The organism is Nocardioides proteolyticus, assembly GCF_051280635.3.
In the GTDB taxonomy this organism is placed as follows: Bacteria; Actinomycetota; Actinomycetes; order Propionibacteriales; family Nocardioidaceae; genus Nocardioides.
Map to the genome: position 1 here is coordinate 1 of NZ_JBNBPO030000028.1, position 55,384 is coordinate 55,384.

The 55,384-nt window shown below is 72.4% G+C and carries 45 protein-coding genes and 1 tRNA gene; 30 read left to right on the top strand and 16 right to left on the bottom strand.

Annotated elements, in window-relative coordinates:
* From ACPOLA_RS15820 to ACPOLA_RS15830, 3 genes are all read left to right on the top strand, one after another.
* On the top strand, positions 1-861 hold an 861-nt coding region (locus tag ACPOLA_RS15820), incomplete at its 5' end, for a hypothetical protein (RefSeq protein WP_435771454.1).
* Positions 862-889: 28 nt separating this feature from the next.
* Positions 890-2,419 (top strand): MFS transporter, encoded by a 1,530-nt coding sequence (locus ACPOLA_RS15825; RefSeq protein ID WP_435771455.1) that lies wholly within the window; start codon positions 890-892, stop codon positions 2,417-2,419.
* 20 nt (positions 2,420-2,439) lie between these two features.
* A complete protein-coding gene (locus tag ACPOLA_RS15830) occupies positions 2,440-3,585 on the top strand; it encodes an acyl-CoA dehydrogenase family protein (RefSeq protein ID WP_435771457.1) in 1,146 nt (381 codons plus the stop codon).
* A 164-nt stretch (positions 3,586-3,749) separates the two neighbouring features.
* Here ACPOLA_RS15830 and ACPOLA_RS15835 read toward each other — a convergent pair whose 3' ends face one another.
* Complete coding sequence (locus tag ACPOLA_RS15835) at positions 3,750-4,790, bottom strand: LacI family DNA-binding transcriptional regulator (RefSeq protein WP_435771458.1); 1,041 nt, start codon at positions 4,788-4,790, stop codon at positions 3,750-3,752.
* A gap of 134 nt (positions 4,791-4,924) precedes the next feature.
* On the opposite strand from ACPOLA_RS15835, the gene ACPOLA_RS15840 reads away from it, so the two are divergent.
* The 17 genes from ACPOLA_RS15840 (at position 4,925) to thpR (ending at position 29,256) form a co-directional block, all read left to right on the top strand.
* Positions 4,925-6,493 (top strand): sugar ABC transporter ATP-binding protein, encoded by a 1,569-nt coding sequence (locus tag ACPOLA_RS15840; protein WP_435771459.1) that lies wholly within the window; start codon positions 4,925-4,927, stop codon positions 6,491-6,493.
* On the top strand, positions 6,490-7,668 hold the full coding sequence (locus tag ACPOLA_RS15845) for an ABC transporter permease (RefSeq protein WP_435771460.1): 1,179 nt from the start codon (positions 6,490-6,492) through the stop codon (positions 7,666-7,668). The genes ACPOLA_RS15840 and ACPOLA_RS15845 overlap by 4 nt, the downstream gene beginning before the upstream one ends.
* The gene (locus ACPOLA_RS15850) at positions 7,665-8,753 is read left to right on the top strand and encodes an ABC transporter permease (protein WP_435771461.1); all 1,089 of its coding nucleotides are present in this window, start codon (positions 7,665-7,667) and stop codon (positions 8,751-8,753) included. The genes ACPOLA_RS15845 and ACPOLA_RS15850 overlap by 4 nt, the downstream gene beginning before the upstream one ends.
* A 25-nt stretch (positions 8,754-8,778) precedes the next feature.
* Positions 8,779-9,801, top strand: a complete 1,023-nt coding sequence (rhaS, locus tag ACPOLA_RS15855) for a rhamnose ABC transporter substrate-binding protein (protein ID WP_435771463.1) — start codon at positions 8,779-8,781, stop codon at positions 9,799-9,801.
* Positions 9,802-9,859: 58 nt separating this feature from the next.
* Positions 9,860-10,219, top strand: coding sequence for an L-rhamnose mutarotase (locus ACPOLA_RS15860; RefSeq protein WP_435771465.1), 360 nt, complete (start codon positions 9,860-9,862; stop codon positions 10,217-10,219).
* Entirely contained in the window at positions 10,216-11,388 is a 1,173-nt protein-coding gene (gene rhaI / locus ACPOLA_RS15865) for an L-rhamnose isomerase (RefSeq protein ID WP_435771466.1), read from the top strand. The genes ACPOLA_RS15860 and rhaI overlap by 4 nt, the downstream gene beginning before the upstream one ends.
* Positions 11,389-11,443: 55 nt before the next feature.
* Positions 11,444-13,480 carry a bifunctional aldolase/short-chain dehydrogenase gene (locus tag ACPOLA_RS15870; protein ID WP_435771468.1) on the top strand — a complete coding sequence of 679 codons (2,037 nt, stop codon included), beginning with the start codon at positions 11,444-11,446 and terminating at the stop codon, positions 13,478-13,480.
* Positions 13,477-14,958, top strand: a complete 1,482-nt coding sequence (locus ACPOLA_RS15875; protein ID WP_435771470.1) for a rhamnulokinase — start codon at positions 13,477-13,479, stop codon at positions 14,956-14,958. The genes ACPOLA_RS15870 and ACPOLA_RS15875 overlap by 4 nt, the downstream gene beginning before the upstream one ends.
* A gap of 38 nt (positions 14,959-14,996) precedes the next feature.
* The gene (locus tag ACPOLA_RS15880; protein WP_435771472.1) at positions 14,997-18,077 is read left to right on the top strand and encodes a glycosyl hydrolase; all 3,081 of its coding nucleotides are present in this window, start codon (positions 14,997-14,999) and stop codon (positions 18,075-18,077) included.
* An 88-nt stretch (positions 18,078-18,165) separates the two neighbouring features.
* A complete protein-coding gene (locus ACPOLA_RS15885; protein WP_435771474.1) occupies positions 18,166-18,903 on the top strand; it encodes a (Fe-S)-binding protein in 738 nt (245 codons plus the stop codon).
* Positions 18,900-20,393: a lactate utilization protein B gene (locus ACPOLA_RS15890; RefSeq protein ID WP_435771475.1), complete on the top strand. Its 1,494-nt coding sequence runs from the start codon at positions 18,900-18,902 to the stop codon at positions 20,391-20,393. Before ACPOLA_RS15885 ends, ACPOLA_RS15890 begins: the two co-directional genes overlap by 4 nt.
* Entirely contained in the window at positions 20,390-20,992 is a 603-nt protein-coding gene (locus tag ACPOLA_RS15895; protein ID WP_435771477.1) for a LutC/YkgG family protein, read from the top strand. Before ACPOLA_RS15890 ends, ACPOLA_RS15895 begins: the two co-directional genes overlap by 4 nt.
* Positions 20,993-20,994: 2 nt before the next feature.
* On the top strand, positions 20,995-21,228 hold the full coding sequence (locus tag ACPOLA_RS15900) for a helix-turn-helix domain-containing protein (protein WP_435771479.1): 234 nt from the start codon (positions 20,995-20,997) through the stop codon (positions 21,226-21,228).
* A gap of 95 nt (positions 21,229-21,323) precedes the next feature.
* Positions 21,324-24,530: a family 78 glycoside hydrolase catalytic domain gene (locus tag ACPOLA_RS15905; RefSeq protein WP_435771480.1), complete on the top strand. Its 3,207-nt coding sequence runs from the start codon at positions 21,324-21,326 to the stop codon at positions 24,528-24,530.
* Between the two features lie 39 nt (positions 24,531-24,569).
* Positions 24,570-27,911 carry a family 78 glycoside hydrolase catalytic domain gene (locus tag ACPOLA_RS15910; RefSeq protein ID WP_435771481.1) on the top strand — a complete coding sequence of 1,114 codons (3,342 nt, stop codon included), beginning with the start codon at positions 24,570-24,572 and terminating at the stop codon, positions 27,909-27,911.
* Positions 27,912-27,937: 26 nt separating this feature from the next.
* A complete protein-coding gene (locus tag ACPOLA_RS15915) occupies positions 27,938-28,693 on the top strand; it encodes a VIT1/CCC1 transporter family protein (protein WP_435771482.1) in 756 nt (251 codons plus the stop codon).
* A gap of 2 nt (positions 28,694-28,695) precedes the next feature.
* Positions 28,696-29,256 carry an RNA 2',3'-cyclic phosphodiesterase gene (gene thpR / locus ACPOLA_RS15920; protein ID WP_435771483.1) on the top strand — a complete coding sequence of 187 codons (561 nt, stop codon included), beginning with the start codon at positions 28,696-28,698 and terminating at the stop codon, positions 29,254-29,256.
* Between the two features lie 98 nt (positions 29,257-29,354).
* On the opposite strand, the gene pntB is transcribed toward thpR, so the two are convergent.
* The 4 genes from pntB to upp all read right to left on the bottom strand — a co-directional run bounded on the left by pntB (position 29,355) and on the right by upp (position 34,134).
* Positions 29,355-30,803, bottom strand: coding sequence for a Re/Si-specific NAD(P)(+) transhydrogenase subunit beta (gene pntB, locus ACPOLA_RS15925; protein WP_435771484.1), 1,449 nt, complete (start codon positions 30,801-30,803; stop codon positions 29,355-29,357).
* A 3-nt stretch (positions 30,804-30,806) separates the two neighbouring features.
* Positions 30,807-32,342 (bottom strand): Re/Si-specific NAD(P)(+) transhydrogenase subunit alpha, encoded by a 1,536-nt coding sequence (locus tag ACPOLA_RS15930; protein ID WP_435771485.1) that lies wholly within the window; start codon positions 32,340-32,342, stop codon positions 30,807-30,809.
* A 180-nt stretch (positions 32,343-32,522) separates the two neighbouring features.
* Positions 32,523-33,380: a hypothetical protein gene (locus tag ACPOLA_RS15935; RefSeq protein ID WP_435771486.1), complete on the bottom strand. Its 858-nt coding sequence runs from the start codon at positions 33,378-33,380 to the stop codon at positions 32,523-32,525.
* 109 nt (positions 33,381-33,489) lie between these two features.
* Complete coding sequence (upp, locus tag ACPOLA_RS15940; RefSeq protein WP_435771487.1) at positions 33,490-34,134, bottom strand: uracil phosphoribosyltransferase; 645 nt, start codon at positions 34,132-34,134, stop codon at positions 33,490-33,492.
* 72 nt (positions 34,135-34,206) lie between these two features.
* On the opposite strand from upp, the gene ACPOLA_RS15945 reads away from it, so the two are divergent.
* The 4 genes from ACPOLA_RS15945 to ACPOLA_RS15960 all read left to right on the top strand — a co-directional run bounded on the left by ACPOLA_RS15945 (position 34,207) and on the right by ACPOLA_RS15960 (position 36,159).
* Positions 34,207-34,704 carry a tRNA adenosine deaminase-associated protein gene (locus ACPOLA_RS15945; protein WP_435771488.1) on the top strand — a complete coding sequence of 166 codons (498 nt, stop codon included), beginning with the start codon at positions 34,207-34,209 and terminating at the stop codon, positions 34,702-34,704.
* 53 nt (positions 34,705-34,757) lie between these two features.
* A complete protein-coding gene (locus ACPOLA_RS15950; protein WP_435771507.1) occupies positions 34,758-35,195 on the top strand; it encodes a nucleoside deaminase in 438 nt (145 codons plus the stop codon).
* Positions 35,196-35,333: 138 nt separating this feature from the next.
* Positions 35,334-36,008: a hypothetical protein gene (locus tag ACPOLA_RS15955; RefSeq protein WP_435771489.1), complete on the top strand. Its 675-nt coding sequence runs from the start codon at positions 35,334-35,336 to the stop codon at positions 36,006-36,008.
* A 61-nt stretch (positions 36,009-36,069) separates the two neighbouring features.
* A tRNA-Ser gene (locus ACPOLA_RS15960) sits at positions 36,070-36,159 on the top strand.
* Between the two features lie 845 nt (positions 36,160-37,004).
* On the opposite strand, the gene ACPOLA_RS15965 is transcribed toward ACPOLA_RS15960, so the two are convergent.
* From ACPOLA_RS15965 to ACPOLA_RS15975, 3 genes are all read right to left on the bottom strand, one after another.
* Positions 37,005-38,087, bottom strand: a complete 1,083-nt coding sequence (locus ACPOLA_RS15965) for a hypothetical protein (protein WP_435771490.1) — start codon at positions 38,085-38,087, stop codon at positions 37,005-37,007.
* A 372-nt stretch (positions 38,088-38,459) separates the two neighbouring features.
* Entirely contained in the window at positions 38,460-39,764 is a 1,305-nt protein-coding gene (locus tag ACPOLA_RS15970; RefSeq protein ID WP_435771491.1) for a cation:proton antiporter, read from the bottom strand.
* 57 nt (positions 39,765-39,821) lie between these two features.
* Complete coding sequence (locus ACPOLA_RS15975) at positions 39,822-41,348, bottom strand: SulP family inorganic anion transporter (RefSeq protein WP_435771492.1); 1,527 nt, start codon at positions 41,346-41,348, stop codon at positions 39,822-39,824.
* A 212-nt stretch (positions 41,349-41,560) separates the two neighbouring features.
* Here ACPOLA_RS15975 and ACPOLA_RS15980 point away from each other — a divergent pair, with 212 nt between their 5' ends.
* A complete protein-coding gene (locus ACPOLA_RS15980) occupies positions 41,561-41,992 on the top strand; it encodes a MerR family transcriptional regulator (protein WP_435771493.1) in 432 nt (143 codons plus the stop codon).
* A 6-nt stretch (positions 41,993-41,998) separates the two neighbouring features.
* Here the strand turns inward: ACPOLA_RS15980 and ACPOLA_RS15985 are convergent, their stop codons facing one another.
* A complete protein-coding gene (locus ACPOLA_RS15985; protein ID WP_435771494.1) occupies positions 41,999-42,364 on the bottom strand; it encodes a hypothetical protein in 366 nt (121 codons plus the stop codon).
* A gap of 148 nt (positions 42,365-42,512) precedes the next feature.
* Here ACPOLA_RS15985 and ACPOLA_RS15990 point away from each other — a divergent pair, with 148 nt between their 5' ends.
* The 4 genes from ACPOLA_RS15990 to ACPOLA_RS16005 are packed head-to-tail and all read left to right on the top strand — an operon-like array spanning position 42,513 to position 47,151.
* Positions 42,513-43,412 (top strand): AAA family ATPase, encoded by a 900-nt coding sequence (locus ACPOLA_RS15990; RefSeq protein WP_435771495.1) that lies wholly within the window; start codon positions 42,513-42,515, stop codon positions 43,410-43,412.
* 2 nt (positions 43,413-43,414) lie between these two features.
* A complete protein-coding gene (locus ACPOLA_RS15995) occupies positions 43,415-44,833 on the top strand; it encodes a VWA domain-containing protein (RefSeq protein ID WP_435771496.1) in 1,419 nt (472 codons plus the stop codon).
* Between the two features lie 23 nt (positions 44,834-44,856).
* Positions 44,857-45,759 (top strand): alpha/beta fold hydrolase, encoded by a 903-nt coding sequence (locus tag ACPOLA_RS16000; protein ID WP_435771497.1) that lies wholly within the window; start codon positions 44,857-44,859, stop codon positions 45,757-45,759.
* Between the two features lie 48 nt (positions 45,760-45,807).
* Positions 45,808-47,151 (top strand): acyltransferase family protein, encoded by a 1,344-nt coding sequence (locus ACPOLA_RS16005; RefSeq protein WP_435771498.1) that lies wholly within the window; start codon positions 45,808-45,810, stop codon positions 47,149-47,151.
* Here ACPOLA_RS16005 and ACPOLA_RS16010 read toward each other — a convergent pair.
* The 5 genes from ACPOLA_RS16010 to ACPOLA_RS16030 form a co-directional block, all read right to left on the bottom strand.
* On the bottom strand, positions 47,130-48,539 hold the full coding sequence (locus ACPOLA_RS16010) for a hypothetical protein (protein WP_435771499.1): 1,410 nt from the start codon (positions 48,537-48,539) through the stop codon (positions 47,130-47,132). The two genes, ACPOLA_RS16005 and ACPOLA_RS16010, sit on opposite strands and share 22 nt — an antisense overlap.
* A complete protein-coding gene (locus tag ACPOLA_RS16015; RefSeq protein ID WP_435771500.1) occupies positions 48,539-49,498 on the bottom strand; it encodes a hypothetical protein in 960 nt (319 codons plus the stop codon). The genes ACPOLA_RS16010 and ACPOLA_RS16015 overlap by 1 nt, the downstream gene beginning before the upstream one ends.
* Positions 49,499-49,506: 8 nt before the next feature.
* Positions 49,507-49,953, bottom strand: coding sequence for a WXG100 family type VII secretion target (locus ACPOLA_RS16020; RefSeq protein WP_435771501.1), 447 nt, complete (start codon positions 49,951-49,953; stop codon positions 49,507-49,509).
* Positions 49,954-50,006: 53 nt separating this feature from the next.
* Positions 50,007-51,191 carry an aminotransferase class I/II-fold pyridoxal phosphate-dependent enzyme gene (locus ACPOLA_RS16025; protein WP_435771502.1) on the bottom strand — a complete coding sequence of 395 codons (1,185 nt, stop codon included), beginning with the start codon at positions 51,189-51,191 and terminating at the stop codon, positions 50,007-50,009.
* An 86-nt stretch (positions 51,192-51,277) separates the two neighbouring features.
* On the bottom strand, positions 51,278-52,768 hold the full coding sequence (locus ACPOLA_RS16030) for an FAD-binding protein (protein ID WP_435771503.1): 1,491 nt from the start codon (positions 52,766-52,768) through the stop codon (positions 51,278-51,280).
* Positions 52,769-52,836: 68 nt separating this feature from the next.
* On the opposite strand from ACPOLA_RS16030, the gene ACPOLA_RS16035 reads away from it, so the two are divergent.
* Entirely contained in the window at positions 52,837-54,348 is a 1,512-nt protein-coding gene (locus ACPOLA_RS16035; protein WP_435771504.1) for a potassium/proton antiporter, read from the top strand.
* A 33-nt stretch (positions 54,349-54,381) separates the two neighbouring features.
* Here ACPOLA_RS16035 and ACPOLA_RS16040 read toward each other — a convergent pair whose 3' ends face one another.
* Together ACPOLA_RS16040 and ACPOLA_RS16045 are read right to left on the bottom strand one after the other, a co-directional pair.
* On the bottom strand, positions 54,382-54,921 hold the full coding sequence (locus ACPOLA_RS16040; RefSeq protein ID WP_435771505.1) for a LytR C-terminal domain-containing protein: 540 nt from the start codon (positions 54,919-54,921) through the stop codon (positions 54,382-54,384).
* A 7-nt stretch (positions 54,922-54,928) separates the two neighbouring features.
* Positions 54,929-55,225 carry a type II toxin-antitoxin system VapB family antitoxin gene (locus ACPOLA_RS16045; protein WP_435771506.1) on the bottom strand — a complete coding sequence of 99 codons (297 nt, stop codon included), beginning with the start codon at positions 55,223-55,225 and terminating at the stop codon, positions 54,929-54,931.
* Positions 55,226-55,384: the final 159 nt, after the last annotated feature.

Consider the following 55,384-nt stretch of genomic DNA (forward strand, 5'->3'; position numbering starts at 1 on the left):
CTGGAGGCCTGCCTGGAGCAGCTGCGGCCGGTGCCGGGCCGGCCGCACCCGGCGCCGCCGCCCGTCCCCGCGTATCTCGCGGGCACCGGCCCGGCGGGGCCTGCCGGGCGTCGTACGTCCTCGGGCCGGTGGTGGGCCCTGGCCGGGGTCGCCGCCCTGGTGGCCCTGGGCGCCGGGGCCACCGCGGCGCTGCTGACCGCCGACGAGGAGCCGGCCGCCGACGACTTCCTCGCCCTGTCGGCCGAGGAGCAGCTCAGGGAGTCGGAGATGGACATGGCCGTCGTGGATTCGGCCCGGATCCGCGGTGAGTTCCGGCAGGACGACGACCGGATCTCCGTCGACGTGGTCGCCACCACCGCCGGCGACTGCAGGGGGACGATGACCTCGCGGGCCTCGGGCGGCTCCGCCGAGGTGCTGAGCGTCGGCGACAACGTCTACCTCCGCGCCGACGCCGCGTTCTGGGACGGCGTCACTGGAGAGGGCACCGCCGAGCAGGTGCTGCCCCTCATCGGCGACCGGTGGGTCATCGAGAACAGCCTCAAGGAGAGCACCGAGGCGTTCTGCGACCTCGACGAGTTCCTCGAGCGCGACGGCCGCGAGGACGCGACGGTGAGCGGCCTCGGCCGCGGCCGCGTCGACGACCAGGAGTCGGTGAAGGTCGAGCAGAGCGCCGGACCGCAGCGCGAGGTGCTCTACATCCGGGTGGCCGAGCCGCACTACCTGCTGCGGGTGGAGGAGAGCGACGTCGACTACTTCGAGTTCTCCGCGTTCGACGCCGAGGTCGACATCCAGCCTCCGCCCGCCGACGACGTGGTCGACATCGAGAAGCTGCTCGAGGAGGCCGCGCGCGGCGCCGGCTAGCACCACTCCGGCCCGAGACGGGCCGGGAATGCCGTACGCCGCCGCGCGGTTGGCCACCCTCGTGACCTCGACCGCGCCCGCCCGGATCTCCCGTGCGAGCGTGGGGCTGCGCAGCGAGCGGGGACCGGTCCTCGGGTCGGTCATGCTGAGCATCGCGCTGGTCGCGATCGACACCACCATCCTGGCGACCGCGGTCCCGGCGATCGTCGAGGACCTGGGCGGGTTCACCCAGTTCCCGTGGCTGTTCTCGACGTACCTGCTCGCGCAGGCGGTGACGACGCCGATCTACGGCAAGCTCGCCGACGTCTTCGGCCGCAAACCGCTCATGCTGCTGGGCATCGCGCTGTTCGTGCTCGGGTCGGTGCTCTGCGCGGTGGCCTGGAGCATGACCGCGCTGATCGTCTTCCGCGCCGTCCAGGGTCTCGGCGCCGGCGCCATCCAGCCCGCCGGGATGACCATCATGGGCGACATCTACACCGTCGCGGAGCGGGCCGTCGCGCAGAGCTACGTCGCCAGCGTCTGGGCGGTCTCGGCGGTCCTCGGTCCCACGCTCGGCGGGCTGCTGTCGGAGCACGCGTCGTGGCGGTGGATCTTCTGGATCAACCTGCCGCTCGGCCTGCTCGCCGCGGTGGTCCTGGTGCGCCGCTTCCACGAGCCCGCCGCGCGCACCGCCCGCTCGGCGCGCCGCCCGATCGACGCCTGGGGAGCCGCGCTGCTGGCGACCGCGGCCGGGCTCCTCCTCCTCGGACTGCTCGAGGGTGGGATCCGTTGGCCGTGGTGGTCGCCGGCGGGCGTCGGGGTGTTCGCCGCGGTGGCCGTGCTGCTGGCGCTGTTCGTGGCGGTCGAGCGCCGGATGCCCGACCCGGTGCTGCCGCTGTGGGTCTTCCGCGACCGGGTGCTGGTCTCCTCCACGGTGGGCGCGTTCGTGGTGGGCGTGGTGATGATGGGCGTGACGTCGTACGTCCCGGTCTACGCTCAGCGGGTGCTCGGCGAGGGCGCGGTCGTGGCCGGCCTCGCGGTCGCGGCGCTGGCCATCGGCTGGCCGATCGCGGCCAGCACCGCGGGTCGCTTCTACCTGCGGTTCAGCTATCGCCCCTGCCTGCTGGCCGGGTCGGTGCTCGGTCTGGCCGGCACCGTGATGGTCGCCGCAGTGGGTCCGGACAGCTCGGTCTGGCTGCTCGCGGCCGGCTGCCTCGTGCTGGGCCTCGGGCTGGGCTACGTCGCCAGCCCCGGCATCATCGCGGCCCAGGCGGCCGTCACCTGGCGCGACCGCGGCGTCGCGACCGGGACCAACATGTTCTCCCGGTCGGTCGGCAGCGCGGTGGGCGTCGCCGTGTTCGGCGCGGTCGCCAACGGCGTGGTCGCCGCACGGCTCGGCGGTGGGCAGGAGGCCGGCGCCGTCGACCTCGAGAGGCTGCCGGCCGACGTGCTGCATCCCGCGTTGCACGCCGTCTTCGTGGCCGTCGCGGTCGCCTCGCTCGCGCTCGTCGTCGCCGGGCTGGTGATGCCGTCGCGGGTCACCTCCCCGGAGGAGGAGCGCGCCACGGAGGGCAGGTGACCCGCGAGTAGGATCGACGCATGAAGCGCGAGATCTACGACGAGGACCACGAGGCCTTCCGGGCGTCCGTCAAGGAGTTCGTGGACCGTTCGGTCCTGCCCAACGTCGAGCAGCACATCGCCGACAAGGCCCTGCCCCGGGAGTTCTGGCTGGAGGCCGGCAAGCAGGGGCTGCTCGGTCTCGAGGTCCCCGAGGAGTACGGCGGTGCCGAGGCCGGCGACTTCCGGTTCAACGCGGTGCTGCAGGAGGAGCTCGCCAAGGTCGGCGCGGCGTACCCCACCTGTCACGGCATCCACGCCGACATCACCGCGCCGTACATCGTCGAGCTCGGCACCGAGGAGCAGAAGCAGCGCTGGCTGCCGGGCGTCGCCTCGGGAGACATCCTGCTCGCCATCGGCATGACCGAGCCGTCCGGCGGCTCCGACCTGGCCGCGCTGAAGACCACTGCGGTGCGGGACGGCGACGAGTGGGTGATCAACGGCTCGAAGACGTTCATCACCAACGGCTACTCCTGCGACCTCGTCGTCACCGCCGTCCGCACCGACCCGGAGAAGGGCCCCAAGGGGATCACCCTGTTCGGGATCGAGGCGACCAAGGAGGGCTTCTCGCGCGGCCGCAAGCTCGACAAGGTCGGCATGGAGGAGTCCGACACCGCCGAGCTGTTCTTCGAGAACGTCCGGGTGACCGACGCCGAGATCATCGGCGAGCTCAACATGGGCTTCATCCACATGATGCAGAAGCTGCCGCAGGAGCGGCTCGGCTGCGCCGTGGCCAACGTCGCGCACGCCAAGCAGATCCTCGCCGAGACGCTCGACTACACCAAGGAGCGGCACGCCTTCGGTGCCCCGATCGGCACCTTCCAGCACAACAAGTTCCTGCTCGCCGAGCTGGTCACCCAGGTCGAGGTGGCCGAGTCCTACATCGACAAGTGCGTGCTCGCCCACAGCAAGGGCGAGCTCTCCGCCATCGACGCCGCGAAGGCCAAGTGGTGGTCGAGCCAGGTGCAGAGCGAGGTGCTCGACCACTGCGTGCAGCTGCACGGCGGCTACGGGTTCATGAACGAGTACCGCGTCGCCCGCGCCTGGCGGGACGCCCGGGTCACCAAGATCTGGGCCGGCTCCAACGAGATCATGAAGGAGCTGATCGGGCGCGACCTCGGCCTGTGAGGCGGCGCCTGCAGCTGGGTCGGGGTGGGGCTGCGGCGGGGGCGATCTGCTCCTGCAGGAATCACCGGTTGACCGGTGATTCCTGCACTTCGCGGCCATTGCAACACCCGAGAGGTGCGAGTAACGGCCGGGTGCTGTGACGGATGGGGCGCGTGAGGCGCCGGTCACCCCGCCGTGGAGCGACGTACGACGAGCTCCGGCTCGAGCACCACGCTGCGAACCCGCGCGGTCGGGTCGTCGATGGTGGCGAGCAGCAGCTCGGCGGCCACGCCGCCGAGCTGCTCGCGAGGCTGGCGCACCGAGGTGAGGGGGATCGCGGCGGACGCGGCGAAGTCGATGTCGTCGTAGCCGACGAGGGCGACGTCGTCGGGCACGCGCACGCCGGCGAGGGTCAAGGCCTGGAGGACGCCGAGCGCGATCAGGTCGTTGGCCGCGAAGATCGCGTCGGGACGCTCGCGGGCCCCAAGCTCGAGCAGCTCGTCGGCGGCGTGGCGGCCGGCCTCGGCGTCCATCGTGGCGGTCTCGACGAAGCGCAGCCGTGCGCCCGCGGAGTCGGCGACCTCGGCGGCGGCGGCGTGGCGGTGGTCGACCTGGTTGAGCCCACGAGGACCACCGATGAACGCCAACCGGCGCCGGCCGATGCCCACCAGGTGCTCGGCGGCGAGCCGGCCGCCGAGCCGGTCGTCGACCGAGACCGACGAGAACTCGCGGGAGCCGACCCTGCGGTCGACCACGACGACCGCGGTGCCCCGGGCCCGGATCCGGCGCAGGCGCGGGAGCACGCGACCCACGGGGGTGATCAGCAGCCCGCTGACCCGCTGCTCCTCGAACAGGTCCAGGTAGGTGGACTCGCGTGCGGAGTCCTGCCCGGAGCTGCCGAGGATGAGCGGCCGCCGGTGGCGGCCCAGGCAGTCCTCGACACCACGGGCGACGTCGGTGAAGAAGGGGTTGCGCACGTCGAGCACGACCATGCCCACCGCCCGGTTGGACCCGGCCCGGAGCTGGCGGGCGGCGTCGTTGCGCACGAAGCCGAGCTGGTCGATCACCGCGAGGACGTGGGCGAGCGTCGCCGGCGACACCTTGTCCGGCCGGTTCAGCACGTTGGAGACGGTGCCGAGGGAGACGCCGGCGGCCGAGGCCACGTCCTTGACGGAGACCGGGCGCCCGGACGACCCGCGCGAGGCGGCCTCGAGGTCGTTGGTCACGCGGCGACTCCGTTTCGTGATTGATTCGTTTCAAGCATTCTGGCAGAAGATCTTGACTTCTGTGACAGCCGTCACCTACGTTCCCGGTTAACCCGATTGAAACCTTTCAATCACCGGATGTCCAGAGGAGCGGGATGACAGACAGGTCGACGGAGGTCGTCGCTCCGACGCTCGAGCTCCGTGACGTCGCGAAGTCGTTCGGGTCGGTGGCCGCCCTGCGTTCGGGCACGCTGATCGTCGAGCCCGGCTCCATCCACGCCCTCGTCGGCGAGAACGGTGCCGGCAAGTCCACGCTGGTCAAGATCGTCGCCGGCGTGCACCGCCGCGACAGCGGCGAGTTCCGGTTCCAGGGCCGGCCCGTCGACTTCTCGTCCACCGCGGAGTCGAAGGCCGCAGGCATCGCGGTCATCTACCAGGAGCCCACGCTCTTCCCCGACCTCTCCGTCGCCGAGAACATCTTCATGGGCCGCCAGCCGCTCGGCGGCGCCCGACGCATCGACCGCAGGCGGATGTACGCCGAGTCGACCGCCCTCTTCGAGCGGCTCGGCGTCCGGATCGACCCGCGGCGCCCGGCGCGCGGCCTGTCCATCGCCGACCAGCAGATCATCGAGATCGCCAAGGCGATCTCCCTCGACGCGGCGCTCCTGGTGATGGACGAGCCGACCGCGGCGCTGAGCGGCGTCGAGGTGGACCGGCTGTTCGCCGTCGCGCGCAGCCTGCGTGACGAGGGCCGTGCCCTGGTCTTCATCTCGCACCGGTTCGAGGAGGTCTTCGCCCTGTGCGACACGGTCACCGTGATGCGCGACGGCGAGTACGTCTCGACCGACGCCATCGCCGCCACCACGGTCGACCAGATCGTCGCGAAGATGGTCGGGCGCGAGGTCGCCGAGCTGTTCCCGAAGACGCCCGCCCCGGTCGGCGACGTCGTGCTGCAGGTCGCCGACCTGACCAGCGTCGGGGTCTTCGACGACGTGAGCTTCGAGGTGCGCGCGGGTGAGATCGTCGCCCTCGCCGGGCTCGTCGGCGCGGGCCGCAGCGAGATCGCTCGGGCCGTCTTCGGCGTCGACGGGTACGACGCCGGCTCGGTCGTGCTGGGCGGTCGGCCGGTCCCGCAGCGGCGGCCGCGCGCGGCGATCGAGGCGGGGATGGCGTTCGTGCCGGAGGACCGGCGCCAGCAGGGACTGGTGGTCGACGGCTCGATCGCCCGCAACGTGGCCTCCGTGATCCGCGGCCGGCTCGACCGGCTGGGCCTGCTCACCGCGCGCGCCGAGCAGCGCGCCGCGGCGCCCTGGGCGGCGCGGCTCGAGGTGAAGACCAACGCCCTCGACATGCCGGCCACCACCATGAGCGGCGGCAACCAGCAGAAGGTCGTGCTGGCGAAGTGGCTGGCCACCGAGCCCCGGCTGCTCATAATCGACGAGCCGACCCGCGGCATCGACGTCGGCACCAAGTCCGAGGTGCACCGGCTCCTGTCCGACCTCGCCGGTCAGGGCCTGGCGATCCTGATGATCTCCTCCGAGCTGCCCGAGGTCCTGGGCATGGCCGACCGGGTGCTGGTCGTCCACGAGGGCCGGATCACCGCCGAGATGTCCCGCGAGCAGGCGACGCCCGAGGCCGTCATGCACGCCGCCACGGGGTCGCCGGCCACGTCCACCGCGCCGGCGGCGCCGTCCGCCGTCGCCCACGAGGAGCTGAACGCATGACCTCCACCCTCGGCGACCACACGCCCGACCTCGTCGAGGCGCACCCCAGCGAGCTCAGCCCCGGCCAGCGGGCGGTCGGCACGGTGCTCCGATCCCGCGAGCTCGCGGTCGGCCTGGTGCTCCTGGTCCTGGTCGCCGCCACCGCCGCGAAGAGCTCGAGCTTCCTGTTCGGGTCCGACGGCTGGCGCTCGCTGCTGGTGAACCCCAGCATCCTGATCCTGCTCGCGGTGGGGCAGACCGTCGTCATCGTGACCCGCAACGTCGATCTGTCGGTGGGGTCCACGATGGGACTCACCGCCTACCTGACCGGCCGCCTCTTCGTCGACACCGGCCTACCGGCTCCCGTCGTCGTGCTGTGCGCCGTCGGGCTCGGCGCGGCGCTGGGGCTCGTCAACGGGGTGCTCGTGGCCTTCGGCAAGGTGCCCGCGCTGGTGATCACCCTCGGGACGCTCTACATCTACCGCGGCATCTTCCTCACCTGGGCCGGCAGCGACCGGATCACCGCCAGCGACATCCCCGACGGGTACCTCGACCTCGGTACCGCGCAGGTGCTCACCCTCCCGGTGCTCACGCTCATCGCCCTCGTCGTCCTCGCCGTCGTGGGCTATCACCTGCACACCGCCCGGTCGGGCCGCGAGCTCTACGCGATCGGCTCGGACCCCGACGCCGCGGTCCTCTACGGCCTCAAGGTCACCCGCCGCGTCCTGCTCGCCTTCGTGCTCTCCGGGGCGCTGGCCGGCCTCGCGGGTGCCTTCTACGTGGCCCGCTACGGAACGGTCAGCTCCGGCGCCGGCCTCAACATGGAGCTGCAGGCCGTCGGCGCCGCCGTCATTGGCGGAGTCGCGATCTTCGGCGGCAGCGGCACCGTCTGGGGCGCCGCCATCGGCGCCACCCTCCTGGTCACCATCAACAGCGCCCTCCCGGTGCTCGGCATCCAGGACTTCTGGCAGCGGGCCGTCGTCGGAGCGCTGATCCTCGCCGCGGTGGTCCTCGACCGGGTCCTCGCCGTGCGCCAGGAGCGCCGCCTGGCCCTCGCCCGGGAGGCGGAAGCTGCCCAGGAGGCTGCCCAGGGGGCAGCGCAGGGGGCAGCTCAGGAGACAGGCGGGTCGCGCCCACCCGCACCGCCGGCGGCGGCCGCCGGTCGCCGCCGCAACGACGAGGGGAGTGCCCGATGAGCACCGGACTGCAGGCTCCCGCCGCGAGCGGCGAGCGGACCTACCGGCCCTACGCCCGGCCGCTCGTCCAGCGCCTGCTGGTCAACCGGGAGGCCGCGATCATCGCCCTCCTGGTGGCCGTCTTCGCGTGGTCGACCGTCAACGTCGAGAACTTCGACGGACCGCTGACGCTCTACTACCTGTTCCTCGACATGGCGCCGATCCTGCTGATCGCGCTGCCGATGACGCTGGTCATCATCACCGGCGAGATCGACCTGTCGGTGGCCAGCATCGTCGGCCTGAGCAGCGTCCTCGTCGGCATCTTCCACGCCGACCTCGGGCTGTCGATCCCCGTGGCGGCGTTGCTGGCGATCCTCGCTGGCGCGGTCGCCGGCGCGCTGAACGGCTTCCTCGTCGCGTACGTCGGACTGCCGTCCCTGGCGGTCACGATCGGCACCCTGGCCCTCTACCGCGGCATCGCCGTCGGCCTTCTCGGCGACACCGCCATCACCGACTTCCCCGACAAGTGGACCGACCTGGTGAAGGAGCGGCTGGTCGCGGAGAGCTCCTACCCGGTGATCCTGGTGCCCATCGTGGCGCTGATCGTGGTCTTCGCCGTGCTGCTCCACTTCACCTCCTTCGGCCGTGGCGTCTACGAGATCGGGCTCAACGACGAGGCGGCCCGGTTCACCGGCGTGGACGTGGCCCGCACCAAGCTGTGGCTCTTCGTGATGACCGGCGCGGTGTCCGCGCTCGCCGGCATCTACTACTCGCTGCGCTACGGCAGCGCGCGCGGTGACAACGCGACGGGGATGGAGCTGCAGGTCATCGCCGCGGTCCTGCTCGGCGGGGTCTCCATCTTCGGCGGACGCGGTGCCCTGCACGGCGTGATCGCCGGGGTCCTGCTCATCGGTGTCATCTCGAGCGCCATGCGCCTCGAGGGGGAGACGGTCAACAAGATCAACATCGTGATCGGTGTGCTGCTCGTCCTCTCCGTCATCTCCACCAGCTTCCTCGCCTGGGCCTCGGGCCTGCGCTCGACGAGGAGATGGCCGTGGGCGTCGCGCTCGCGGCCGGACAGCGCCGACCAACGGTCGCGGTCCTGACCAGGTTCAACGAAAGGTAAGAACGATGAAGTTCCAGAGTCGGCGAGTCTCTGCGCTCGCAGCGCTCGTCCTGGCCGCCAGTGTCGGCCTCACCGCCTGCGGCGGGGACGACGGCGACGGTGGCGGCGAGGACGGCGGCGCCGCGATCACCTTCCTCCCGAAGAATCTCGGCAACCCCTACTTCGAGACCAGCGACGCAGGTGGCGAGAAGGCCATCGAGGAGTTCGGCGGCACCTACAAGGAGGTCGGCCCGGACACCGCGACCCCGGACGCCCAGGTCCAGTACATCAACACCGAGGCCCAGCGGGGCGTGGACGGGCTGGTCGTCTCGGCCAACGACCCCGAGGCGATCTGCGACGCCCTCAACGAGGCACGCGACGCCGGGGTCAAGGTCGTCACCTTCGACTCCGACACCAACCCGGAGTGCCGCGACCTGTTCATCAACCAGGCCAGCCCCGAGGGCATCGCGAAGGCGCAGGTCGACCTGATCGCCGAGCAGATCGGCGGCAAGGGCGAGATCGCCATCCTGTCCGCGGCGGCCAACGCCACCAACCAGAACGCCTGGATCAAGCTGATGGAGGAGGAGCTCGCGGCCAACTACCCCGACATCGAGCTCGTCGACACCGTCTACGGCGACGACGACGACCAGACGTCGTTCGACAAGACCGCCGCACTGCTGCAGTCCCACCCGAACCTCAAGGGCATCATCTCGCCGACCACCGTCGGCATCAGCGCGGCCGCCCGCTACCTCTCCGACTCGCAGTACAAGGGCAAGGTGGCCCTGACCGGCCTCGGCACGCCCAACCAGATGCGGGACTACGTCGAGGACGGCACCGTCACCGCCTTCGCGCTGTGGAACCCCGAGGACCTCGGCTACCTGTCGGCGTACGCCACCAAGGCGCTCATCGACGGCGACATCACCGGCGAGAAGGGCGACACCTTCGAGGCCGGCGAGCTCGGCGAGTACACCGTCGGCGAGAACGGCGAGGTCCTCCTCGGCGAGCCGTTCGTCTTCAACAAGGACAACATCGGCGACTTCAACTTCTGAGCCACCGCTCAGGGCTGAACCACCGATCCGACCGCAGGAACAGGGAGCACGGCACACCATGCCTCGCTACTGCTTCACCCTCCAGGTCCGTCCCGACCGGATGGACGAGTACGTCGAGCGCCACCGGGCCGTCTGGCCCGACATGCTCCGCGCGCTCGCGGACACCGGGTGGCACAACTACTCCCTGTTCCTGCGGGAGGACGGCCTCCTCGTCGGCTACGTCGAGGCCGACGACCTCGCCGCGGCGCAGGCCGCCATGGACCGCACCGAGGTCAACACCCGGTGGCAGGCCGAGATGGCCGACTTCTTCACCTGGCCCGACGGCGCCGCCGGCCGGGCGCCCGACCAGGGCTTCCTCCTCCTCCGCGAGGTGTTCCACCTCGAGGACCAGCTCGCACAGGAAAGCAACCGACCATGACCAGTAACAGGGGTTTTGCCGCCATCGCGGCCCAGCTCGAGGGCCAGGCGATCGAGCTGCCCTCGTGGGCGTTCGGCAACTCCGGCACCCGCTTCAAGGTCTTCGGCACCGCGGGGACCCCGCGTTCGGTCGAGGAGAAGATCGCCGACGCCGCCACCGTGCACCGGTTCACCGGCCTCGCCCCCAGCGTGGCGCTGCACATCCCCTGGGACCGGGTCGACGACTACGGCGCTCTCGCCAGCTTCGCCGAGGACCACGGCGTGCGGCTGGGCACGATCAACTCCAACACCTTCCAGGACGACGACTACAAGTTCGGTGCCCTCACCCACGTCGACGCCAAGATCCGCCAGAAGGCGATCGACCACCACTTCGAGTGCATCGACATCATGGGCGCGACCGGGTCGCGCGACCTGAAGATCTGGCTCGCCGAGGGCAGCAACTACCCCGGCCAGGCCGACCTTCGCGGCCGGCAGGACCGCCTGGCCGAGTCGCTGGCCACCATCCACGAGCGGCTCTCCGCAGAGCAGCGGCTGGTGCTGGAGTACAAGTTCTTCGAGCCGGCGTTCTACCACACCGACGTCCCCGACTGGGGTACGGCGTACGCCCAGGTGGCGGCCCTCGGCGACAACGCCGTGGTGTGCCTCGACACCGGGCACCACGCCCCGGGCACCAACATCGAGTTCATCGTCATGCAGCTGCTGCGCCTGGGCAAGCTCGGCTCGTTCGACTTCAACAGCCGCTTCTACGCCGACGACGACCTCATCGTCGGCGCAGCGGACCCGTTCCAGCTGTTCCGGATCATCTTCGAGGTGATGCAGGGCGGCGGCTACGGCCCCGACAGCGACGTGGCGTTCATGCTCGACCAGTGCCACAACATCGAGGACAAGATCCCCGGGCAGATCCGGTCGGTCCTCAACGTCCAGGAGATGACGGCCCGGGCACTGCTCGTCGACCGCGACGCGCTGCGCCGGGCCCAGGAGGCCGGTGACGTCCTCGGCGCCAACGAGGTCTTCATGGACGCGTTCTACACCGACGTCCGCGCCGACCTCGCCGCGTGGCGCGAGGAGCGCGGGCTGCCGGGCAACCCGATGCGCGCCTACGCCGACTCCGGCTACCAGGCCGAGATCGAGGCCACCCGGGTCGGCGGCGCCCAGATGTCCTGGACCTGAGCGCCGCGCCGTCCCGTCACGACACCGCACCCACCCGCGAGAACGAGAAGGCATCATGACCAACCCTGCAGTTGCCGCGCTGATCGCGCGCTCCAACCGCCTCGGCGCCGACCCGCGCAACACCAACTACGCGGGCGGCAACACCTCGGCCAAGGGCACCGAGACCGACCCGGTCACCGGCGAGGCCGTCGAGCTGCTCTGGGTCAAGGGATCCGGCGGCGACCTCGGCACCCTGAAGGAGTCGGGGCTCGCCGTGCTGCGCCTCGACCGCCTGCGGCACCTCGTCGACGTCTACCCGGGCGTCGACCGGGAGGACGAGATGGTCGCGGCCTTCGACTACTGCCTCCACGGCAAGGGCGGCGCCGCACCGTCCATCGACACGGCCATGCACGGCCTGGTCGACGCCGCGCACGTCGACCACCTCCACCCCGACTCGGGCATCGCGATCGCGACCGCCGCTGACGGCGAGGCGCTCACCAAGGAGATCTTCGGCGACAAGGTCGTTTGGGTGCCGTGGCGGCGTCCCGGCTTCCAGCTCGGCCTCGACATCGCGGCCATCAAGGAGAAGAACCCGCAGGCGATCGGCTGCATCCTGGGCGGCCACGGCATCACGGCCTGGGGCGAGACCAGCGAGGAGGCCGAGGCGCACTCGCTGATGATCATCGACACCGCGGCGTCGTACATCGAGGAGAACTCGAAGGCCGAGCCGTTCGGTCCCGCGCTCGAGGGCTACGCCGCGCTGCCGGAGCAGGAGCGGCGCGCGAAGGCGGCCGCGCTGGCGCCCACGATCCGCAGCATCGCGTCGGCGGACCGGCCCATGGTCGGCCACTTCACCGACAGCGAGACGGTGCTGGACTTCCTGGCGCACGCCGAGCACCCGCGCCTCGCGGCCCTCGGCACGTCGTGCCCGGACCACTTCCTGCGCACGAAGGTCAAGCCGCTGGTGCTGGACCTGCCCGCGACCGCGTCGGTGGAGGAGTCGGTCGCCCGGCTCCAGGAGCTCGCCGTCAGCTACCGCGAGGACTACCAGGCCTACTACGACCGGCACGCGACGCCGGACTCCCCGGCCATCCGCGGCAAGGACCCGCTGATCGTGCTGGTCCCCGGCGTCGGCATGTTCTCCTTCGGCAAGGACAAGCAGACGGCCCGCGTGGCCGGCGAGTTCTACGTCAACGCCATCAACGTGATGCGCGGCGCCGAGGGGCTCTCGACCTACCAGCCGATCGACGAGGCGGAGAAGTTCCGCATCGAGTACTGGGCGCTGGAGGAGGCCAAGCTGCAGCGGATGCCGAAGCCCAAGCCCCTGGCGACCCGGATCGCGCTGGTCACCGGAGCCGCGAGCGGCATCGGCAAGGCCACCGCGCAGCGCCTGGCCGCCGAGGGCGCGTGCGTCGTGATCGGTGACCTCGACGGCGACCGCGCTGCCGCGGCCGCGGCCGAGATCGGTGGGCCCGACGTCGCCGTCGGCGTCGCCGCCGACGTGTCCGACGAGGCAGCCGTCCAGGCCATGGTCGACGCCGCCGTGCTCGCGTTCGGCGGCCTGGACCTGGTGGTCAACAACGCCGGGCTGTCGCTCTCCAAGCCGCTGCTCGAGACGACCGAGCGCGACTGGGACCTGCAGCACGACGTGATGGCGAAGGGCTCCTTCCTCGTGTCGAAGGCAGCGGCCAAGGTGATGATCGAGCAGGAGATGGGCGGCGACATCGTCTACATCTCCTCGAAGAACTCCCTCTTCGCCGGCCCCAACAACGTCGCGTACGGCGCCGCGAAGGCCGACCAGGCCCACCAGGTCCGGCTGCTCGCGGCCGAGCTCGGCGAGCACGGCATCAAGGTCAACGGGATCAACCCCGACGGCGTCGTCCAGGGCTCGGGCATCTTCGCCGGCGGCTGGGGCGCCAGCCGCGCCGCCGTCTACGGCGTGGAGGAGAAGGACCTCGGCAAGTTCTACGCCCAGCGCACGATCCTCAAGCGCGAGGTGCTGCCCGACCACATCGCCAACGCCGTCTTCGTCCTCTGCGGCCCCGACCTCACCCACACCACCGGCCTGCACGTCCCGGTCGACGCCGGGGTCGCCGCAGCCTTCCTGCGATGACTGCCCGCGAGTCCCTGCGCGTCGCCGCCGTCGACCTCGGGGCGACGAGCGGGCGGGTGATGTCCGGCCGGATCAGCGCGGGCACCGTCGAGGTCAACGAGCTGCACCGGTTCCCCAACGGCGCGGTGCGCGTCGGGGCGTCGTACTTCTGGGACGTGCTCGGCATCCACCGGGAGGTGCTGACGGGGATCCGCGAGGTCGCCCGGACCGGGCCGCTCGACGGCGTGGGCATCGATTCCTGGGCCGTCGACTACGGGCTGCTGGACCGGGACGGGCAGCTGCTCGGCAACCCGTTCAGCCACCGCGACCCCCGCACCGACGGCATCGCCGAGCAGGTGGTGGCGCAGGTGGGAGCCGCCGAGCTCTACGCCACCACCGGCATCCAGCGACTCCCGTTCAACACGATCTACCAACTGGTGGCGGCGAAGGGCACGGCGGCACTCGAGGCCGCCGAGACGCTGCTCCTCCTCCCGGACCTGCTGGGCTACTGGCTCACCGGCAGCATCGGTGCCGAGCGCACGAACGCCTCCACCACCCAGCTGTACGACGCCCGCGCGGGCGAGTGGGCGCTCGACCTGGCCCGCCGGCTGGGCCTGCCGTGGGGCATCCTGCCGCCGCTGCGCGACCCGGGCACGGCACTCGGTCCCCTCCTGCCGCACGTGGCGCGAGAGGTCGGCGTCAAGGACGAGGTGCCGGTCATCGCGGTGGGCTCCCACGACACCGCGTCCGCCGTCGTGGGCGTGCCCGCGGAGGAGGGCCGGTTCGCCTACATCTCCTCGGGCACCTGGTCGCTGGTGGGGCTCGAGCTGGACAAGGCGGTGCTGACCGAGGAGGCCCGCCTCGCCGACTTCACCAACGAGCTCGGGGTCGACGGCACCGTCCGGTTCCTCAAGAACGTGACCGGCCTGTGGGTGCTCTCCGAGTGTCTCCGCTCGTGGCAGGACCGGCGGTTCCGCGACGTCGAGCTGCGGTCGCTGCTGGCCGCGGTGGCCGACTTCGAGCCCCTGCGCACCGTCGTGGACATCAACGACCCGCGGCTGCTCGCGCCGAGCACCGCCACCGACCCGATGCCGGAGCGGGTCGCGATGCTCGCCGCCGAGGCGGGCGAGCTGGTGCCGCGGTCACCGGTCGCCATCGCGCGCTGCATCCTCGACAGCCTCGCCGTGGCCTACCGGCGTCACGTGCGCAAGGCGGCCGAGCTCGCCGCGGTGCCCGTCGACGTGGTGCACGTGGTCGGCGGCGGGTCGCAGAACGAGCTGCTCTGCCAGCTGACCGCCGACGCCTGCGGCGTCCCCGTGCTCGCAGGTCCGGTGGAGGCGGCCGCGCTGGGCAACGTCCTCGTCCAGGGCCGAGCGCTCGGCGCCGACCTGCCCGACCTCGCCGCGATGCGTGCCCTGGTCCGGCGGTCCTACGACGTCGTCCGCTACGAGCCGCGTGCCGACGTCGACTGGGCGGCCGTCGAGGCCCGCCTCCCCTGACCTGCACGATCCCCGCCGTCTCCCCGGAAGGACACCGCATGACCGACATCCCCAGCCCCCGCCTGAACCGGCGCTCCCTCTTCGGAGCCACGGCCGCCACCCTCGGCGCGGCGGCCGTCGTGGGGGCCGCCGGCTCCGGTGCCCTGGACCCGGCGGCCGCGGCCGCGCCCACCCAGGGCTTCCCCAAGGAGCTCGGCAAGGCGTTCCGCAAGCCGGGCACCGCCACCGCCGCCGGCTTCCGCTGGTGGTGGCCGCACGGGCTGGTGGACCCCGAGCAGGTGGCGCGTGAGGTCGACCAGGTCGCGGACGCCGGGTTCGGCGTGCTGGAGGTCGCCGTGGTCACCCACAGCCTGCGCGCTCGGGACATCACGATCGACGTCGCCAAGCACGGCTGGGGCAGCCCCAGCTGGGTGGCGGGCGTGAAGGCGGCGCTGGCCCGCGCAGCCAAGCGGGACGTCCGGGTCGACATCACCGTCGGCCCCTCCTGGCCGGCTGCGGTGCCCACGATCACGCCCGACGACGACGCCGCGTGCAGTGAGCTGGCCTACGGCCGCGCCGACGTCGCCGCCGGCGCGACCTTCGACGCGCAGCTGCCGGCGCCGCAGGGCGAGGCGCACGGGTCCCGGGTCGAGCTGGTCACGGTGCAGGCCCACCGGGTCACGGCGAGCACCTCGTCGGTCACCACCATCGACCCCGACTCCTACGTCGACCTCTCCGCCGAGGTGAGCGGAGGCCGCCTCACCTGGACCGCACCCGCGGACCCGGCCGGAGGCAGCTGGGTGGTGCTCGCCACCTGGCGGCGCGGCTCCGGGCAGGAGCCCGAGGCGGGTCCGCACACCGCGCCCCGCTCCTACGTGGTCGACCACTTCAGCGACCTCGGCACCCAGGCGGTCATCGACCTGTGGGAGGACAAGGTCCTCGACGGCGAGATGCGGGCGCTGCTCTGGGCCGCCGGCGGCTATCTCTTCGAGGACTCGCTGGAGATCGAGACCCACGCGACCATCTGGACGCCGCGGCTGCTCGAGGAGTTCAAGGCGCGCGCCGGCTACGACCTCGAGCCCTTCCTCCCGGTGGTGCTTGAGGTGAACGAGTCCTACCGGTTCGCCCTCGGCACGCCGGGCTCGCCCGCCACCACCGACGCGCTGCACACCAACCAGGTCCGCGACGACTTCAACCAGGTGCTCTCCGACCTCTACCGCGACCGGCACCTGCGGCCGATGCAGGAGTTCGCCCGCTCCCTCGGCATGGGCCTGCGGATCCAGGCCTACGGACTGGAGACCGACTCCACCGAGCACTCCGCCATCCTCGACATCGCGGAGACCGAGTCGCTGGGGTTCAAGAACCTCGACGACTACCGGGTGATGGCGGGCGGTCGGGACATCGCCGGCAAGACGATCCTGTCCTGCGAGGCGATCTGCTACAACGGCGCTGCCTACAACACCACCTGGGGCGCCAACAGCGTCAGCCCGACGGCGCAGAACCAGGCGCTGTTCACGCTCAACAGCATCTTCGCCGCGGGCGTGAACCAGGCGATCATCCACGGCTTCCCCTACGGCGCGGCGCCGGACGTCACCTGGCCCGGGTTCGCCGCGTTCTCGCCGTACTACAACGGAGCCATCGGATTCGGCGAGGCGTGGGGCCCCCGCACCCCGCAGTGGGAGCACATGCCCGGCATCGCCGGCTACCTCGCCCGCACCCAGCTGGTGCTGCAGACCGGCACGCCGAAGTACGACATCGTCTTCCTGCGCCAGAAGGGGTACGCCTCCACCGGTGTCGGGCCGTTCTGGGTCACCAACGACGGCACCAAGCTCGGCTGGTCGCACTCGTTCATCAGCTCCGCGCTGCTGGTCCGCGACGACGTCACCGTCCGCGACGGACGGCTCGCGCCGGACGGCCCTGCCTACAAGGTGCTGGTGATCGGACCGGACAAGATCCGCAGCCGCGAGGTCACCATCGACCTCGAGGCCGCGCGCAAGGCGCTCGAGCTGGGCCGTGCGGGCCTGCCGATCATCCTGGTCAACGACGCCGGCAAGGACTGGGCGCGCGACGCCACTCCCGTCGGCCGCACCGACGCGGCGGCCGTCGCCGAGGTCCGGGACCTGATGGCGAGGGTCGCGGCACTCCCCACCACCCGCAGCGTGGCGGAGGCCGGCGTCGGAGGTGCTCTCGCCGAGCTGGGCGTCACCAGCGACGTGGAGCACGCCGCCTCGACCGTGATGCACGTCCGCCGGGTGGTCGGCGACGCCGACCTCTACTACCTCGCCAACGCGCGGCACGCCGAGAACCGGCGGCTGAGCCCGGTGCGCCAAGACGTGTGGCTGACCGCCAGCGACCGCGCGGCCGTGCCGTGGCTGCTCGACGCCTGGACCGGCGAGGTCCGCCGGATCGCCGCCTACGAGCGGTCCGGAGACAGGGTCCGGGTCCAGGTCGACCTGGTGCCCGGTCAGTCGACAGTCGTGGCCCTCGCCCCGGCAGGCCCCGGCGCGTTCAAGTCCGTGCTCCCCGCAGAGGGCCAGGAGATCGTGCTGCGGGGCAACCGCGCCGTCCTCCGGTCCACGACCGCCGGGACCGTCACGGTCCCGCGCCCCAGCGGCAAGCCTGCCGAGGTGCGGGTCGGCCGCGTCCGCGAGCCGCTCGTGCCTCCCTCCTGGACGCTGGAGCTGGAGGACTGGAAGCCGGCCGACCCGTCGGACCCGAAGGACCTCCGCACCGCCAAGGAGGTCCACACGGCCGAGCTCGGCACGCCGCAGGCCTGGTCGAGGGTCAGCGGGTTCGAGGACGTCTCCGGCATCGGCCGCTACCGCACGGTCGTGGACCTCGGGAAGGACTGGACCGAGGACGACGGCGCCTACCTTGAGCTGGGGGAGGTCAACGACACCTTCCGGGTCAGGGTCAACGGTGAGCTGCTGCCGCCGTGCGACCCTGTCGACGCGAGGGTCGACCTGGGCCGACGTCTCCGCCCGGGTGCGAACACGATCGAGGTGGAGGTCGCCTCGACCCTGCTCAACCGGCTTCGGGTCGTCACCCCCGAGGTGTACGGCGTCGCGGCGCGCCAGAGCTACGGGCTCGCCGGCCCGGTGCGTCTGGTTCCCTACGTCGAGAAGGTGGTGCCTGCCTGAGGCGCGCGGCCGGGCGGGCGCACGAACAGCGGGCAGCAGCCCGAGGACCGAGGAGAACAGGGGGGCCGGTGCGGTGAGAGTCGCCTTGATGGTCACCTGCATCAACGACGCGATGTTCCCGGGCACGGGTGCGGCCGTCGTACGGCTGCTGCGCCGGCTGGGGGTCGACGTCGACTTCCCCGACGCGCAGACCTGCTGCGGGCAGCCGATGGTGAACACCGGCTACCTCGACGAGGCGGTGCCGGCGGTCCGCAGCCACGTCCGCGCGTTCGAGGGGTACGACGCCGTGGTCACGCCGTCGGGGTCGTGTGCCGGCTCGGTGCGCCACCAGCACCGGCTGGTCGCGAAGCGGTCCGGCGACCCGAGCCTGGAGCGGGCCGTCGCGGAGACGTCGCCACGCACCTACGAGCTCACCGAGTTCCTCGTCGACGTGCTGGGCGTGACCGACGTCGGCGCCTACTTCCCGCACCGGGTCGCCTACCACCCGACCTGCCACTCGCTCCGGATGCTCGGGGTGGGCGAGCGCCCGCGCCGCCTGCTCGAGGCGGTACGTGGTCTGCGGCTCGTCGACCTGCCGCACGCCGAGGCGTGCTGCGGGTTCGGCGGGACCTTCGCGATGAAGAACGCCGACACGTCGGTCGCGATGGGCGCCGACAAGGCCCGCCACGTCCGGTCGACGGGCGCGGAGGTGCTCGTCGCCGGCGACAACTCCTGCCTGATGCACATCGGCGGGCTGCTCTCCCGCGAGCGGTCCGGCGTCCGGGTCATGCACCTGGCCGAGGTGCTCGCCGCGACGGAGGAGTCCCCGCCGGGAGGTCCGCGATGACCCACACGTTCGTCGGGATGCCGCCCTTCCCCTCCGCCGCGCGGGACGCGCTCGCCGACACGCAGCTGCGGCACAACCTGGCCCACGCCACCGCGACGATCCGCGGCAAGCGGGCGGCCGTCGTCGGAGAGGTGGACGGCTGGGAGGAGCTCCGGCTGGCCGGTGCGGCGGTCAAGGACCGGGCACTGCGCGACCTCGACGAGCAGCTGGTCCGGCTGGAGGCGTCGCTGACCGCACGGGGGGCGACCGTCCACTGGGCCCGCGACGCGGCGGAGGCCAACCGGATCGTCGTCGACGTCGCCCGGCGCCACGCCGTCGACGAGGTGGTCAAGGTCAAGTCGATGGTCACCCAGGAGATCGGTCTCAACGAGGCGCTCCAGGCCGAGGGCATCGCAGCCTGGGAGACCGACCTCGCCGAGCTGATCGTCCAGCTCGGCGGCGACCTGCCGAGCCACATCCTGGTGCCCGCGATCCACCGCAACCGGGCGGAGATCCGCGAGATCTTCCGCCGCCGGATGGGCGAGGTCGGCCGCGCGGCGCCCGAGGACCTGACCGACGAGCCGGCGGTTCTCGCCGGCGCGGCGCGCCTGCACCTGCGCGAGAAGTTCCTGCGCGCGCGGATGGCCGTGTCCGGCGCCAACTTCGCCGTCGCCGACACCGGCACCCTCGTGGTCGTGGAGTCCGAGGGCAACGGCCGGATGTGCCTCACGCTGCCCGACGTGCTGGTGAGCGTGGTGGGGATCGAGAAGGTGGTCCCGACCTGGGCCGAGCTCGACCCGCTGCTGCGGCTGCTGCCCCGCTCGTCGACGGGCGAGCGGATGAACCCCTACACCTCGATGTGGACCGGCATCACGCCCGGGGACGGCCCCCAGGAGGTGCACGTGGTGCTCCTCGACAACGGCCGCACCCGCGCGCTGGCCGACGACGTGGGCCGCCAGGCGCTGCGCTGCATCCGCTGCTCGGCCTGTCTCAACGTCTGCCCGGTCTACGAGCGGACCGGCGGCCACGCCTACGGCTCGGTCTACCCCGGCCCGATCGGCGCCATCCTCAACCCGCTGCTCAACGGCACCGGTGATCCGCAGACCGACAGCCTCCCCTACGCCTCCACGCTCTGCGGCGCCTGCTTCGAGGCGTGCCCGGTGCGGATCGACATCCCCGAGGTGCTGGTGCACCTGCGGTCCGAGGTGGTCGACGCCCACCGCGACGACCGGGTGCCGAAGGCCGAGGCCGTCGCGATGCGGACGACCGCCTACGCCTTCGGCGACGCCCGCCGGCTCGCCGTCGGGGAGCGCGTGGCCGGCGTCGCCGGCCGGGCCCTGCGCCGCTTCGGGCGTACGACGCTCCCGGGCGGCCGGCGCTCGATCCGGCGTCTGCCGGGGCCCGGGTCGGCATGGACGGGCGCGCGCGACCTGGCCGCTCCGGCCCCGGAGTCGTTCCGGGCCTGGTGGCAGCGCACGAGCGGCCGGCTCGACGGTGAGGAGCGGCGATGAGCGCGCGCGAGGAGATCCTCGGCCGGGTCCGCGCGGCGCTCGCCGGGGTCGACCCCGACCCGGAGCCGGTCGTCGCGCCGCCGGGCGCACGGGTGACCGACCTGGTCGCCCACTTCGCCGAGCGGGTCGCCGACTACCGCGCCGTCGTCGTGCGGTGCACGGCGGCGGAGGCGCCCCGCGCCGTGGCCGACGCCCTGCCACCAGGCGCCCGCGTCGTCGTACCGCCGGGGCTGCCGGAGGAGCTGCGCGACGCCCTCGGCGAGGTCGTCGTCGACGGCGGCCTCTCCGCGGCCGAGCTCGACGGGTGCGACGCCGTGGTCACGCTGTGCCGCCTCGGCATCGCGGAGACCGGGACGATCGTGCTCGACCACACGCCCGACCAGGGCCGCCGGGCGATCAGCCTGGTGCCGGACCGTCATGTCTGCGTGGTGCGCGGCGACCAGGTGGTCGCCGACGTCGGGGAGGCGGTGGCGGCGCTCGACCCGGTCCGCCCGCAGACCTGGATCAGCGGCCCCAGCGCCACCAGCGACATCGAGCTCGACCGCGTCGAAGGCGTGCACGGCCCCCGGCACCTGCACGTCGTGGTGGTGGAGGACTGACCATGATCGACGAGCGGCCACGGACCGACGGCGAGGCGGGTCGCTGGACGCCCAGCCGCCTCGACGTGGAGATCCTGCGCCTGCTCTCGCTCGGCCAGACCACCGACGTGATCGCCCGCCGCGTCGGCGTCTCGGAGCGGACGGTGCGTCGGCGGCTGCGCGCCATCGCCGACGACATCGGGGTGGACTCCTCGATCGAGGCGGTCGTGCACGCGGTCCGCGCCGGGCTGATCTGAGCGGAGCCGGTGGCCGGATCCGGCCACAGGGGTTGTGACAGCGGTCACTGTCTTCGTACTGTCCGGTGAATCGTTTCAGGACAGACGGAGCAGACATGAGCCGGTCCCGCCCTCCCCTCGCCTTCGCACTGCTGGCGATCGCCCTGCTCCTGGGCGTCGCGGCGCCGGTCGCCACCCAGGCGACTCCCGGTGGCGCGCACCCGTCGGGCCTGACCGTCGGCCAGCGCGTCGCGCCGGCCGACGTCGACGACGTGACCGGCCCGCTCCTCGGCTGGCGGGTGCCGGCGGCGGCCCAGCGCGGCTACCAGGTGCAGGTCGCCGAGACGCACCCCGCGCTGATGTCGGGCCGGCTGGTGTGGGACTCCGGCAGGGTGGCGTCGGCCGCCAGCACCAACGTCCCCTACGCCGGGCCAGCGCTGGAGCGCGGCAAGCGCTACACCTGGCGGGTCCGCACCTGGGACGCCGCCGGCAAGGCGTCGCCGTGGTCGCGCCCCGCCCAGTTCGGCACCGCGCTCGGCGGCGACTGGGGCGACAGCCGGCCGATCTGGCTGGGTGAGCCGCCGGCCCTCGGCTGGTCGGGCTACACGCTGGAGACGACGTTCTCCATCACCACCCAGAACGCGACGATCGTCTTCAACGCCCAGGACGCCAACAACTACCTGATGTGGCAGCTGCGCGGCGACGGGGTCGACCAGCTGGCGCCGCACCAGCGGGTCAACGGCACCTTCACCCAGCTCAAGGCGGTCCCGCTGGGCGTGAGCCTCCAGCGCAACACCGACTACCGGCTGCGGATCGAGGTCGCGGGCAGCACCGTGCGCACCTACCTCGACGGCCGGCTGGTCGACACCACGGAGAACGTGCGCTTCACCCGGGGCACGATCGGCTTCCGCACCGGCGGCAGCGAGCGCAACAGCTGGGACGACCTCGCGGTCACCGGTGCCGACGGCAAGGTCCTCTACCGCAACGCCTTCGACGCCCCCACGTCCGACTTCTCCTGCGGGTCGGTCAGCGGCGGCCGGCTGCACGTGGGCACCGGCCAGAACTGCGTCCACGGCCTGGGCAGCACCGACTGGGCGTTCCTCCGCGGCGAGTTCCGGACCGCCGCCGACAAGGATGTCGCCTGGGCCACCGCCTTCGCCACCGGGTCCTCGCCCGAGCCGGGCCGGCAGTACGTCTACAAGCTCTGGCTGAACGGCGAGTTCGTCGGCCTCGGCCCCACCCGCTCGATCGGCACGGAGACCCGTTACGACGGCTTCGACGTCACCGACCTGGTCCGCGAGGGCGGGCCCAACGCGCTCGGCGCGATCGCCTGGACCACCAGCGACAAGCGGTTCCAGGCGCAGGTCGTCGTGGAGTACACCGACGGCTCGCAGCAGACCTTCGGCACCGGCGAGGACTGGACCACGCTGCCCGGCTCGACGGTCTACCCCGCCGCCGGGTCCATCGGCACCGGCTACTTCACGGCCCCGAAGGAGAACGTCCAGGCGGCGTCGTACCCCACCGGGTTCGACGCGCCCGGCTTCGATGACGGGCAGTGGCAGCGCCCGGCCCTCAAGGCGCCGTACGACGAGCTCGTCGCCACGCCGACCGACAAGGTCGCGCAGCGGCTCGAGCAGCCGGTCGAGGTCGTCGAGAAGGCCCCGGGCCACTACTTCGTCGACTACGGCCGCAGCTGGGTGGGCGGGGTGAGCCTCGACCTCGAGGGAACCGCCGGACAGGTCGTCGAGCTGCGGTTCGGCGAGGAGCTGTGGGGACCGCAGGAGGTGCGGTCCAACATGCGCACCGGCAACCAGTACCAGGACCGATGGACGCTGACGGACGGGCCGCAGCACATCGAGACGTGGGGCATGCGGGTCTTCCGCTACCTGGAGGTCCTCGGTGCCCCGAGCGGCCTCACCGCGGCCGACTTCCCCGCGCTCGCACAGGTGTATCCCTTCGACACCGAGGGCGCTCGGTTCGCCTCCTCCGACGACTCGCTGAACCAGGTCTGGCAGCTGTCGAAGAACACCGTCGAGGCGACCAACCACAACCTCTACGTCGACTCCTGGACCAGGGAGCGCGAGCCCTACGAGGCCGACAGCTACCTGCAGATGATGGCCAACTTCTTCACCTCGTCGGACCCGTCGCTCGGCAACTACTCGATCGACTACCTGCTCACCAGGCGCACCTGGCCGACGGAGTGGCCGATGTACACCATCCTCGCGATGCACGACAGCTACCAGCAGACCGGCGACGTCGCGCAGCTCGAGCGCAGCTACGACGAGCTGGTGGACAAGCTGCCGACCGAGTGGGTCGAGGAGAGCACGGGGCTGATCCGCAAGGACTTCCGGTCCAACGGCTGCAACAGCCAGACCGACTGCGACATCGTCGACTGGCCCGGCTCGGAGCGGGACGGTTACGTCTTCCGGCCCTACAACACGGTGATCAACGCGATCAGCTACCGCAGCTTCATGGACATGGCCGCGATCGCCACCGCGCTCGGCAGGTCCGCGGACGCGGCGTCGTACACGGCGACCGCGGAGCGGCTGCGCGACGCGATGAACCGGCTGCTGTGGGACGACGCCAAGGGCGCCTACCGGGACGGGCTGAACGCGGACCGGACGCCGGTGGCGCACTGGGCCGTGCACGCGAGCGTGTTCGCCAGTGCCTTCGGCGTCCCCGACGCCGACCGGGCGCAGCGGGCGGCCGACTACATCGGGTCCCGCGGGATGCAGTGCAGCGTCTACTGCGCCGCCTTCCTCATCGAGTCGCTCTACAACGGCGACCGGTCCGACCTCGCCTACGACCTGCTCACCGACACCGGCCTCCGCAGCTGGCTGAACATGATCGCCGACGGCGCCGGCGCGACCGGCGAGGCGTGGGACCCGTCGCTGAAGAGCAACATGACCTACTCCCACCCTTGGGCCGCCTCGCCGGCGTACCACGTGCCGCAGGGCATGTTCGGGATCCGGCCGACGACACCGGGCTACGCGACCTTCGCGATCCGTCCGCAGCCGGAGTCGGTGAGCTGGGCGAGCGTCACCCTGCCCACCCTCAAGGGCCGGATCGGCGCCGCGTTCCACACCGTCGACGGGCGCACCGACGTCGGTGCGTTCGTGCCCGGCAACACCGTCGCGTCGGTCCACGTGCCCGCCGGCGACGCGTCGACAGACGTCGTCTACGTCGACGGCCGGCGCAGGCCGGCCCACCGCGAGCGCGGCTACCTGCGCGTCGACGGCGTGCCGAGCGGCTGCCACGTCTTCAGCACCTCCCCCGGAGGCGCCCCGAAGGACGACGACCGCCTCACCTCCATCTGCCGCTGACCGTCCCACCGCACCCAGCCCGACCGACTCGGAGGTCCCATGAGCACCCGAACCACCGTCCTGCGCGGCCGCAACCGCCGCACGGGGCTCGCCGTCCTCGCCACCGCCCTCGTCCTGCCGGTCACCGGTCCGCTGGCTCCGGTCGCGGATGCCGCACCGCCCGGGAGCCGCCCCTCGGCTCCGGTCGGCCTCACCGTCGACGACCTGCCGCACCCGCTGAACGCCGACGAGTCGCCACGGTTCGGCTGGCTGCCCCAGGACGCCGACGCCAACGAGGTGCAGACCGCCTACAAGATCGAGGTCCGCGACGCCGACGGTGCGGTGATGTGGGACTCCGACAAGGTGAAGTCCGCACAGCAGGCGTACGTCGACTACGACGGCGTGCCGTTGGAGCCCGGCAGCGCGTACACGTGGCGGGTGCGCACCTGGGACAAGGACCGCCTGCCGTCGCCGTGGTCGCGCCCGGCGACCTTCGAGACAGGGCTCGGCGACGACGACTGGGGCGACGCCGCGTGGATCCGGCGGCCACCGGGCAACCCGGACGCCAGCGCCCTGAGCATCGTCGACGGCCGGGGCCGGGTCACCGGCGGTGACGTCACTCTGGCGCGGACCGGCACGGACTGGACCGACTACGTCGTCACCATGGACGTCACGCCGATCACCCGGGCCGCCGCCGTCGTGTTCCGGGCACCCGACAGCCGCAACGGCTACATGTGGCAGCTCCACGCCAACGACAACGCCCTCAAGACCCACCGGATGGTCAACGGCGGCTACCCGACCGACGCGCGTCGCTCGGTGCCGCACGTCATCGACCCCGGCGTCACCTACGAGCTCAGCGTCCGCGTCCAGGGCAGCACCTTCGAGACCAGCATCGACGGCCGCGTCGTCGACCGCTGGACCGACCCCTCGGCCACCGGCTCGGGCCGCGGCACCATCGGCTTCCGCGAGGCCAACGGCGAGGTCGCGGAGTTCGACGACGTCCGGGTCACCTCCCTCGACGGCGGCACGGTGCTGTTCGAGGAGGACTTCTCCGGCGGCCTGGACCGGTGGGTCCGCGGCACCACGACCCGGGAGGCCGACGAGTACACCCTCGCCCGCACCGAGGTCGACGTCCCCGCCGGCAAGCTGGTCCGCGCCCGCAGCTACCTGTCGGCGAGCCACGTCGCCGAGCTGCACCTCGACGGCGTCCGCGCCGACCGGATGACCAACTACGGCCACCCGGGCGAGGGCTACTACCAGGCCGCCGACGTCACCGACCTCGTCACGCCGGGTGAGCCGCTGGCGGTCGCCGCCATGCTGCACTGGTTCAGCAGCGGCCAGGGCAGGGTCGGTGCCGAGCCGGGCCTGCTGGTGCGGATCGTGCTGGAGTACGCCGACGGCTCGACGTACACGGTGGTCAGCGACGACAGCTGGAAGGTGCGGCGCGGCCCCTACGTCCAGGTCGGCACCCGCAACGGCGAGGGCCTCTACGTCGAGCACCTCGACGGCACCGCGGCGCGGGCCATCGGCGCCTGGCGGCGCGAGGGGTACGACGACAGCGGCTGGTCCGACGCCGTGGTGGTCGGCCGGCACCCCACCGCCCCGTTCACCCACCTCGCGGGCCAGCAGACCCGGCTGACGGAGACGGTCGTCCACCCCGAGCGGATCCTGGTGGCCGACGACGGCACCCCGGTCGCCGACTTCGCGAAGGTCATCCCGGCCCGCCCCGGCGTGCGCTTCGAGCACGGCGTGGCCGGCCGGGTCATCCCGATCCGCGCGAGCTACGAGCTGGCCGCCTCCGGCCGGGTCTCCACCGCCGGCACCGCGACGCAGGGGACCAACATGTCGTTCCCCTACACCCAGCACGCGGGCGCCCAGGACTACCGGGCGTTCGGTCACCTCGGCTTCCGCTACCTCGAGATCCCCGGCGCCGAGGAGCAGATCACCGTCGACGACGTGACGGCGACGATCGTGCACACCACCTATCCCGAGAGCGGCGCCGCGACCTTCGACAGCTCCGACGAGACGCTCGACCAGGTGTGGGAGCTGATGCAGCGCTCGCTGCGCTACTCGGTGCAGGAGACGTTCGTCGACACCCCGACCCGGGAGCAGGGTCAGTTCCTCCACGACACCGTCAACATCTCCTACGGCCTGATGGCCACCGACCACGACCGGGTGGCGACCCGCCAGGCGATCCGCGAGTTCGTGCTGAGCCAGGAGCGGTGGTGGCGATCCGGCAACGACCAGGGCCGCTACAACGCCGTCTACCCCAACGGTGACGGCAAGCGGGACATCCCCGACTTCACCCAGGTCGTCCCCGACTGGATCTGGCGCTACTTCCTGGAGACCGGCGACGTCGACCTCCTCGAGGACGTCTACGACAACCTCGCGGCGACCGCCGACTACGTCCGCCGCCACATCCCCGTCTCCGGTCCGACCCGCGGCCTGGTGACCGAGCTGTCCGGCGGCAGCGGCCAGTACCGGTACGGCATCGTGGACTGGCCGGTCCACGGCCGCTTCGGCTACGACATGACGGCCACCGCCCGCACCACCGTCAACGCGCTCGGCGTCGACGTGCTCCGCAAGGTGGCCCTCGCCGCCGAGGCGGTCGGCCGGCCGGCCGCCGAGGTGCAGGCCTATCGCGACGACGCCGACGCGCTCACCGACCGGATGAACCAGACCCTCCGCAGGGCCGACGGCAGCTACGTCGACGGGCTGCTCGGTGACGGCTCCCAGAGCGCGCACGCGGGCCAGCACGCGACGTCGTACGCCGTCGCGCTGGGGATCGCGCCGAGGGAGGACCTGCCGGCGCTCGGCAGGTACCTCGCCGCGATGGGCATGAAGCAGGGCCCGATGACCGCGCACTGGCTGCTCGACGCCCTCGCCGAGGCCGGCTCCGCCGAGGCGCTGCTGCGGGTGCTGACCAACGAGGACGACTACGGCTGGGCCGGCTGGCTCGCCGACGGCGGGACCTTCACCCCCGAGGCGTGGGAGCTGAGCGGCTCCGCCAACAGCGCCTCACACGGGTGGGGCTCGCGCGGGATCGTCCAGGTGCTCGAGAACGTGCTCGGCATCGAGGTCACCGCGCCCGGCGGCGCCGAGCTGCGGATCAGCGTGCCGGAGACCGGCCTCGCGCACGCCGAGGGGTCGCAGATGACGCAGCGGGGCCGGGTCGAGACCGCGTGGGTCCGCGACGGCGACCGGGTCAGCCTCCGCACGAGGATCCCGGTGAACACCACCGCGGTCGTGGAGCTCCCGGCGGTCGAGGGGCGCGGCTACGAGGTGGTCGGGCCCGACGGCACGTCGGCTGTGCCGGTGGCGCCGGCGTCGGCCGACGACGGGCTGGTGGCCTACCGCATCGGCTCCGGCCGCTGGAGCTTCGAGCAGGTCGACCGGGGGTAGCGTGCCGGACCGGCCACAATGGTCCGGTGAGCAGCTCAGCGACACCTGATCGCGCCGTCGGTGGGGGCGTGCCCGAGGTCGGCCCCCACCGTGACGAGCCGCACCAGGACGGCATGAGCGGTCGGCTGAACTGGCTGCGGGCCGCGGTGCTCGGCGCGAACGACGGCATCGTCTCCACGGCGGGCGTCGTGATGGGCGTGGCCGGCGCGACCAGCGACCGGAGCCACATCCTCGTCGCCGGCATCGCCGGGCTCGTCGCGGGCGCGCTCAGCATGGCGGTCGGCGAGTACGTCTCGGTGAGCACCCAGCGCGACTCCGAGGAGGCACTGCTCGCCAAGGAGCGCCGCGAGCTCCGCGACGAGCCGCAGGACGAGCTCGCCGAGCTCGCGGGCCTGTACGTCGACAAGGGCCTCGACGAGGACCTCGCGCTCGAGGTCGCCCGGCAGCTCACCGCCAAGGACGCGCTGGCCGCGCACGCGGAGGTCGAGCTGGGCATCGACCCCGACCACCTCACCAGCCCGTGGAGCGCCGCGTGGGCCTCGATGGCGGCCTTCACCGTCGGCGCCCTGCTGCCGCTGCTGATGGTGGTGCTGGCCGGTGCCGACCTCCGGGTGCCGCTCACCGTGTCCGCGGTGCTGGTGGCGCTGGCCGGCACCGGGTGGCTGAGCGCCCGGCTCGGCTACGGCTCCACCCGTCGCGCCGTGCTGCGCACCGTCCTCGGCGGCCTGGTGGCGATGCTGGTGACCCACGGGATCGGCCAGCTCGTCGGGACGCAGGTCTAGCCGTGGTGCGCCTGTTCGCCGCCGTCGTGCCGCCCGAGGACGCCGTGGAGCACCTCGACGGCTTCCTCGAGCCGCGCCGCTCCGCCGGCGACTTCCGCTGGACCCGGCCCGAGCAGTTCCACGTCACGCTCGCCTTCATGGCCGACGTGGCCGAGCTGCGCATCGAGGAGTACGTCGACCGGCTGGCCGCGTCGCTCGACGGCCTGCCCACGTCTGAGGTCCGGCTCGGCGGAGCGGTGACCTTCCCCGACCCGTCGCGCGCCCGGGTCCTGGCCGTGTCGGTGCGCGAGCGCGGAGCCGCCGCGCTGGAGCGGGCCGCGGTGCGCGCCCGCAACGCTGCCGTGACGTCCGGCATCGAGGTCGACGGCCAGCGGTTCCGCCCGCACCTGACCATCGCCCGCACCGGCGGGCGGCCGGTCGAGATGACCAGCTGGGTGCGGCTGCTCGACGGCTACGAGGGCCCGGCCTGGTCGTTCGACGGCGTCCAGGTCATCGCCTCCCATCTCGGTGAGGGTCCGCGGCGCTCGCCCCGCTACGAGACGCTGGCGACGATCGGCTGGTGAGCAGGCTGTCGGGTCGTCACCTGGGGTGAACCGGCGTCTCGCCCGGACGCAGAAGGGCCCGGCCCCCGCGGGGCCGGGCCCTTCGGGCGTGCGGCGGGTCAGGCGTCGAGGTGCCGGACGATCTCCTCGACCTTGTCCTTGGCGTCGCCGAAGAGCATCTTCGTGTTCTCGCGGAAGAACAGCGGGTTCTGCACACCGGCGTAGCCCGCGGCCATGGAGCGCTTGAAGACGATCACGTCGCGGGCGTTCCACACCTCGAGGACGGGCATCCCGGCGATCGGGCTGGTCGGGTCCTCTGCGGCGGCCGGGTTCACCGTGTCGTTCGCGCCGATCACCAGGACGACGTCGGTCTCGGGGAAGTCGTCGTTGATCTCGTCCATCTCGAGCACGACGTCGTAGGGCACCTTCGCCTCCGCCAGCAGCACGTTCATGTGGCCGGGAAGGCGTCCCGCGACGGGGTGGATGCCGAACCGGACGTCGACCCCCTTCGCCCGCAGCTTCGAGGTGAGGTCGGCGACGGGGTACTGCGCCTGCGCGACGGCCATCCCGTAGCCCGGCGTGATCACCACCGACGAGGCGTGCGCGAGGAGCTCGGCGGCCTCGTCGGCCAGGATCTCCCGGTGCTCGCCGTAGTCCTTGTCGTCGGCCGCGGCCGCCTCCTGGCCGAAGCCGCCGGCGATGACCGAGACGAACGAGCGGTTCATCGCCTTGCACATGATGTAGCTGAGGATCGCACCCGAGGAGCCGACCAGCGCACCGGTGATGATCAGCAGGTCGTTGCCGAGCAGGAAGCCGGCCGCGGCGGCCGCCCAGCCGGAGTAGCTGTTGAGCATGGACACCACGACCGGCATGTCGCCGCCGCCGATCGCGGCGACGAGGTGGAACCCGAGCAGCAGCGCGAGCGCCGTCATGATCAGCAGCGGCACGATCCCGAGGCCGTCGCCGTGGTCGCCGTCGACGAGGGCGAACCAGACGCCGAGGCCGACGGAGAGCACCAGGATGGCCAGGTTGAGCAGGTGCCTGCCCGGCAGCATCACGGGCGCCGACTTCATCTTCGCGCTGAGCTTGAGGTTGGCGACGATCGACCCGGTGAAGGTCACCGCTCCGATGAAGACCCCGACGAACACCTCGACGTCGTGCACGGTGTCGTGGCCGGCGCCGTGCTGGAGGTAGGAGTTGAAGCCGACCAGCACGGCCGCGAGGCCCACGAAGCTGTGCAGCAGCGCGATCAGCTCGGGCATCCCGGTCATCTCGACCGTGCGCGCCCGCCACGCGCCGATGACCGCACCGACGGCCATCGTGCCGAGCACGATCACCAGCGCCGCCCACAGCGGGGTCTCGGGGTCGGAGAGCTCGTTCTCCTGCGCCATCAGCAGCAGGGTCGCCACCAGGGCCAGCACCATGCCGACCATGCCGAGGATGTTGCCCTGCTTGGCAGTCTCGTGCTTGGAGAGCCCGGCCAGCGCGCCGATGAAGCAGAGCGCGGCGATGATGTAGGAGCCCTGGATGAAGCCGAACAGGTGCTCGGAGGTGAGGAAGTCGTTCATGGCTCAGCCCTTCCGGAACATCTGCAGCATGCGGAGGGTCACGAGGAAGCCACCAAAGATGTTGATGCTCGCGACGAGGACGGCGATGGCCGCGAGGACGAGGATCACCGGGTTGTCGGCGGTCCCCACCTGGAGGATGCCGCCGACCAGGATGATCCCGGAGATCGCGTTCGTCTCCGCCATCAGCGGCGTGTGGAGGGCGTGCGCCACGTTGGAGATGACGTAGTACCCGGCCACCACGGCGAGCGCGAACACCGTGAAGTGCGAGAGGAACTCGTACGGCGAGAAGGCGGCCACCAGCGCGAAGAGCACGGCGGCGAGCCCGGCGGCGTACCACTTGCGGCGGGGGTCGGCGGGCGGCTTCTCCTCCTTGGGCGGCGGTGCGGCCGCGGGCGCCTGCGGGGCCGCGGAGACCTGCACCGGCGGCGGCGGCCAGGTCGACTCGCCCTCACGCACGACGGTGATGCCGCGCTGCACGACGTCGTCGAAGTCCAGCGTGAGGACGCCGTCCTTGCTCGGCGTGAGCAGCTTGAAGAGGTTGACCACGTTGGTGCCGAACAGCTGCGACGTCTGCGCAGCGAGCCGACCCGCGAGGTCGGTGTAGCCGAGGATCGTGACGCCGTTGTCGGTGACGACCTTCTCGTCGGTCCTGGTCAGCGCTGCGTTGCCGCCGTTGGCGGCCGCCATGTCGACGATCACCGACCCGGGCCGCATCGCGGCGATCGTCTCGGCCGCGATGAGCTTCGGAGCCGGGCGTCCGGGGATCAGCGCCGTGGTGATGACGATGTCGGCGCCGCGCGCCTCCTCGTCGTACATCGCGGCCGTGGCTGCCTCCTGCTCGGCGGTCATCTCCTTGGCGTACCCGTCGGCGGACTTCTCCGCGAAGAGCGAGGGGTCGAGCTCGACGAACTCCGCGCCCATCGACTCCACCTGCTCGGCCACCTCCGGGCGGACGTCGAACGCCCGCACCACGGCGCCCATCGCGGAGGCGGCGCCGATCGCGGCGAGACCGGCTACGCCGGCGCCGACGACGAAGACGCGGGCGGGCGGGATCTTGCCGGCGGCCGTGACCTGGCCGGTGAACATCCGGCCGAACTCGTGCGCTGCCTCCACGACGGCCCGGTAGCCCGCGACGTTGGCCATCGACGACAGCACGTCCATGGACTGGGCGCGGGAGATGCGCGGCACGGCGTCCATGGCGAGGGCGGTCACTCCGGCGGCCTGCAGCTTCTCGACCAGCTCCGGGCTGCGTGCCGGCGCCATCATCGAGACGATCGTGGCGCCGCGGCGCAGCCGCGCGATCTCCTCGTCGGTGGGGGCGTTGACCTTGACCACGACGTCGGCTGCCCACACGTCGGCGGAGGAGCCGACCCGGATCCCCGCCTCGGTGAACGCCGAGTCGGCCTGGTCGGCGAGCTCACCCGCGCCCGACTCGACGACGACGTCGTAGCCGAGGTTGGTGAGTTGGGTCGCCGTCTTCGCGGTCGCGGCGACGAGCGTCTCGCCGGGTTTCGACTCGCGGGGAATGCCGATGAGCACGGAGCCTCCAGCTTTCGGTGGACACAGCGCGAGTCAACCTACACAGCGGAGGTACCCCCGGCGCTTCCGTCCCACGTGTGACGGGAGTCTGTGATCAACGCCTCGTCACGGCGGCGTACGACGGCGTACGACTGGGGTGGGACGGCGTACGACGGGCCGGCGGGGACGGTGTCGGCCCGGTCAGCCGACGAGCTCGACCTCCTCGAGGTCGCCCGTCTCGTCGTCGACCTCGACCTCCGCGACGCCCCGACCGGGGGTGAGGTCCGCCGGCGTCCCCTCGTCGTCCTCGTCGTGATCGATCTCGATCTCGGTGTCCTCGGTGACCTGGAAGGTCCGCTCGCCCGCGGCGGTGGTGATCACGAGCGCGCCGGTCTCCGGGTCGAAGGAGGCGACGGTGCCGAGGAAGTCGTCCTCGTCCTCGTCGGACTCCCCGTCGTCGTCCCGGTCCCCGTCGCAGCGGTCGTCCGGTGCGTCGTCCTCGTCCTCGTTGGACTCCCCGTCGTCGTCCCGGTCCTCCGCGCCGTCGCGGGTGCCGTCGTCGTCGGAGTCGGCGTCTCCGGTGCGCAGGCGCAGCTCGTTCTCGTCCTCGTCGGCGACGGCGTCACGGTCGCGGTCGTCGTCGTCGCGGAGGCAGCCCTCGCGGGCGTCGTCCTCGTCCTCGTTGGCGCGACCGTCCCGGTCGGCGTCCTCGTCGCCGTCGCGCACCCCGTCGTCGTCGGAGTCGCGGTCGAGGAGGCGAGTGGAGCGGTAGCCGTCGCGCACCTCGTCGCCGTCGTCGTGGCCGTCGTTGTCGGTGTCCTCGTCGGAGGGGCGGGAGCCGCGTCGGTACTCCGCGAGGTTGCTCAGCCCGTCACGGTCCCGGTCGCGGGCGGCGTCGTCGCGGGACGGGTTCAGCCCGTGGCGGGACTCCCAGCGGTTCGGCATGCCGTCGCGGTCGCGGTCGGCCGCCTGGGCTGGACCGGCGTGGGCGCCCAGCGCGGCGACGAGGCCGCCGGCCGCGACCAGGCCGGTGAGGGTGCGTCGGACGGTCGGGCTCACGAGCACGGCTGCTCCTTCGGTCGGCCGGTGATCGCCGGCGGACGGCCGGGAGAGCCGTCACTGGGGGGATCGGCCGGGGCGGACCGGTTCTGAGCGTTCGGCGCTCGCCTCAGCCGCCGGCGATGCCGTAGAGCCGGTCGCCGGCGTCGCCCAGGCCGGGGACGATGTAGCCCTTCTCGTCCAGTCGCTCGTCCAGCGCCGCCGTGACCACGGTGACCGGCACGCCGAGGTCGGCGAGCTCGCGCTCGAGGCGGGTGCAGCCCTCGGGCGCCGCGAGCAGGCAGACCGCCGTGATGTGGTCGGCGCCCCGGTCGACGAGGAAGCGGATCGCGGCCGCGAGCGTGCCGCCGGTGGCGAGCATCGGGTCCAGCACGTAGCACTGGCGACCGGTCAGGTCGTCGGGCAGCCGCTCGGCGTAGGTGACCGCCTCCAGCGTCTCCTCGTTGCGCACCATGCCGAGGAAGCCGACCTCGGCCGTCGGCAGCAGCCGCATCATCCCGTCGAGCATGCCGAGCCCGGCCCGCAGGATCGGTACGACGAGCGGCCGTGGCGCTGCCAGCCGCACGCCGGTCGTCGGCGCCACCGGCGTGCGGATCTGCGCCGCCTCCACCCGCACGTCGCGGGTGGCCTCGTAGGCCAGCAGCGTGACCAGCTCGTCGGCCAGCGACCGGAACGTCGGTGAGTCGGTCCGCTCGTCCCGCAGGACGGTGAGCTTGTGGGCGACGAGCGGGTGGTCGACGACCTGGGTGCGCATGCCCGTGAGCGTAGTGGGCCCGCGCCCCGATTCCCTCTGGTCCTCAGCGGTCGTCCGTGTCACGCTGGCACCATGTCCGCAAGCGGCACCTCCACTGACTCGGTCGACTTCGCGCTGGCCGCCTACCGCGAGGAGGGCGTGTGGCAGGTCGCGGAGCTGACGCACGACCACGCGGTCGACGTGGAGACGCTCGCCTCGGCCCTGCGCCGGTTCCCCGGCGACGGGGGAGCGGTCGGGCTGGTCGCGGTCGACGAGGACTTCTTCGTCGTGGTGCGGGTCGCCGGCCAGCAGACCCGGGTCATGCTCTCCGACGTCACGGCGGCGACGGAGTGGGAGCTGGCCGCCTCGGTCGTCGAGCACCTCGGGCTCCCCGTCGTGGAGGAGGACGTCGACGAGCCGGAGCCCGCGGGCGACCTCGAGCTGCTCAGTGACCTCGGCGTCAACGCGATGGACCTGGCCTCGATCCTCGACGACGACGAGCTCTACCCCGACGAGATGCTGTCCGAGGTGGCGCGCGGGCTCGGCTTCGGTGAGCTGTTCGACGACACCGTCGGGCTGGCGTCCGCCTGAGCGCACGTCCCTTGTCCGCCGTACCGCCGGCCGCCGCGCGCTGGCTGGAGCCGATGCGCGCCGCCCTCGCCGAGGCGTCCGCGGCCTTGGCGACCGGCGACGTCCCCATCGGCGCCGTCGTGGTCGACGAGGCTGGAACCGTGCTCGCCTCCGGGCGCAACGTCCGGGAGCGGGACGCCGACCCCACCGGCCACGCGGAGGTCGTGGCCCTCCGCGAGGCCGCCCTCCGGCGCGGGGAGTGGCGACTCGCCGGGTGCACCCTCGTCGTGACGCTCGAGCCCTGCACCATGTGCGCCGGCGCCGCAGTCCTCGCGCGGGTGGACCGCGTCGTCTTCGGCGCCTACGACGACAAGGCCGGCGCCGTCGGATCGCTGTGGGACGTGGTGCGGGACCGGCGGCTCAACCACCGCCCCGAGGTCGTCGCCGGAGTCCTGGCCGAGGACTCGACGGCCCTCCTCGCCGACTTTTTCGCCGACCACCGGCGGTCCTGACCGCTCTGACTGCCACGGCCTGCTCTTTCGGGCGGACTGGTTGCCCTTGCGGGCAATCGGCTTGGGAAGCGGGCTGCCGCGGCGCCCGACATCCCTAGCGCGCAAGAACTCCCACCCACCGCACGCGAAGGAACGCCCATGTCCGACACGAAGCTTCGCCGCGGAGGCCGCATCGGCCCCGTGGCCCTGGCCGCCCTGGTGGTCACCGTCCTGCTCGGCACCAGCGGCGGCGCGGTCGCCGGCGCCCTGATCACCGGCAAGCAGATCAAGGACGGCACCGTCACCGGCGCCGACATCAGGAACGGCAGCCTCGCCGGCGCAGACATCCGCAACGGCTCCATCACCGGCACCGACATCAAGGACGAGGCCCGGATCTTCGGGGCCTACGCCGGTGGCAGCTCGGACGAGGAGCTCGACAACTTCGTGTCGGACACCTACGTCCCGATCGTCAGCAAGTCGCTCACGGTGCGCCGCGGCTACCTGCACATCACGGCCAGCGTGTACGCCCAGTCGGACACCTCCCTCGGGAACCAGGGTTCCCTGGCGCTCGCCGTGCGGGTGGACGGCAAGACCGTCCAGAGTGACGCCCGACTCGACACGACCACCGGTGCCGACTTCGGGGAGACCGGCACCCTCACCGTCGTGGTCCCGGTCAGCAGCGGAAAGCACACCGTCAGCCTGATCGCACGCGATGACGCCCTCGGCTCCTACATCTTCGAGCGCTCGGTGAGCGTCGTCTGGACCGCCGGCGGCAGCGTCTCCGGCGACCTGTTCACGCCTCGCGTGGTCACGCCGCGCTCGTCGAACCGCTAGCTCACCCGCCGGTCCGGGGCCTGATTTCAGCACCCGCACCGGCTCCGGTAGCCTCTCCGGCGGTGGCGTGTCCGAGCGGCCTAAGGAGAACGCCTCGAAAGCGTTTGTGGGTGCAAGCCCACCGAGGGTTCAAATCCCTCCGCCACCGCCATGGGCTACAGAACAAAGCTGTAGCCGAGCAGACGAAAGGTCTGACGAGAGCCACCTGAGACCCGAGGGATCGGGACCGAGGGTGGCTCTCGGCGTCTCTGGGCATCCGCGCCGCCGGTAACGTGCCCAGAGCCGTTGTCAGCGCGTATGCGCGGGCCGGAACTGACGAAAACCCGCCCGAGTTCGGGTACGTCGGTTCGAGCGGGTCTGCTGGTGGGCGACCGGTGTTGGTCAGGCGGCTTCTTCGGCGTCGGAGTCCAACTCGTTGTAGTCGGGGTCTCCCCGCGTGCCCTTGGTGGAGGGGGCGCCAGATGGGTGGTGGCGTGCTCGCCGTTGCGCTTGCAGCGAGGCACGTAGAGGTCGCCATTATGCGTCGCGCAGCGCGTTGCGGAGAAGGATGCGCACTTTGCGACTCCCGTCGGCGGGAGCAGGGAACGTGGCGAAGCCTGACTAGGCGGCACGGCCCCTGATGCGGCGCTTCCCGAAGGTGCCGAGCGCCCCGTAGCGTTGTCCTTGGCGAAACCGTGCCGGCCTCTGGACTGGCGCAGGGTGTTGTGGTGTCGGTTGTAGGTGTCGGTGTGCTCCGTGGTGCCGAACACGAGACCCTGTGCGTACCGCGCGGGAGTGAGGGAGTGACGCCCGACGGCAACCCGGACCGGTGGCGTGTGGCCGAAGCCGTGCCGTCAAGAGTCCGTCAGCATCGCACACGGGAAACGGCAGGACGCGTCGGCTCCGGACGACGGCACCCCTCCGAGCAACTCGGCCCATAGTCCTCAAGGCACGATGGCGCAGAAGGCCGTCAGGTCATCGGTCACGGGGAGACAAGCCGCGCTAACCGCCCCGCCGCTACGTCTCGTCATCGAACGTCTCGTCCTCAACGACCTTCACGGCCAACTCGTCGACGGCTGCAATTACGGCTTCCAACTGGACCAGAAGAACATCCTCAACAGCACCCTGCTCCACGCCGAGCGGCAGCAGGAGCGGGATCAACACGTCTGTGTTCTCCGGGCGAGCGTGATGAGTGATGCCAGCAGATGTCAGGGCCTGCGAAATCGTGGCTGTCTCTCCAGAGGTCGCCAGGCTCACCTGAGCCCACGCTGGCCCCGGCCCATAGGTGTCCCACCAGCGCAGCCAGGTCCCGACCCAGATCGACTTGCCCGAGGGCGTGGTGATGTGACGCCCGAACCCGCCATCGGCCGTGCCGTTGCGAACCTTCGCCGACGATGCTCGCGAGCACACCGCCTTCAGACTGTCCACGACGGCATCCAACTGTCGCCCGACGCGCTGCGGCAGGTCTTCTGGAAGCAGCGGCACCCAGCCCACCGCAGTCCGCCATTCAACCAGGCCCCGAATCTGCTCCAGTTCTGCGGCGCCGCCCGCATCGCCGAACTTCCCCACTGCCGCACTCAGCCGGTTGATGAGCGATTCCCACGACAAAACCGCCAACGTATGGCCAGCTGCCCCCACCGGCATCTTGGCCACACCCGCGTCCACAGCACCGTCCGTCAGGGCCACCGCCTCGGGCTGCCCGCCAGGTGTGACCGTCACGGTCCGCCAGACGTTGAGCATCCGGTCCCGAGGAACCAGGAACACTAAGGCGCCCGGAACGCCCGGGGTCAGTTTGCTGAGGTACGCGCCACCGGTCTGAGCAGCCGTGAGGTTGGCGTCGAACTTGGCCTCCACGACTAGGCGAGTGCCTTCCGGGTCCGAGGCCACCAAGTCGGGACGACCCTCGGTCGCAGGGTTGATCTCCTGCCCGGTGAACACCAATCCCAGCGACGAACTGCCCGGACAGAGTTCGGAAAGCAGTTCCGACATCACCGCCGAGGCCGCCTCCGACGTCGCGCACAAGTGCACCAACGCGTCCGTCGCCACTGGCTCGGGCTGGAGGCGGCGGGTCGCAACGATCGTGGCCAGCAGGCTCGTCATGACAACGATGCTGGCACGCCGGGAGCCCATCGACCCCCGCTTCCACCAACTTCTTCACGCGCGAGGTCACCACCGCTCGCAGCCGTCCAGCCCCACCCCTCGCCTCGTCGATAGCAAGAGTGCGGCGAGAGCCGCATTGCCCGTTAGTGCACCGACGCCACTTCCACGCCGCGAGACCAAAGGAGGCAGATGAACACCGTACTCGCCAGCAGCAGGGGAACACCTCTAACCGCCGGGGGAAGGCGCCCGTAGTGTTGGCCGCCCACGCCCCCGACCTGCATGGAGCACTCTGGTCCCCAGCCCGCCATGACGAGAGTCAGGAAGCCGTCCCCTCGCGCTGCGAGCGGGGCGGCTTCTCTCGTTCGGTGTCCCTCAGGGAGCGGCCTGCCGCGGCTTGCGCTCCGGGTCCACCAGGTTCATCGCGGGCGTCGCCAGCACGCCGTGCACGAGGACCGACGCGACGATCGTGAAGGTCACCGTCGACCAGAGCCAGTCGCTGGCCAGGACGTCGGCGTGGCCCGCGCCGTAGGCGAGGTAGTAGAGGGAGCCGACGCCGCGCACGCCGAAGAAGGCCGCCGCCCACTTCTGGCCGACCGTCAGCTGGGCGCGGCCGTCGGGCCCGCAACCGGTGGGGATGCCCGCGAGCGACACCCGCGCCGCGAGGGGACGGATGACGAAGAGCAGGGCGAGGCCGATCCCGACCCCCCGCCAGTCCAGGGCGTCGAGCATCCCCCGGGTGAGCGCGATGCCGAGCACCAGCAGCACCGCGAGCGTCAGCAGCCGCTCTAGGCGCTCGGCCACCTCGTGCATCGCCGCGTGGTAGTCGTGCGAGCGCTCCGCGTTGCGGAAGGTCATGGCGCAGACGAACACCGCCAGGAAGCCGTAGCCCTGGGCCACCTCCGCGACGCCGTACGCCGTGATCAGCGCGGCGAGCGCCATCAGCGACTCGCCGCGCTCGGCGGCACGCAGCGACGGGCTCTGCGAGCGGAACGCGATGTGCGCCAGCAGCCTCCCGACGAGGATGCCCGCCGCGACACCGATCAGGATCTTGGCCACCAGGTAGAATCCGACCCACTCCAGCGCCCAACTGCTGACGGCGCCCTGCGTCGCCATCAGGATCGCCAGGTAGACGAACGGGAACGCGAGCCCGTCGTTGAGGCCGGCCTCGGACGTCAAGGTGAATCGGAGCTCGTCGCTCTCGTCGACCTCCAGGTCGCCGGTCTGCGGCCCGGCCACCTGGACGTCCGAGGCGAGCACAGGGTCGGTCGGCGCGAGCACCGCTCCGAGCAGTACGGCGGCCGCCGGCGCCAGCCCGGCCCACCAGCCCAGCAGCGCCACCCCGCCGATGCACAGCGGCATGGCCACGACCAGCAGCCGCCACGTCGAGCGCCACGCCCGCCAGTTGTCCAGGCTGCGCAGGGAGAGCGGCCGGTCGAGCGCCAGGCCGACCCCCATCAGCGCGACGATCACGCAGAGCTCGGTCACGTGCTCGATCACCGCGCGGTTCTCCTGCACGTCGAGGGGCAGGCCGTTGGGGAGGGGGGTGAGGCCGATCAGCATCCCGACCGCCACGAGCACCATCGGTGCCGAGATCGCCCACCGTCGGAGGACGTCCGGCAGCAGCACAGCCAGCAGGAGTGCACCCCCCGCGACGAGGTACACCAGGTCGGCCGTCACGCAGCCCCAGTACCCGCCACCGCCTCCTCCAACGCGTGCGACGGCGGGCGGACTGGGTCAGTGAGCGGCGAGCTGGCCGGTCAGCCGGCCGTGCCGCTCAGCGCTGGCGTCGTTGAGGCCGACGATCTCCACCGACTTCCCCTTGCGCTCGTACTTCGTGGTGATCGCGTCGAGCGCGGCCACCGTCGAGGCGTCCCAGATGTGCGACGCGGACAGGTCGATGACGACCTGCTCGGGGTCGTCGGCGTAGTCGAACTGGGTGTAGAGGTCGTTGCTGGAGGCGAAGAACAGCTCGCCGGTGACCCGGTAGACGGCGACTGTCGCGCCGCGCTCGTCGGTCACCAGCTGCCGGTCGGTCTCCGTGAGGTGCGCGACGCGGCGGGCGAACAGCGTCATGGCGACCAGCACGCCGACGACGACGCCGATGGCGAGGTTGTGGGTGAAGACGGTGACGGCGACCGTCGCGAGCATCACGGTGGTCTCCGACTTGGGCATCCGGCGCAGGGTCGCGGGGTGGATGGAGTGCCAGTCCATGGTGCCGACCGAGACCATGATCATCACCGCGACCAGCGCGGCCATCGGGATCAGAGCGACGACATCGCCGAACCCGACCACGAGGATCAGCAGGAAGACGCCGGCGAGGAAGGTGGAGATCCGCGTGCGGGCACCCGAGGCCTTCACGTTGATCATCGTCTGGCCGATCATCGCGCAGCCGCCCATGCCGCCGAAGAAGCCGGTGATCACGTTGGCGGCGCCCTGACCGCACGCCTCGCGGGTCTTGTCCGAGGGGCTGTCGGTGATGTCGTCGACCAGCTTGGCGGTGAGCAGCGACTCCAGCAGGCCGACGACCGCCATCGCCAGCGCGTACGGCGCGATGATCTCGAGGGTCTGCAGGTTCAGCGGCACGTCGGGCACGAGCAGGGCGGGGAGGCTGTCGGGCAGCTCACCCTCGTCGCCGACGTCGGGCACGTTGAGAGCGGCGAGGATCGTGAACCCGGTGAGCGCGACGATCGCCACCAGTGGGGCGGGGATCACCTTGTTGACGTGCGGGAAGCCGACGATCACCGCGATGCCGACCGCGATCATCGGGTAGACCAGCCACGGCACGTCCACCAGGTGCGGCACCTGGGCCAGGAAGATGAGGATCGCCAGGGCGTTGACGAAGCCCACCATCACCGAGCGGGGGATGAACCGCATCAGGCGGGCCACGCCGGCCACGCCGAGGGCGACCTGGAGGACGCCCGCGAGCAGGACGGTGGCGATCAGGTAGTCCAGCCCGTGCTCGCGCGCCACCGGGGCGACGACCAACGCGATGGCCCCGGTTGCGGCCGAGATCATGGCCGGGCGGCCGCCGAGGAAGGCGATCGAGACGGCCATCGTGAACGAGGCGAAAAGCCCGACCCGCGGGTCGACACCGGCGATGATCGAGAACGAGATCGCCTCGGGAATCAGCGCCAAGGCGACCACCAGGCCGGCGAGCACCTCGGTCCGCAGCAGCCTCGGTGAGCGCAGCGCGGTGCGCACCGACGGCTCACGCGGGGACGACGCGACGTCCGCGGACAGGAGCGAGGCAGGGCGAGGCAAGGAGATCTCCGATTCGGACCGGCGGTGCGAGTGGGGTTCGGGGCGGCTGGCCGGGCGCGGCCGCAGCACGTTCGGTGCCTGGACCCGACGCGAGGAGCACGCGACCGTGGCTGGGTGCGGCCGCCGGCGACGCTGCCGGGGCGAGGGCCAACTCTACCCTCACGTGAGGGTAGAGTTGCAATCGCCCGCTCCCTTCCCAGAGACGAGACCCTGTGACCGGCAACGACCCAGCCGCCTCCCCGCGCGAGACCAACGCCACGGGCGGCTCGGCGATGCACATCGGAGAGGTCGCCACCCGCACCGAGCTGTCGATCCGCAGCCTGCGGCACTGGGACGAGGTGGGGCTGGTGCGGCCCTCCGGCCGGTCCGACGGGGGCTTCCGTCTCTACACCGAGGACGACGTGGAGCGGATCCTGCTCGTCCGTCGGATGAAGCCGCTGGGATTCACCCTCGACCGGATGGCCGAGGTGCTCGCCGACATCGAGGCGCTCCGCGACGCCGGCACGTCCGAGCGCGAGCGGGGGCGATCGGCGGCGCGCCTGCACGAGGTGCAGGCCGAGGCCGCGGAGCGGAGACAGCGGCTGGTCCGGCAGCTGGCGATGGCCGACGAGTTCATCGGGCTGCTCGCCCGGGAGGTCGACTGACGCCGGTCAGCGCACGGACGTCGGGCCGAGGCACACGGCGACCAGCTCGCCGGCCTCCTCGCCGCTGAACACGGCCCAGCCATGGTCGAACGAGACGACCTTCGCCTCGCCCTGCGGGGTCCGGATGATCGCCTTGTCCGGCACGACCCCCCGGTCGAAGCCGGTGAGCGAGCAGCGGTTGCGCTCCATCAGCTCGGTGAGCGGGCCGGCGGCGAGCCCGACCGGCTCGGCGGGGGAGGGCGTCGGCGCGGCGATCACGTTGGCCGCTCCCAGGGCGACGAGCAACGTGAGGGCGGCGGCGGTGGTCGCGGTCCGCAGCGTCGTGAGGATCGCCCGGAACCACTGGGGACGTCGTACCGCGGCAGTGGTCACCTCGTCCCCCTTCGGTGTTCTGGTGTGGTTCCCGGTTGTCGCTTTCAACGACGCGGACCGGAGCGGGTCACGACCCGGTTGCCGACGCGTCGGCCCGTCCTGGCGGACACCGGTGGGGCTGTGCAACGGCGCCGGGCAGGATGTGGGCATGAGCACCCCAGCGAGCTGGTTCGAGTCCCCGGGCGACGTGACCACGCGGCTCGACGCCGCGGGCTACCTGGCCGACCACGCCACCGCGACCACGACGTACCTCGCCGGCGCGCTCGAGAAGCCGCTGCTCATCGAGGGTCCGGCCGGCGTGGGCAAGACCGAGCTGGCCAAGGCCGTGGCCAGGGCGACGGGCGCGGACCTGGTCCGGCTCCAGTGCTACGAGGGTCTCGACGAGGCGCGCGCGCTGTACGAGTGGAACTACAAGAAGCAGCTCCTGCGCATCCAGGCGGCCAACGCCGGTGGCGGCGGCGCCGACTGGGAGGCCACCCACGACGACATCTTCACCGAGGAGTTCCTGCTCACCCGTCCGCTGCTGACGGCGATCCGGCGGGAGGAGCCCACGGTCCTGCTGATCGACGAGGTCGACAAGACCGACATCGAGGTCGAGGGCCTGCTGCTGGAGGTGCTCAGCGACTTCCAGGTCACCATCCCCGAGCTCGGCACGGTCGCCGCCGCCCGCCGGCCGTTCGTCGTGCTGACCTCCAACGCCAGCCGGGAGCTCTCGGAGGCGGTCAAGCGGCGTTGCCTCTATCTCCACCTCGACTACCCCGACGCCGCCCGCGAGCGGGAGATCCTGCACAAGCAGGTGCCGGGGCTCGACGACCGGATCGCCGAGCAGCTGGTGGCGACCGTCGGCCGGCTCCGCGACCTGGAGCTCAAGAAGGCGCCCTCGATCGCCGAGTCCGTCGACTGGGCCCGCACCCTGATCGCGCTGGAGATCCGCGACCTCGACGAGAAGGTCGTCGCCGACACGCTGGGTGCGGTGCTCAAGCATCAGTCCGACCACCAGCGGGCGATCAAGGAGCTGCGGCTCGACCAGCGGTCCGGGGCCCGCTGACCATGGCCGGACACCGGTCCGGGCTGCTCGACCGCCACCTCTCCTTCATCGAGGCGCTCCGCGGCGCGGGCATGTCCGTCTCACTCGCCGAGGACCTCGACTCGGTCGCGGCACTGTCGGCGCTGCACTGGACCGACCGCGACACCGTCCGCGACGCGTTCGCGGCCACCCTGGTGAAGAAGCAGTCCCAGCGCACGACCTTCGACGCCCTCTTCGACGTCTACTTCCCCGCGATGGTGGGCGACGGCGTGTCCGCCGGCACCACTGCCGACGGCGACGGTGACGGCGTGGCCGGCGACGAGGCCGGGCCGGTGCGGGACAACGGCACCGCGCTGCTGAGCTTCCGCGACCGGCTGGCCGAGGTCCTCGAGTCCGCCCAGCTCGACGAGGCGGAGCTGCGCCGGATGGCCGCGGAGATGGTCGGGGTGTTCGGGTCGATGCCGGGGCGCGGCCCCGGGCTCTCGTCCTGGTCGGCCTACACGGCGCTGCAGCGGGTCGCCCCGCAGGAGCTGCTCGACCGGCTGGTCGCTGCCCTGGTCGCCGAGGGAGCCGACGAGGAGGACGCGCGCCGCGCGGCCAACCGGCGGCTGGGCGGCTTCACCGCGATGGTGGAGGACGACGCCCGCCGGAGGATCGCCGAGGAGAAGGGGCCCGACCACGTCGCCGAGGTCGCGGTGCGGCCGAGCATCGACAAGCTGGCGTTCACCGCCGCTCGCCGGGCGGACCTGGAGGAGATGCGCAAGGAGATCTTCCCGCTCGCCCGGCGGCTCGCCACGCGGCTGGCGAAGGAGCACCACGCGAAGCGCCGCGGGCCGCTGGACTTCCGCCGCACCGTGCGCGCCTCGATCGCGACCGGCGGCGTCCCGATCACCACCCACCACCGGCCGAAGCGCCCGCACCGCACCGACCTGGTCGTGCTCTGCGACGTCAGCGGCTCGGTCGCCAACTTCGCCCAGTTCACCCTGCTCTTCGTCTTCGCGCTGCGCGAGGTCTTCCAGAGCATGCGGGCGTTCACCTTCATCGACCACGTGCACGAGGTGACCGGTCACTTCCGGCCGGGGGCGGACCCGGTGGACGTCCTCGCCGACCTCGCTGCCAGCACCAGTCACGCCGCGCTGTGGGGTCGCACGAACTACGGCCGGGCGTTCCAGAAGTTCCAGGAGCAGCATGCCGACGCGCTCGGGCCGAAGACCACGCTCCTCGTGCTCGGCGATGCCCGGTCCAACTACAGCGACCTCCACGAGGACGTGCTCCGCGACCTCGCGGGCTCGGTGAGGCGGGCGTTCTGGCTCAACCCCGAGCACGAGCGCAACTGGGGCACCGGCGACTCCGCCGCACCCACCTACGGCCAGATCGTGCGGATGATCGAGTGCCGCAACCTGACCCAGCTCAACGAGTTCGTGCACGACCTGGCCTGGTGAGCCGAGCGGAGGAGAGAGTGCACATGGGGACCGAGCCGACGCGACGAGTGCTCACCAGCGACGGGCTGACGCTGGCCGTCTACGAGGAGGGTCCTCTCGACGCGCCGACGGTCCTCTGCGTGCACGGCTATCCCGACAACCACCACGTCTGGGACGGCGTGGCCGCCGAGCTCGCCGGCACCTTCCGCGTCGTGCGGTACGACGTCCGCGGCGCCGGCCGGTCCGACGTACCCGCTCGCCGCTCGGACTACCGGATCGACCAGCTCGCCGACGACTTCGACCGCGTGCTGGAGGCCGTCTCGCCCGACCGGGCGGCCCACGTCCTCGCCCACGACTGGGGATCGATCCAGCTCTGGGACGCCCTCGTCGCCGAGCGTTCGGGCCCTCGGGTCGCGTCCTTCACCAGCATCTCCGGACCGTCCCTGGACGCGGCCGCCGTCTGGCTCCGCCGCGCCGGGACGGCGCCCCTGCCCCGAGTGGTGCAGCTGCTCGAGTCCTACTACATCGGGATGTTCCTCGCGCCGGCGCTGCCGCAGCTCCTCGCGCGGACGGGAGTCATCGACCGCCTCGTCCGGCACTCGGCCGCCCGCGGCCCGCGTCCCGGGCGGCCCAGCCCGACCGAGGCGAGCCGGGGACGGAAGGAGCTGGTCAACGGGATCGAGCTCTACCGCGCCAACGTGCCCGGCCGGATGCGCCGCCCACGACCCCCCGAGCTGCTCCTTCCCGTCCAGGTGATCGCCCCCACCCACGACGTGCACGTCTCACCGGCCCTGCAGACCGAGGCGCCGGCGCCGTACGTGCGCGACCTGACGGTCACCGTGGTCGAGGACAGCCACTGGGTCGTCAGCCGCGACCCGGCCACCGTCGCACGGCTCTTCATCGCGTTCGCCGGCGACGTGGCGTCGCGTTCGTCGGCGAGGAGCTGAGTACGCGCACTCGTGTCGCCCGGGCCGGGCCCGGACAGGCTCACCGGCATGTCCTCCAGCCTGCTGCCCGCCGTGGCGACCCTTGCCGACCAGACCCCGCCCGAGCGCAACCGCGTCGTCGACCTGCTCCGCGCTGCCGCGATCCTCGTCGTGGTGCTCGGCCACTGGCTGATGGCCGCCGTCCACGTCGACGCGGACGGCGACCTGCACCGGGGCGACCTGCTCGACCTGGCCGCCTGGACCCACTCGCTGACCTGGGCGCTCCAGGTGATGCCGGTCTTCTTTCTCGTCGGCGGCTACGCCAACGCGCTGTCCTGGCGCTCGGCACGCCGGCGCGACCAGACGTACGCCGGCTGGCTGCGATCGCGGCTGCGCCGGCTCGTGCTGCCGGTGCTCCCGCTGATGGTCTTCTGGGCCGTCCTCGCCCCGGCCGCGCACGCCGCCGGGGTCGACGCCGACCTGCTCCGGATCGCCAGCCGTGCCTCCCTCGTGCCGACCTGGTTCCTGGCCACCTACGTGGTCGTCGTCGCCGTCGCTCCGCTGACCCTGGCCGCGTGGGACCGGGTCGGGTGGTGGTCGGTCGGCGCCGCGCTGGCCCTGGGCGGGCTGGTCGACGTCGTCAGCGTCCGCCACGACCTGGTGGCCGTCGGCTTCCTGAACTACCTGGTCGTCTGGTCCGCCGTGCACATGCTCGGCTACGCGTGGCTGGACGGTCGGCTCGCCTCGCTCGGGCGCCGGCTGGCGCTGGTAGCGGTCGGGTTCGGCGCGCTCTACCTGCTCACCGTCGAGGGCCCGTACGCCGTGTCCATGGTCGGCCTGGGCACCGATGAGATCGACAACGCGTTCCCCACGCGCGTCACCCAGGGGCTTCTCGGCCTGCTGCAGGCCGGCGTGGTGCTGACCCTCGAGCCGCTGCTGCAGCGGCTGGTGGCCCGCCGCCGGGTGTGGGTCGCCACGGTGCTGGTGAACGCGCGGATCATGAGCATCTACCTGTGGCACCTCACGGTGCTCGGTGCGCTGGTCGCACTCTCCATGGCGTTCGGCGGCCTCGGCCTGCACCAGGTGCCGGACACCACCGGCTGGTGGCTGACCAGGCCGGTGTACTTCGCGGTGCTGGCGCTGCTCACCGCCGGCGCGGTCGCCGTCGTCGGCCGCTTCGAGTCGCCAGCGAGCGACCCGCGGCCCGCGCCGCCGGCAGCGCAGCCGGTCGCTGCCGCTCTCGGGATCTGCGCCGGGCTGGGTGCGCTCGCCTACCTCGGGATCGCGCGGCAGGGCGAGGTCCTGTGGTACCTCCCGCTCGTCCCCGTCGTCGCCTGCGTGCTGGGCGGCGTCGTGCGGCTGCCGGGGACGGCGGACCGGACCGGGCCCCGTCAGGCCGGTGGCGCGAGGTAGCCCAGCTCGCGCCACCGCGCCAGCGCCGCCACCAGCTCCGGATGGTCGGCGCTGTCGGCCGCCCGGCCGCCCGCGACGAGCGGTGGCACGCCGGGCTCTCCCTGAGCGTCGTACACGACGGTGAGGCGGTTGGCGGAGCCTGCGTTGATCAGCGAGCCGAGGAGCGCCACCGGGTCGCCGCGGTCCTCGAGGGAGAGGACGCGGACGTCCCCGGGCAGGGCCGGCAGCTGCGCGGAGGGGGCGCTGGCCGTCACCACCTGGTCGACCGCGAAGCCGGGGAGGTCGGAGGTGGCGGCGATCTCGACCGCAGCCGCGCCGCCGGCGCCGCTGCCAACGAGCATCACGCGCACCTGGCCGTCCGTCGGCGCCTCCCGCGCGCTGTCGGCGATCGCCCGCACGACCTCGGCGGCATAGCCGGACTGGTCGGCGGACACCAGCCGCAGGCGGCCGGGCGCGGCCGGTGTCGTCGGCAGCCCGGTGAGGAAGACGAGGAGCCGGTCCGAACGAACCTGCCGGATGCGGATCGGCTGCCCGGCCCCCTCGCTCGCGCAGAGGACCGACATCAGGTCGGCCAGGCCCGTGGGCGCCGCAGCGCCCGCTGTGCCGGCGTCGGCCCCGCGCACCGCGGCCGGGGCGGGGCCGGGGTCCGACCGGTCGGTGTGGCCGAGCCCGACGGCCGCGTCGCGGAGGGCGCCGTCCCAGTCGTCCACCAGCGGCGCGACGCCCGCGGCGCGCAGGCCTCCATTCCGAGCTGCGCGGCCGCCCTCGCCCGACAGCACGCCGGCGGTGAGCAGGCCGCGCATCTGCAGGCTGTCGATCACGCCCCCACCGGTGGTGACGTGGTCCAGCAGCTCCGGGTTCGACTCGGCGAGCTCGTTGAGGTACGCCGCGACACCGTCGCGGTCGAGCGCGTCGGTCTCGATCAGGCCGGCGGCGACGATCGCGCCCCCGAGGCTGACCTCGGGGGCCAGGTAGCCGATCGCCCGGCCGGCGATGGCGCCGAGGGTCTGGTAGGCGGCGGCCTGGAGCTCGTCGATCCAGCGGTAGGTGAGCACGGTCGCGCGGAGGACCAGGGCGTCGGCGTCCAGCTCGATCGAGCGGCTCAGCAGGCCGTGCTTGCCGGTGGTGGCGGCCCGGAGCTCCTCCTCGGCGGCCTCCCAGGTCGCCGGCGACAGCGGCGCCGACTCGACGACGTCGGGGTCGGTGATCACGTCGCGACCCAGCTTCGCCCACTCGCGCATCTGCGCGCCGGCGTCGTCGAAGAGGTCCGCCAGGCGGAGCATCTGGTCGTACTTGTCCGCGAGGTCGGCGGCCTCCACGTCGGTCCGCGGGACCGCGCGCTGCTCGCCGGCCGCTGCGGCGACGACCGGGTCGTCCCCGAGGTCCATCAGGCCACCCTCCCGTCGCGACCGGGTGCGACCACCGGGGCGAGGACCGGAGCCACGACCGTGGCGAGGTCGGACGGTTCCACGCTGCGCAGCTCGATGCGCAGCATCCCGTCCTGGTGGTGCGGGCGCAGGGCGTGCCAGCCGTCGGCGAGGAGGGTCCAGGAGAGGACCCCCACCGACTCGACCTCCGTCGTGGCGACGTCGGCGACCATGGCGCGCAACCGCCCCTGCGCCTCGCTCGACAGGGCCGCGAGGACCCGACCCACCTCGACGTCGGGGAGCGGGCCGTCCGGGCCGAGCACCTTCCCGGTGTGGCGACCGGCCAGCACGGGCAGCAGGTCGGCGCGGCCGGTGCGCGTGGCTTCGGCCGCGGCGTCGGCGAGCTCGTAGGGCAGGTCCAGGTACGACGGCACGGCGGACGCCGTCAGCGGCACCTCCTCCGACACCACCGCCACCCGGGCGAGCTCGCCCGCCCAGGCGTCCGTCGGGAACCAGCCGAGCTCGAACACGATGCCGTCGACCGTCGCGAGGGAGGCGACGGCCGGACCGTCCTGCCGGTGCCAGACCTTCGCCTGCACGCCGCCGGTACGGACGTCCAGGTCGAGGGCGATCCGAGGAGCCGCGAGCAGCCCGATCGCCCCGGCCACGCCGGGGTCGAGCTCGTCGCCGGCGACCAGACCTCGGCGCGCCAGCGACTCCGCCGGGTCGTGTAGCGACGCGACCACCGCACGATACGCCTGGTCCTCGGTCGTGGCGGGGCTCTGCCCGAGCCGGCTCTCCATGGCTCCGGCCGCGGCCGGAGCCGCGACCTGGAACGGAAGCGGTGCGCCTCCCGCCAGGCGCGCTGCGTGCTCGAGCTCGCGCAGGGTGAGGCCGATCCGCCGCGGCGCGGCCTGGACGGGGCGCAGGTCCGCGGGACGGTCCGCGTCGGCCGGAGTCGTCAGGTCGATGGTCGGCACGGAGCCTCCTAGAGTCCGGGCAGCTCGACGGAGAGCCAGTCGCGGTGGCCGGGTGGCGGCGGCGCGAACGCGGCGAGCAGCTCGTCCTCGGGGTCGGGCGTGACGGTCGGGCCGTCGCCCTGCTCGTTCCGCGCGGCGATCGCCGCGATCCGGCCGCGGGCGTCGCCGACCAGGTCGGCGACCCGGGCCTCGACGGCCGCGATCTCGTCCTTGACCGCGTCCACGCTCCGGGCGTGCCGCTCCAGGGCGTCGGCCGCCCCGACGTGAGCGTCGGCGGCCGTGCGGAGGTGGGTGGCGCGGTCGGCGACCCGGGTCCGCATGGCGTCGGCGGCCCGGCCGCCCCAGCCGACGGCCTGGGTGCGGGCGACCAGCTGGTCGGCGAGCGCACGCACGTCGGCGCCCTGGTCGCGCAGCTCGGTGGCCCGGCGTCGTACGCGGTCGCTGTCGCCGTACATGAGACGCGCCCTTCCCACGTCCGACGGACCCGAAACCTGCCGTCCTCGGGTTTTCACAGGTTGCCGTCGAGCCGGTCCAGGGCGGTGGTGATGTCCTCGGCGGTGCCGGCGAAGCTGAACCGCAGGAACCGGCCGCCGTCGACGGTGTCGAAGTCGACGCCGGTCGCCACCGCCACGCCGGTGCGGTCGAGCAGAGAGCGGGCGTAGGCCATCGAGTCGGTCGTCAGGTGGCCCACGTCGGCGTAGGCGTAGAACGCGCCGTCAGCCGGGGCCAGCGCGGTGATCCCGAGCCTGCGCAGCCCGTCGAGCAGCAGCGACCGGTTGTGGGCGTAGCGCTGCACGTGCCCGTCGAGCTCGGCGTACGACGCGTCGTCGAACGCGGCGAGGGCCGCGTGCTGTGCGAGGGCCGGCGGGCAGATGCTGAAGTTGCCGGTCAGCACGTCGACGGGCCGGCGCAGCCGCTCGGGGGCCAGCATCCACCCGAGTCGCCAGCCGGTCATGGAGAAGTACTTGGAGAACGAGCCGAACACGACCGCCTCGCGGGAGGTCTCCCAGGCGCAGCGCGCGAGCGGTGGGTCGCCGTGGAGCGGGGCGTACTCGATGCCGTGGTAGATCTCGTCGGAGACCAGCTGGACGCCCGCCTCCTCGCACCACCGTGCGATCGCGGCCAGCTCCTCGGGCAGCAGCATCGTCCCGGTCGGGTTCGCCGGGCTGGCGACGACCAGTCCCGCGAGCGGCGCGGCGGCGTGGGTCCGCGCGAGCTGCTCGACGGTCGGCTGGAAGCGGGTCCCGGGTCCGGTCGCGATCTCGACCACCTCGCAGCCGAGCGCGCTGAGCACGTTGCGGTAGCAGGGGTAGCCGGGCCGGGCGATCGCGACCCGGTCACCGACGTCGAAGGCGGCGAGGAAGGCGAGCAGGAACCCGCCGCTCGATCCGGTCGTCACCACCACGTCCTCGGCGGCGACCTCGACGGCGTGGGTGCGGCGGTAGTGCCCCGCGATGGCCGACCGCAGCTCGACGATCCCGGTGGCGGGTGTGTAGCCCAGCGGGTCGCCGGTGCCGAGCAGCCGGACCGCCTCGGCGCTCACCGGGGCCGGGGCGCCGGTGCTCGGCTGGCCGGCGAGCAGGTTCACCATGTCGCCGCGGGTCCGCTGCCGCGCCGCCGAGGCCGCGAGCAGGTCCATCACGTGGAACGGCGGCACGTTCGCGCGGGCTGCGGCCGCCAGGCGATCCCTCACGCCACCGACCCTATTGCCCCACCCGTCACACGGCCCGGCCGGAACTCGCACTTCGCAGCCGTTGCACTGGCCGCGAAGTGCGGGAATCACCGGTTGACCGGTGATTCCTGCAGCACCCTCGCCGCATGCCGCCCCGCGCGCCGCCCGAAGAAGGAGCCCTCGCCGAGCTGGGTGCCGGAGCAGTAGCCGTTGCCGTCCTGGGCGATGTTGGAGGCGCAGGCGCCGGCGGCGTAGAGGCCGGGGATCACCGAGCCGTCGGTCCGGCGGACCTCGCCGTCGACGGTGGTCGCCATCCCGCCGAGCGTGAACCCGGCGTACAGCGCGACGCCGAGGCTCAGGTCGTAGACGCCCCACGGGCCGTTGGTCTGCGGGGCGAGCCAGTCGGGGTGCTTGTGGAAGTCCGGGTCCTCGCCGGCGGCGGCGTGCTCGTTGTAGCGGGCCATCGTCGCGACGAGCGAGCCCGCCGGGAGGCCGAGGCCCTGCTCCATCTCCTCGACCGTCTCGTAACCGTCCTTGAGCGGCACCAGCGGCATCCGCTGCTCCTCCATGTGGTCGCTGTCGGCGATCAGGTAGGCGGCGGAGTCCGGCTGCTGCAGCACGTGGTACGACGTCCGCGCGTGGTAGCTGTCCTCGGCGACGAACCGCCGGCCCAGCTTGTTGACGATCAGCCCCTTCACCAGCGACGACGGCGGGTAGAACGGCGCGGTGATGAACGGCTCCTCCATGTGCTCGAGCGCGGCGCCGACGGACTCGCCGAGCCGGATCCCGAGCCCGTCGTCGTAGGTGGAGCCGAGGGTGAAGAGCTTCGACCCGAGTGCCGGCGTGTAGCGCTCGACCATGTCCTTGTTCATCACGAAGCCGCCGGCGGCCAGGACGACGGCGCCGGCGCGCACTGCACCGTGCTGGTCGAAGGAGCGCCAGGCGAGGCCGACGACCGCGTCGCCGTCGACGACCAGGTTGGTCGCGCCCGTCTCGTAGCGGACCACGACCCCGGCCTCCTCGACGCGCTCGCGCAGCAGGTCCATCACGATCCGGGTGCCCTCGGTGTCCCCCGGGACGGGGACCTTGTGGCCGCGCGGTGCCGGCCGCACCTGCTCGCGGAAGGGCCACACCTTCTCGTTGCCGGTGTACATCAGCCCCTCCGTGCCGGGCTGGATGACCGCCTTGCCCGGGAAGTAGGACCGCTCGAACTCGAAGCCGAGCGACTCCAGCCAGTCGAAGTGGTCGACCGACTCCTCGCAGTAGGCGCGGATCTTCTGCTCGTCGGGGTCCTTGGTGCTGGCCATCAGGTAGCGCACCATCTCATCGACGGAGTCCTCGTGGCCGGTCGCCCGCTGCACCGCGGTGCCGCCGCCGAGGTAGAAGTGGCCGCCCGACATCGACGACGTGCCGCCGTGGATCGCGGCCCGCTCGAGCAGGAGCACCCGCGCCCCGGACCGGGCCGCCTCCAGCGCGGCGCAGCCGCCCGCGATGCCGAACCCGACGACGACCACGTCGAAGGTCTCCGCGTCGGCGGGCAGGGCGCTGGCCGGCAGCGCCTCGGGAACGGCCAGGCCGGCCGGGGTCTGGGTGGTCATGGGGCAAATCTAGAACATGTTCTACCGATACGCTAAGGCTCCGCCGCCCCGACTGCCGCCGAGGTGACATGAGCTTCGACGTCCACCAGCTCGACCACTTCGTCCTGGTGGGCTCGGCGGTCACCCTGCTGGCGGTGCTCGCCGTGCGGGTCTCCTCCCGCGTGGGGCTGCCCAGCCTGCTGCTCTACCTGCTGATCGGCGTGGTGCTCGGGGAGTCGCTGGTCGGCATCCCCTTCGAGAACGCCGAGGTGGCGCACGCGATCGGGTTCGGCGCGCTGGCGGTCATCCTCGCCGAGGGCGGGCTCACCACCACGTGGTCCGACGTCCGCCACTCGATGCCGCTCGGCGCCTCGCTCGCGACCCTCGGCATGGTGGTCTCGGTGACGATCGTCGCGCTGGGCGGCCACTTCCTGCTCGGCCTCTCCTGGGAGCTGGCGGTCCTGCTCGGCGCCGTCACCTCCGCGACCGACGCGGCCGCGGTCTTCTCGGTGCTGCGGGCCGTCCCGCTGCCGAAGCGGATCACCGGCGTCCTCGAGGCCGAGTCGGGGCTGAACGACGCGCCGACCGTCGTCATCGTCACCCTCATCTCCAGCGGCGCCCTCGACGAGCACGGCCCGCTCGCCGTGGCGGGCATCGTCGGCTACGAGCTCGCGGCGGGCGTGGCGATCGGCCTCGCCGTGGGCTTCGGGGGTGCGTGGCTGATGCGCCGCGCGGCCTTCCCCTCCTCGGGCCTCTACCCCATCGCGGTGCTGTGCCTGACGCTGTTGGCCTACGGGGCCGGCCCGGCGGTCCACGCCAGCGGCTTCGCCGCGGTGTACGTCGCCGCGCTGGTCCTCGGCAACGCCGACCTGCCCCACCGGGCCGCCACGAGGTCCTTCGTCGAGGGCCTCGCGTGGATCGCGCAGATCGGGCTGTTCGTGATGCTGGGCCTGCTGCTGTCGCCGGGCCGGCTGACCTGGTCGACGGTCGGGATGGCCGTCCTCGCCGGCCTGGTGCTGACCTTCGTCGCCCGGCCGGTCTCGATGGCGGTCAGCGCCGTCGTACGCCCGATGCCGCTGCGCGAGCTGACCTTCCTGTCCTGGGCGGGCCTGCGCGGCGCGGTGCCGATCGTGTTCGCCACCATCCCGCTCGCCGAGGGGGTCGACGGGGCCGACCAGCTCTTCGACATCGTCTTCGTGATGGTGGTGGTCTACACCTGCGTCACGGGGCCGACGCTGCCGTTCGTGGCGAAGGTGCTGCGGGTGGCGCGCCGCTCCGAGCCGCGCGGCATCGAGGTGGAGGCCGCGCCGCTGGAGCGCGTCGCCGCCGACCTGCTGCAGGTGACCATCAGCCCCGTGTCGAAGCTGCACGGGGTCGAGGTGGGCGAACTGCGGCTGCCCGTGGGGGCCAACGTCTCGATGATCGTGCGCGACGGCCGGGCGATGGTGCCGGAGCGGCGTACCGTCCTGCGCCACGGCGACGACCTGATCGTGGTGACGCCGCGCAAGCTGCGGGAGCGGACGGAGCAGCGGCTGCGCCAGGTCAGCGCCGGCGGCCGGCTCGCGCAGTGGCTCGGCGACGGCGGACCGGCGCCCCACTGACCGGCGGCTCCACCGACGACCGCTACTCGACGGCTACTCGACGTCCTCGGGGTTGGTGCTCAGCGGCGGCGTGCACACGTAGGCCTCGGCCTGCGCGGTCACCGCGGCCCGGCCCTTCTTCACGCCCCCGAAGCCCTTGCCGACGGCGATGGTGATGCCGGGGTAGCCGGACGGCTTGTCGACGATCTCCACCTTCTTGCCGAGGTACGACGCCACCAGGATCGCCGCCGGGTCCCCGGGGTCGCTGGCCCACACCTCCGCGGCCAGGGGGCCGGTGCCGGCAGGGGCGTTGCCGGTCCGGCCCTCGCCGAAGCCGCGGGCGACCAGCCGGGCCATCGTCTTGTTGGCCAGCCCGTCGGCGCCGCCGGCGTTGAGCACGCTGACCATCACCTGCGGCGGGGTGACGTCCTCGCCCTCCGCGATGAGCGTGTCGGTGCACGGCGGCGGGTCGACCCGCTCGGGGAACGGCTCGGTCACCTTGGACCACGCCCAGGTGACACCGCCGAGGAAGACGACCGCCAGCACGGCGAGGGTCAGCGCCGAGCGGCCGCGCTCGTTCAGGTCGAGGTCCACAGCAGGGTCAGCCTTCCATCCGGATCACGCGGGCGTGGAGGACGTGGCGCTGCTGCAGCGCGGCGCGGAGGGCGCGGTGCAGCCCGTCCTCCAGGTAGTACTCACCCCTCCACAACACCACGTGGGCGAAGAGGTCGCCGAAGAAGGTGGAGTCCTCGTCGAGGAGGGAGGAGAGCTGGAGCGTGTCCTTGGTGGTGACCAGCTGGTCGAGCCGGACCTGGCGCGGTGGCACGGCGGCCCACCCCTTGGAGGTGAGCCCGTGGTCGGGGTAGGGCCGCCCGACGCCGACGCGCTTGAAGATCACGGATTCGGAGTCTAGGGGGCGGCCGCGCGCCGGACGTGGCCGAACGCGCGCCGCCCCCGGCGGGCTGGGCGACGCGGGCGTGGGGCGGGGGGGGGGGGGCGCCCCCCGCCGGCCCCCGCAGGCCGTCCCCCCGCATGCGTCCGCTCACAAAAACGAGAC

What these genes read in the sequence shown, in the direction of transcription:
- ACPOLA_RS15895 (WP_435771477.1), top strand. Translation starts at nt 20,390, where the DNA reads ATGAGCGCGCGCGAGGAGATCCTCGGCCGGGTCCGCGCGGCGCTCGCC.
- ACPOLA_RS15870 (WP_435771468.1), top strand. Translation starts at nt 11,444, where the DNA reads ATGACCAACCCTGCAGTTGCCGCGCTGATCGCGCGCTCCAACCGCCTC.
- pntB (WP_435771484.1), bottom strand. Translation starts at nt 30,803, where the DNA reads ATGAACGACTTCCTCACCTCCGAGCACCTGTTCGGCTTCATCCAGGGC.
- ACPOLA_RS15990 (WP_435771495.1), top strand. Translation starts at nt 42,513, where the DNA reads ATGAGCACCCCAGCGAGCTGGTTCGAGTCCCCGGGCGACGTGACCACG.
- ACPOLA_RS15880 (WP_435771472.1), top strand. Translation starts at nt 14,997, where the DNA reads ATGACCGACATCCCCAGCCCCCGCCTGAACCGGCGCTCCCTCTTCGGA.
- ACPOLA_RS15910 (WP_435771481.1), top strand. Translation starts at nt 24,570, where the DNA reads ATGAGCACCCGAACCACCGTCCTGCGCGGCCGCAACCGCCGCACGGGG.
- ACPOLA_RS16020 (WP_435771501.1), bottom strand. Translation starts at nt 49,953, where the DNA reads ATGTACGGCGACAGCGACCGCGTACGACGCCGGGCCACCGAGCTGCGC.
- ACPOLA_RS15830 (WP_435771457.1), top strand. Translation starts at nt 2,440, where the DNA reads ATGAAGCGCGAGATCTACGACGAGGACCACGAGGCCTTCCGGGCGTCC.
- ACPOLA_RS16010 (WP_435771499.1), bottom strand. Translation starts at nt 48,539, where the DNA reads ATGGACCTCGGGGACGACCCGGTCGTCGCCGCAGCGGCCGGCGAGCAG.
- ACPOLA_RS15825 (WP_435771455.1), top strand. Translation starts at nt 890, where the DNA reads ATGCCGTACGCCGCCGCGCGGTTGGCCACCCTCGTGACCTCGACCGCG.
- rhaS (WP_435771463.1), top strand. Translation starts at nt 8,779, where the DNA reads ATGAAGTTCCAGAGTCGGCGAGTCTCTGCGCTCGCAGCGCTCGTCCTG.
- ACPOLA_RS16035 (WP_435771504.1), top strand. Translation starts at nt 52,837, where the DNA reads ATGAGCTTCGACGTCCACCAGCTCGACCACTTCGTCCTGGTGGGCTCG.
- ACPOLA_RS15860 (WP_435771465.1), top strand. Translation starts at nt 9,860, where the DNA reads ATGCCTCGCTACTGCTTCACCCTCCAGGTCCGTCCCGACCGGATGGAC.
- ACPOLA_RS15900 (WP_435771479.1), top strand. Translation starts at nt 20,995, where the DNA reads ATGATCGACGAGCGGCCACGGACCGACGGCGAGGCGGGTCGCTGGACG.
- ACPOLA_RS15840 (WP_435771459.1), top strand. Translation starts at nt 4,925, where the DNA reads ATGACAGACAGGTCGACGGAGGTCGTCGCTCCGACGCTCGAGCTCCGT.
- ACPOLA_RS16030 (WP_435771503.1), bottom strand. Translation starts at nt 52,768, where the DNA reads ATGACCACCCAGACCCCGGCCGGCCTGGCCGTTCCCGAGGCGCTGCCG.
- ACPOLA_RS15905 (WP_435771480.1), top strand. Translation starts at nt 21,324, where the DNA reads ATGAGCCGGTCCCGCCCTCCCCTCGCCTTCGCACTGCTGGCGATCGCC.
- ACPOLA_RS15950 (WP_435771507.1), top strand. Translation starts at nt 34,758, where the DNA reads ATGCGCGCCGCCCTCGCCGAGGCGTCCGCGGCCTTGGCGACCGGCGAC.
- ACPOLA_RS16005 (WP_435771498.1), top strand. Translation starts at nt 45,808, where the DNA reads ATGTCCTCCAGCCTGCTGCCCGCCGTGGCGACCCTTGCCGACCAGACC.
- ACPOLA_RS15875 (WP_435771470.1), top strand. Translation starts at nt 13,477, where the DNA reads ATGACTGCCCGCGAGTCCCTGCGCGTCGCCGCCGTCGACCTCGGGGCG.
- upp (WP_435771487.1), bottom strand. Translation starts at nt 34,134, where the DNA reads ATGCGCACCCAGGTCGTCGACCACCCGCTCGTCGCCCACAAGCTCACC.
- ACPOLA_RS15850 (WP_435771461.1), top strand. Translation starts at nt 7,665, where the DNA reads ATGAGCACCGGACTGCAGGCTCCCGCCGCGAGCGGCGAGCGGACCTAC.
- ACPOLA_RS15955 (WP_435771489.1), top strand. Translation starts at nt 35,334, where the DNA reads ATGTCCGACACGAAGCTTCGCCGCGGAGGCCGCATCGGCCCCGTGGCC.
- ACPOLA_RS16000 (WP_435771497.1), top strand. Translation starts at nt 44,857, where the DNA reads ATGGGGACCGAGCCGACGCGACGAGTGCTCACCAGCGACGGGCTGACG.
- ACPOLA_RS15890 (WP_435771475.1), top strand. Translation starts at nt 18,900, where the DNA reads ATGACCCACACGTTCGTCGGGATGCCGCCCTTCCCCTCCGCCGCGCGG.
- ACPOLA_RS15995 (WP_435771496.1), top strand. Translation starts at nt 43,415, where the DNA reads ATGGCCGGACACCGGTCCGGGCTGCTCGACCGCCACCTCTCCTTCATC.
- rhaI (WP_435771466.1), top strand. Translation starts at nt 10,216, where the DNA reads ATGACCAGTAACAGGGGTTTTGCCGCCATCGCGGCCCAGCTCGAGGGC.
- ACPOLA_RS15885 (WP_435771474.1), top strand. Translation starts at nt 18,166, where the DNA reads ATGGTCACCTGCATCAACGACGCGATGTTCCCGGGCACGGGTGCGGCC.
- ACPOLA_RS15845 (WP_435771460.1), top strand. Translation starts at nt 6,490, where the DNA reads ATGACCTCCACCCTCGGCGACCACACGCCCGACCTCGTCGAGGCGCAC.
- ACPOLA_RS15945 (WP_435771488.1), top strand. Translation starts at nt 34,207, where the DNA reads ATGTCCGCAAGCGGCACCTCCACTGACTCGGTCGACTTCGCGCTGGCC.
- ACPOLA_RS15965 (WP_435771490.1), bottom strand. Translation starts at nt 38,087, where the DNA reads ATGACGAGCCTGCTGGCCACGATCGTTGCGACCCGCCGCCTCCAGCCC.